The sequence below is a fragment of the Longimicrobium sp. genome (assembly GCF_036388275.1).
Classification (GTDB): Bacteria; Gemmatimonadota; Gemmatimonadetes; order Longimicrobiales; family Longimicrobiaceae; genus Longimicrobium.
Genome location: NZ_DASVSF010000102.1, coordinates 1 through 57,671 on the forward strand (window position 1 = coordinate 1; position 57,671 = coordinate 57,671).

At 69.8% G+C, this 57,671-nt stretch carries 45 protein-coding genes and 1 tRNA gene (1 of these 46 running past the window's edge); 19 read left to right on the plus strand and 27 right to left on the minus strand.

The window, feature by feature from the left end; genetic code table 11:
- The coding region (locus tag VF632_RS22400; protein WP_414682913.1) for a HAMP domain-containing protein at positions 1 to 5,482 on the minus strand (5,482 nt) is incomplete at its 3' end.
- A gap of 1,396 nt (positions 5,483 to 6,878) precedes the next feature.
- Positions 6,879 to 6,960, minus strand: a tRNA-Ser gene (locus VF632_RS22405).
- A 210-nt stretch (positions 6,961 to 7,170) separates the two neighbouring features.
- Here VF632_RS22405 and VF632_RS22410 point away from each other — a divergent pair.
- The 3 genes from VF632_RS22410 to VF632_RS22420 all read left to right on the plus strand — a co-directional run bounded on the left by VF632_RS22410 (position 7,171) and on the right by VF632_RS22420 (position 12,668).
- Positions 7,171 to 8,703, plus strand: coding sequence for a L,D-transpeptidase family protein (locus VF632_RS22410; protein WP_331025161.1), 1,533 nt, complete (start codon positions 7,171 to 7,173; stop codon positions 8,701 to 8,703).
- Positions 8,704 to 8,903: 200 nt separating this feature from the next.
- Positions 8,904 to 10,415 carry a L,D-transpeptidase family protein gene (locus VF632_RS22415; RefSeq protein ID WP_331025162.1) on the plus strand — a complete coding sequence of 504 codons (1,512 nt, stop codon included), beginning with the start codon at positions 8,904 to 8,906 and terminating at the stop codon, positions 10,413 to 10,415.
- 468 nt (positions 10,416 to 10,883) lie between these two features.
- Entirely contained in the window at positions 10,884 to 12,668 is a 1,785-nt protein-coding gene (locus VF632_RS22420) for a serine/threonine-protein kinase (protein WP_331025163.1), read from the plus strand.
- Between the two features lie 79 nt (positions 12,669 to 12,747).
- On the opposite strand, the gene VF632_RS22425 is transcribed toward VF632_RS22420, so the two are convergent.
- From VF632_RS22425 to VF632_RS22480, 12 genes are all read right to left on the minus strand, one after another.
- A complete protein-coding gene (locus VF632_RS22425) occupies positions 12,748 to 13,686 on the minus strand; it encodes a hypothetical protein (RefSeq protein ID WP_331025164.1) in 939 nt (312 codons plus the stop codon).
- A gap of 44 nt (positions 13,687 to 13,730) precedes the next feature.
- Entirely contained in the window at positions 13,731 to 14,198 is a 468-nt protein-coding gene (locus VF632_RS22430) for a DUF4442 domain-containing protein (RefSeq protein WP_331025165.1), read from the minus strand.
- A 621-nt stretch (positions 14,199 to 14,819) separates the two neighbouring features.
- Positions 14,820 to 15,986, minus strand: a complete 1,167-nt coding sequence (locus tag VF632_RS22435; RefSeq protein ID WP_331025166.1) for a hypothetical protein — start codon at positions 15,984 to 15,986, stop codon at positions 14,820 to 14,822.
- A gap of 9 nt (positions 15,987 to 15,995) precedes the next feature.
- Complete coding sequence (locus VF632_RS22440; RefSeq protein WP_331025167.1) at positions 15,996 to 17,225, minus strand: murein hydrolase activator EnvC family protein; 1,230 nt, start codon at positions 17,223 to 17,225, stop codon at positions 15,996 to 15,998.
- A gap of 1 nt (position 17,226) precedes the next feature.
- Positions 17,227 to 18,084 (minus strand): cell division protein FtsX, encoded by an 858-nt coding sequence (locus VF632_RS22445; RefSeq protein WP_331025168.1) that lies wholly within the window; start codon positions 18,082 to 18,084, stop codon positions 17,227 to 17,229.
- Positions 18,085 to 18,088: 4 nt separating this feature from the next.
- On the minus strand, positions 18,089 to 18,781 hold the full coding sequence (gene ftsE, locus VF632_RS22450) for a cell division ATP-binding protein FtsE (RefSeq protein ID WP_331025169.1): 693 nt from the start codon (positions 18,779 to 18,781) through the stop codon (positions 18,089 to 18,091).
- A 73-nt stretch (positions 18,782 to 18,854) separates the two neighbouring features.
- Positions 18,855 to 19,787, minus strand: a complete 933-nt coding sequence (gene pdxA, locus VF632_RS22455; protein ID WP_331025170.1) for a 4-hydroxythreonine-4-phosphate dehydrogenase PdxA — start codon at positions 19,785 to 19,787, stop codon at positions 18,855 to 18,857.
- A gap of 49 nt (positions 19,788 to 19,836) precedes the next feature.
- Positions 19,837 to 20,127: a S4 domain-containing protein gene (locus VF632_RS22460; protein WP_331025171.1), complete on the minus strand. Its 291-nt coding sequence runs from the start codon at positions 20,125 to 20,127 to the stop codon at positions 19,837 to 19,839.
- The gene (locus tag VF632_RS22465) at positions 20,124 to 21,431 is read right to left on the minus strand and encodes a peptidylprolyl isomerase (protein ID WP_331025172.1); all 1,308 of its coding nucleotides are present in this window, start codon (positions 21,429 to 21,431) and stop codon (positions 20,124 to 20,126) included. The genes VF632_RS22460 and VF632_RS22465 overlap by 4 nt, the downstream gene beginning before the upstream one ends.
- A gap of 171 nt (positions 21,432 to 21,602) precedes the next feature.
- Positions 21,603 to 23,189 (minus strand): peptidylprolyl isomerase, encoded by a 1,587-nt coding sequence (locus VF632_RS22470; protein ID WP_331025173.1) that lies wholly within the window; start codon positions 23,187 to 23,189, stop codon positions 21,603 to 21,605.
- Between the two features lie 198 nt (positions 23,190 to 23,387).
- Positions 23,388 to 26,729: a transcription-repair coupling factor gene (mfd, locus tag VF632_RS22475; protein WP_331025174.1), complete on the minus strand. Its 3,342-nt coding sequence runs from the start codon at positions 26,727 to 26,729 to the stop codon at positions 23,388 to 23,390.
- Between the two features lie 211 nt (positions 26,730 to 26,940).
- A complete protein-coding gene (locus VF632_RS22480) occupies positions 26,941 to 28,116 on the minus strand; it encodes a S8 family peptidase (protein ID WP_331025175.1) in 1,176 nt (391 codons plus the stop codon).
- A 546-nt stretch (positions 28,117 to 28,662) separates the two neighbouring features.
- Between VF632_RS22480 and VF632_RS22485 the strand changes: the two genes are divergently transcribed.
- Together VF632_RS22485 and VF632_RS22490 are read left to right on the plus strand one after the other, a co-directional pair.
- A complete protein-coding gene (locus tag VF632_RS22485; RefSeq protein ID WP_331025176.1) occupies positions 28,663 to 30,066 on the plus strand; it encodes a DUF4384 domain-containing protein in 1,404 nt (467 codons plus the stop codon).
- Positions 30,067 to 30,117: 51 nt separating this feature from the next.
- The gene (locus tag VF632_RS22490; protein WP_331025177.1) at positions 30,118 to 31,191 is read left to right on the plus strand and encodes a M28 family metallopeptidase; all 1,074 of its coding nucleotides are present in this window, start codon (positions 30,118 to 30,120) and stop codon (positions 31,189 to 31,191) included.
- 81 nt (positions 31,192 to 31,272) lie between these two features.
- On the opposite strand, the gene VF632_RS22495 is transcribed toward VF632_RS22490, so the two are convergent.
- The 7 genes from VF632_RS22495 to VF632_RS22525 all read right to left on the minus strand — a co-directional run bounded on the left by VF632_RS22495 (position 31,273) and on the right by VF632_RS22525 (position 35,385).
- Entirely contained in the window at positions 31,273 to 31,560 is a 288-nt protein-coding gene (locus VF632_RS22495; protein ID WP_331025178.1) for a hypothetical protein, read from the minus strand.
- Positions 31,561 to 31,643: 83 nt separating this feature from the next.
- Entirely contained in the window at positions 31,644 to 32,591 is a 948-nt protein-coding gene (locus tag VF632_RS22500) for a zinc dependent phospholipase C family protein (RefSeq protein ID WP_331025179.1), read from the minus strand.
- Between the two features lie 2 nt (positions 32,592 to 32,593).
- On the minus strand, positions 32,594 to 32,998 hold the full coding sequence (locus tag VF632_RS22505) for a hypothetical protein (protein ID WP_331025180.1): 405 nt from the start codon (positions 32,996 to 32,998) through the stop codon (positions 32,594 to 32,596).
- 17 nt (positions 32,999 to 33,015) lie between these two features.
- Positions 33,016 to 33,543, minus strand: coding sequence for a hypothetical protein (locus VF632_RS22510; RefSeq protein ID WP_331025181.1), 528 nt, complete (start codon positions 33,541 to 33,543; stop codon positions 33,016 to 33,018).
- Positions 33,540 to 34,178: a hypothetical protein gene (locus VF632_RS22515; protein WP_331025182.1), complete on the minus strand. Its 639-nt coding sequence runs from the start codon at positions 34,176 to 34,178 to the stop codon at positions 33,540 to 33,542. The genes VF632_RS22510 and VF632_RS22515 overlap by 4 nt, the downstream gene beginning before the upstream one ends.
- Positions 34,175 to 35,041 carry a nitrilase-related carbon-nitrogen hydrolase gene (locus VF632_RS22520; RefSeq protein WP_331025183.1) on the minus strand — a complete coding sequence of 289 codons (867 nt, stop codon included), beginning with the start codon at positions 35,039 to 35,041 and terminating at the stop codon, positions 34,175 to 34,177. The genes VF632_RS22515 and VF632_RS22520 overlap by 4 nt, the downstream gene beginning before the upstream one ends.
- Entirely contained in the window at positions 35,038 to 35,385 is a 348-nt protein-coding gene (locus tag VF632_RS22525; protein WP_331025184.1) for a P-II family nitrogen regulator, read from the minus strand. The genes VF632_RS22520 and VF632_RS22525 overlap by 4 nt, the downstream gene beginning before the upstream one ends.
- A 267-nt stretch (positions 35,386 to 35,652) precedes the next feature.
- Between VF632_RS22525 and murA the strand changes: the two genes are divergently transcribed.
- Genes murA through VF632_RS22540 form a run of 3 tightly spaced genes read left to right on the plus strand, consistent with a single transcriptional unit; the run spans position 35,653 to position 38,201 of the window.
- On the plus strand, positions 35,653 to 36,987 hold the full coding sequence (gene murA, locus VF632_RS22530) for a UDP-N-acetylglucosamine 1-carboxyvinyltransferase (RefSeq protein ID WP_331025185.1): 1,335 nt from the start codon (positions 35,653 to 35,655) through the stop codon (positions 36,985 to 36,987).
- A gap of 14 nt (positions 36,988 to 37,001) precedes the next feature.
- Positions 37,002 to 37,415 carry a hypothetical protein gene (locus tag VF632_RS22535; protein ID WP_331025186.1) on the plus strand — a complete coding sequence of 138 codons (414 nt, stop codon included), beginning with the start codon at positions 37,002 to 37,004 and terminating at the stop codon, positions 37,413 to 37,415.
- Complete coding sequence (locus tag VF632_RS22540) at positions 37,416 to 38,201, plus strand: polyphenol oxidase family protein (RefSeq protein ID WP_331025187.1); 786 nt, start codon at positions 37,416 to 37,418, stop codon at positions 38,199 to 38,201.
- A 51-nt stretch (positions 38,202 to 38,252) separates the two neighbouring features.
- Here the strand turns inward: VF632_RS22540 and VF632_RS22545 are convergent, their stop codons facing one another.
- From VF632_RS22545 to VF632_RS22560, 4 genes are all read right to left on the minus strand, one after another.
- Positions 38,253 to 38,966 (minus strand): AAA family ATPase, encoded by a 714-nt coding sequence (locus VF632_RS22545; RefSeq protein ID WP_331025249.1) that lies wholly within the window; start codon positions 38,964 to 38,966, stop codon positions 38,253 to 38,255.
- Positions 38,967 to 39,672: 706 nt separating this feature from the next.
- Complete coding sequence (locus VF632_RS22550) at positions 39,673 to 40,488, minus strand: hypothetical protein (RefSeq protein WP_331025188.1); 816 nt, start codon at positions 40,486 to 40,488, stop codon at positions 39,673 to 39,675.
- 3 nt (positions 40,489 to 40,491) lie between these two features.
- Complete coding sequence (locus VF632_RS22555) at positions 40,492 to 40,863, minus strand: hypothetical protein (protein ID WP_331025189.1); 372 nt, start codon at positions 40,861 to 40,863, stop codon at positions 40,492 to 40,494.
- 275 nt (positions 40,864 to 41,138) lie between these two features.
- The gene (locus VF632_RS22560; RefSeq protein WP_331025190.1) at positions 41,139 to 41,378 is read right to left on the minus strand and encodes a hypothetical protein; all 240 of its coding nucleotides are present in this window, start codon (positions 41,376 to 41,378) and stop codon (positions 41,139 to 41,141) included.
- A gap of 565 nt (positions 41,379 to 41,943) precedes the next feature.
- Between VF632_RS22560 and VF632_RS22565 the strand changes: the two genes are divergently transcribed.
- From VF632_RS22565 to VF632_RS22605, 9 genes are all read left to right on the plus strand, one after another.
- On the plus strand, positions 41,944 to 45,120 hold the full coding sequence (locus VF632_RS22565; protein ID WP_331025191.1) for a DUF4062 domain-containing protein: 3,177 nt from the start codon (positions 41,944 to 41,946) through the stop codon (positions 45,118 to 45,120).
- 316 nt (positions 45,121 to 45,436) lie between these two features.
- Positions 45,437 to 45,928 carry a ribosome maturation factor RimP gene (rimP, locus tag VF632_RS22570; protein ID WP_331025192.1) on the plus strand — a complete coding sequence of 164 codons (492 nt, stop codon included), beginning with the start codon at positions 45,437 to 45,439 and terminating at the stop codon, positions 45,926 to 45,928.
- 44 nt (positions 45,929 to 45,972) lie between these two features.
- The gene (gene nusA / locus VF632_RS22575; protein ID WP_331025193.1) at positions 45,973 to 47,424 is read left to right on the plus strand and encodes a transcription termination factor NusA; all 1,452 of its coding nucleotides are present in this window, start codon (positions 45,973 to 45,975) and stop codon (positions 47,422 to 47,424) included.
- A 52-nt stretch (positions 47,425 to 47,476) separates the two neighbouring features.
- On the plus strand, positions 47,477 to 47,794 hold the full coding sequence (locus VF632_RS22580; RefSeq protein ID WP_331025194.1) for a L7Ae/L30e/S12e/Gadd45 family ribosomal protein: 318 nt from the start codon (positions 47,477 to 47,479) through the stop codon (positions 47,792 to 47,794).
- The gene (infB, locus tag VF632_RS22585; RefSeq protein WP_331025195.1) at positions 47,794 to 50,913 is read left to right on the plus strand and encodes a translation initiation factor IF-2; all 3,120 of its coding nucleotides are present in this window, start codon (positions 47,794 to 47,796) and stop codon (positions 50,911 to 50,913) included. Before VF632_RS22580 ends, infB begins: the two co-directional genes overlap by 1 nt.
- 19 nt (positions 50,914 to 50,932) lie before the next feature.
- The gene (locus VF632_RS22590) at positions 50,933 to 51,214 is read left to right on the plus strand and encodes a DUF503 domain-containing protein (RefSeq protein WP_331025196.1); all 282 of its coding nucleotides are present in this window, start codon (positions 50,933 to 50,935) and stop codon (positions 51,212 to 51,214) included.
- A 127-nt stretch (positions 51,215 to 51,341) separates the two neighbouring features.
- The gene (gene rbfA / locus VF632_RS22595; protein ID WP_331025197.1) at positions 51,342 to 51,797 is read left to right on the plus strand and encodes a 30S ribosome-binding factor RbfA; all 456 of its coding nucleotides are present in this window, start codon (positions 51,342 to 51,344) and stop codon (positions 51,795 to 51,797) included.
- On the plus strand, positions 51,794 to 52,672 hold the full coding sequence (truB, locus tag VF632_RS22600; protein WP_331025198.1) for a tRNA pseudouridine(55) synthase TruB: 879 nt from the start codon (positions 51,794 to 51,796) through the stop codon (positions 52,670 to 52,672). Before rbfA ends, truB begins: the two co-directional genes overlap by 4 nt.
- A 2-nt stretch (positions 52,673 to 52,674) precedes the next feature.
- Complete coding sequence (locus VF632_RS22605; protein ID WP_331025199.1) at positions 52,675 to 53,640, plus strand: bifunctional riboflavin kinase/FAD synthetase; 966 nt, start codon at positions 52,675 to 52,677, stop codon at positions 53,638 to 53,640.
- 11 nt (positions 53,641 to 53,651) lie between these two features.
- Here the strand turns inward: VF632_RS22605 and VF632_RS22610 are convergent, their stop codons facing one another.
- Entirely contained in the window at positions 53,652 to 53,855 is a 204-nt protein-coding gene (locus VF632_RS22610) for a hypothetical protein (RefSeq protein WP_331025200.1), read from the minus strand.
- Positions 53,856 to 54,305: 450 nt separating this feature from the next.
- Here VF632_RS22610 and rpsO point away from each other — a divergent pair, with 450 nt between their 5' ends.
- Positions 54,306 to 54,575 carry a 30S ribosomal protein S15 gene (gene rpsO, locus VF632_RS22615; protein WP_331025201.1) on the plus strand — a complete coding sequence of 90 codons (270 nt, stop codon included), beginning with the start codon at positions 54,306 to 54,308 and terminating at the stop codon, positions 54,573 to 54,575.
- Positions 54,576 to 54,834: 259 nt separating this feature from the next.
- Positions 54,835 to 56,982 carry a polyribonucleotide nucleotidyltransferase gene (locus VF632_RS22620; protein ID WP_331025202.1) on the plus strand — a complete coding sequence of 716 codons (2,148 nt, stop codon included), beginning with the start codon at positions 54,835 to 54,837 and terminating at the stop codon, positions 56,980 to 56,982.
- Between the two features lie 457 nt (positions 56,983 to 57,439).
- On the opposite strand, the gene VF632_RS22625 is transcribed toward VF632_RS22620, so the two are convergent.
- Positions 57,440 to 57,671, minus strand: partial view of an RNA polymerase sigma factor gene (locus VF632_RS22625; RefSeq protein WP_331025203.1) — the 3' portion only. The gene runs 308 nt beyond the window's last position; only the last 232 of its 540 coding nucleotides appear in the window; its start codon lies beyond the right edge, outside the window; its stop codon occupies positions 57,440 to 57,442.

Below are 57,671 nucleotides of genomic sequence, written 5' to 3' on the forward strand. Positions count from 1 at the left end.
CCACGCGCGTCACCTCGCTGGCGAAGGCGCTGAGCTGGTCCACCATCACGTTGACGGTGTTCTTCAGGTCCAGCATCTCGCCCTTCACGTCCACCGTGATCTTCTGGCTCAGGTCGCCGTTGGCCACCGCCGTCGTCACCAGGGCGATGTTTCGCACCTGCCCGGTGAGGTTCGACGCCATGAAGTTCACCGACTCCGTCAGGTCCTTCCACGTCCCGGCCACCCCCGGCACCGCCGCCTGGCCGCCGAGCACGCCCTCCGTGCCCACCTCGCGGGCCACGCGGGTCACCTCGTCGGCGAAGACGGAGAGGCGGTCAACCATGCTGTTGATCACGTCCTTGATCTGCAGGATCTCGCCGGCCGCCTCGACCGTGATCTTGCGCGTCAGGTCGCCATCGGCGATCGCCGTCGCCACCGCGGACACGTCGCGGAGCTGGACGGTGAGGTTGCCGGCGAGCTGGTTCACGTTGTCGGTCAGGTCGCGCCACACGCCCGCGACGCCTTCGACTCGCGCCTGGCCGCCGAGCTTCCCTTCCGTGCCCACCTCCTTGGCGACTCGCGTCACTTCCGACGCGAAGGCGGAGAGCTGGTCCACCATCACGTTGACGGTGTTCTTCAACTCCAGCATCTCGCCCTTCACGTCCACCGTGATCTTCCGGCTCAGGTCGCCGCGCGCCACGGCCGTGGTCACGTCGGCGATGTTGCGCACCTGGCCGGTCAGGTTGCTGGCCATGAAGTTCACGCTGTCGGTCAGGTCGCGCCACACGCCGGCGACGCCCTCCACCCGCGCCTGGCCGCCCAGCTTGCCCTCGGTGCCCACCTCCTTGGCCACGCGGGCGACTTCCGAGGCGAAGGCGCTCAGCTGGTCCACCATGGTATTGATGGTGTTCTTCAGCTGGAGCATCTCGCCCTTGACGTCCGCCGTGATCTTGCGGCTCAGGTCGCCCTTGGCCACGGCCGTCGTCACGTCGGCGATGTTCCGCACCTGGTCGGTGAGGTTGCCGGCCATGCTGTTCACCGAGTCCGTCAGGTCGCGCCACACGCCGGCGACGCCCTCCACGTTGGCCTGGCCGCCCAGCTTGCCCTCGGTGCCCACCTCCTTGGCCACGCGCGTCACTTCGGATGCGAAGGCGCTCAGCTGGTCCACCATCGTGTTGACGGTGTTCTTCAGCTGCAGCATCTCGCCCTTGACGTCCGCCGTGATCTTGCGGCTCAGGTCGCCCCGGGCCACCGCGGTGGTGACGTCGGCGATGTTCCGCACCTGGTTGGTGAGGTTGGACGCCATGAAGTTCACGGAATCGGTGAGGTCCTTCCAGGTTCCGGCCACGCCCGGCACCCCGGCCTGGCCGCCCAGCACCCCCTCGGTGCCCACCTCCCGCGCCACGCGCGTCACTTCCGATGCGAAGGTGCTCAGCTGGTCCACCATCGTGTTGATGGTGTTCTTCAGCTCCAGCATCTCGCCCTTCACGTCTACCGTGATCTTCTGGCTGAGGTCGCCGTTGGCGACCGCCGTGGTCACCTGGGCGATGTCGCGCACCTGGCTGGTGAGCGAGGCGCCCATGAAGTTCACCGCCTCGGTCAGGTCCTTCCACGTGCCCGCCACCCCCGGCACGGCCGCCTGGCCGCCGAGCACGCCTTCCGTGCCCACCTCTCGCGCCACGCGCGTCACTTCGTCGGCGAAGACGGAGAGGCGGTCGACCATCGTGTTGATCACCTCCTTGATCTGGAGGATCTCGCCGGACGCCTCGACGGTGATCTTGCGCGTCAGGTCGCCGTCCGCGATGGCGGTGGCCACCGCGCTCATGTCGCGCAGCTGCACGGTGAGGTTGCCGGCCAGCTGGTTCACGTTCTCGGTGAGGCCGCGCCAGACGCCGGCCACGCCTTCCACGTTGGCCTGGCCGCCCAGCTTGCCCTCGGTGCCCACCTCCTTGGCCACGCGGGTCACCTCGCTGGCGAAGCTGCTGAGCTGGTCGACCATCGTGTTGACGGTGTTCTTCAGCTCCAGCATCTCGCCCTTGACGTTCACCGTGATCTTCTGGCTCAGGTCGCCGTTGGCGATGGCGGTTGCCACCTGGGCGATGTCGCGCACCTGGCTGGTGAGCGACGAGGCCATGAAGTTCACGCTGTCCGTCAGGTCCTTCCACGTCCCGGCCACCCCCGGCACCTCGGCCTGGCCGCCCAGCACGCCCTCCGTGCCCACCTCCCGGGCGACTCGCGTCACCTCGTCGGCGAAGATGGAGAGCCGGTCGACCATGGCGTTGATCACCTCCTTGATCTGGAGGATCTCGCCCGCGGCCTCGACCGTGATCTTGCGCGTCAGGTCGCCGTCCGCGATCGCCGTGGCCACCGCGCTCATGTCGCGCAGCTGGACGGTCAGGTTGCCGGCCAGCTGGTTCACGTTGTCCGTCAGGTCCCGCCACACGCCGGCGACGCCTTCCACCCGCGCCTGGCCGCCGAGCACGCCCTCCGTACCCACCTCTCGCGCCACGCGGGTCACTTCGTCGGCGAACGCGGAGAGCTGGTCCACCATCGAGTTGATGGTGATCTTCAGCTCCAGCATCTCGCCCTTGACGTCTACCGTGATCTTCTGGCTGAGGTCGCCGTTGGCTACGGCCGTGGTCACCAGGGCGATGTTGCGCACCTGCCCGGTGAGGTTCGACGCCATGAAGTTCACGGAGTCGGTGAGGTCCTTCCACGTGCCGGCCACGTTGGGCACCTCGGCCTGGCCGCCGAGCACGCCCTCCGTACCCACCTCTCGCGCCACGCGCGTCACTTCGTCGGCGAAGACGCTGAGCCGGTCCACCATCGAGTTGATGGTGTTCTTGAGCTCCAGCATCTCGCCCTTGACGTCTACCGTGATCTTCTGCGTCAGGTCGCCGTTGGCGATGGCGGTTGCCACCTGGGCGATGTCGCGCACCTGGCTGGTGAGCGACGACGCCATGAAGTTCACCGCCTCCGTCAGGTCCTTCCACGTTCCGGCCACCCCCGGCACGGCCGCCTGGCCGCCGAGCACGCCTTCGGTGCCCACCTCTCGCGCCACGCGCGTCACTTCGTCGGCGAAGACGGAGAGGCGGTCGACCATGGTGTTGATCACCTCCTTGATCTGGAGGATCTCGCCGGACGCCTCGACGGTGATCTTGCGCGTCAGGTCGCCGTCCGCGATGGCGGTGGCCACCGCGCTCATGTCGCGCAGCTGCACCGTGAGGTTGCCGGCCAGCTGGTTCACGTTCTCGGTGAGCCCGCGCCAGACGCCGGCCACGCCTTCCACGTTGGCCTGGCCACCCAGCTTGCCCTCGGTGCCCACCTCCTTGGCCACGCGGGTCACCTCGCTGGCGAAGCTGCTGAGCTGGTCGACCATCGTGTTGACGGTGTTCTTCAGCTCCAGCATCTCGCCCTTCACGTTCACCGTGATCTTCTGGCTCAGGTCGCCGTTGGCGATGGCGGTTGCCACCTGGGCGATGTCGCGCACCTGGCTGGTGAGCGACGAGGCCATGAAGTTCACGCTGTCCGTGAGGTCCTTCCACGTCCCGGCCACACCCGGCACCTCGGCCTGGCCGCCCAGCACGCCCTCCGTGCCCACCTCTCGGGCCACTCGCGTCACCTCGTCGGCGAAGATGGAGAGCCGGTCGACCATGGCGTTGATCACCTCCTTGATCTGGAGGATCTCGCCCGCGGCCTCGACGGTGATCTTTCGCGTCAGGTCGCCGTCCGCGATCGCCGTCGCCACGGCGGACACGTCGCGCAGCTGGACGGTGAGGTTGCCGGCCAGCTGGTTCACGTTGTCCGTCAGGTCCCGCCACACGCCGGCCACGCCTTCCACCCGCGCCTGGCCGCCGAGCACGCCCTCCGTACCCACCTCTCGCGCCACGCGCGTCACCTCGTCGGCGAACGCGGAGAGCTGATCGACCATCGAGTTGATGGTGTTCTTCAGCTCCAGCATCTCGCCCTTGACGTCTACCGTGATCTTCTGGCTGAGGTCGCCGTTGGCCACGGCCGTCGTCACCAGGGCGATGTTGCGCACCTGGCCGGTGAGGTTCGACGCCATGAAGTTCACGGAGTCGGTGAGGTCCTTCCACGTCCCCGCCACGTTGGGCACCTGCGCCTGGCCGCCGAGCACGCCCTCGGTACCCACCTCTCGCGCCACGCGCGTCACTTCGTCGGCGAAGACGCTGAGCCGGTCCACCATGGAGTTGATGGTGTCCTTCAGCTCCAGCATCTCGCCCTTGACGTCTGCCGTGATCTTCTGCGTCAGGTCGCCGTTGGCCACGGCCGTGGTCACCAGGGCGATGTTGCGCACCTGGCCGGTGAGGTTCGACGCCATGAAGTTCACGGAGTCGGTGAGGTCCTTCCAGGTTCCCGCCACGTTCGGCACTTCGGCCTGGCCGCCCAGCACGCCCTCGGTGCCCACCTCTCGCGCCACGCGCGTCACTTCGTCGGCGAACACGGAGAGCCGGTCGACCATGGAGTTGATCACCTCCTTGATCTGGAGGATCTCGCCCGCCGCCTCGACGGTGATCTTGCGGGTCAGGTCGCCGTCCGCGATCGCCGTGGCCACCGCGCTCACGTCGCGCAGCTGCACGGTCAGGTTGCCGGCCAGCTGGTTCACGTTGTCCGTCAAATCCCGCCACACGCCGGCCACGCCTTCCACCCGCGCCTGGCCGCCCAGCTTGCCCTCGGTGCCCACTTCCTTGGCCACGCGGGTCACTTCGCTGGCGAAGCTGCTGAGCTGGTCCACCATCGAGTTGATGGTGTTCTTCAGCTCCAGCATCTCGCCCTTGACGTCTACCGTGATCTTCTGGCTGAGGTCGCCGTTGGCGATGGCGGTGGATACCAGGGCGATGTTGCGCACCTGGCCGGTGAGGTTCGACGCCATGAAGTTCACGGAGTCGGTAAGGTCCTTCCACGTTCCCGCCACGTTGGGCACTTCGGCCTGGCCGCCCAGCACGCCCTCGGTGCCCACCTCTCGTGCCACGCGCGTCACTTCGCTGGCGAAGGCGCTGAGCTGGTCCACCATGGTGTTCACGGTGTTGGCGATGCGCAGGAACTCGCCCAGCACCGGCTTGCCGTCGATCTCCAGCGCCATCTTCTGCGACAGGTCGCCGCGCGCCACGGCCGTGATGACGCGCGCCACCTCGGTGGTGGGCGTCATCACGTCGCCGATCAGCTGGTTGATGGCGTTCAGCTTGACGGACCATCCGCCGCCCACCGGGCCGATGGAGGCGCGGTCGGTCATCTGCCCCTGCCGCCCCACCGTGGTGGTGACGCGCACCATTTCGTCGGAGACGCGCTGGTTCAGGTGGGCGATGTCGTTGAACGTGTCGGCGATCTCCTCGAGCAGGGCGTCGCCGTACACGTCGGGCAGGCGCACCGAGAAGTCGCCGCCCCGCAGCGAGCGCAGCGCCAGCAGCAGCCGGCGCAGCTCGCGGCGGTCGCCGCCCTCGCCCCCGTCTCCCCCCGTCCCGTCGCCGTCGCCCGCGCCGATGCGCGCGCGGCCCCGGGGGCGGGGCACCTCACCCGCCACGGGAACCGCGGTCGAGGCCGCCGCGCCGCCGCCGTTGCCGGCCGCCGCCCGGGCGCGCCCCCGCGCCGGAGCCCCGCCGCCATTTCCGGTCACGGCCGCGCCGTCGCCAGCCACGGGGGGGACGACGGGCGCAGGAGTGCCTCCGCCGTCACCCGCCGTCTCGGGCGTCACGGCCGCCTGCGCCGCGCGCCCGCGCCGCACGGGCGAAGCCGCGCCGCCGCCGTTGCCGGCCGTGGGCGGGGCCCCGCCGGCCGAAGCCGCCGGGGTTTCGCCGGGAGGGCTGGCCGCGCGTGCGGGATCGGCCAGGCGCCGCCCACGGGGGCGCGAGGCGGGGGAGTTGTCGCCGTCGCCGGAGGCCGGCGGAACGGGGTTGGTGCGGTCGTCACCCTGAGGCACGGGATCAGCTCCTGCGAGGCGGAACGAGGCGAAATGCCGGGGACCGGCGTGCACCCACGCGGGTGCCGCCGGCCGACGCTGCCGTCGATTGATGCGGGATTCCAGGCGAGGAAAACCGCGATTCGGACTCTACCGGTAAAAACCTGTAGCGGGAATTAGCATTCCGCGAGGCGCTCGGCAAGTGGATGCCGGGCAGAAACATGTGGCGGACGCAACCCACGAGCAAAGCCGAGAAGCACGACGCAAGGGATACGCCAGATGGGAGCACAGGACTCACCGGGCGTCGAAGGCGTGGCAGGGGTTGAGGAGAGGGGAGAAAGCGACTGTCATTCCAGAGGCCCAGGCACGCCGTACCTGCCCGCTCGCCGCGCCTCGCGGGCCGAAGGATCTAACTGCGGACACGTACACCGCCCGGGCGCGGCAGCGGTCACCGCAGCCGAGGCCTCGGCTGCCGTGGGGCCCTCACCCGGCCGCGCTGACACGCGTGCCACCCTCTCCCACAAACAGCGTGGGAGAGGGGGTACACTTCGGCTTCGGGTGCGTGACCGTGGGCCTGGTGCTTGGGCCGGCGCCCCCCATCCCCAACCCTTCCCCCGCAAACTGCGCGGGGAAGGGAGCCAGTGTGGCGCATCACACATAACTCCTTGCGGCTCCACAGCGTGTCATCCTGAAGGCCCAGGCGCACCGCATTCGCCCGCAGCACACCCATCGCGGGCCGAAGGATCTAGCCGCGGACACGTACAAGCCAGGGCGCGGCAGCGGTCACTGGCAGCCGAGGCCTCGGCTGCCATGGGGCCCTCACCCGGCTGCGCTGACACGCGTGCCACCCTCTCCCACAAACAGCGTGGGAGAGGGGGCGGAGAGGGGGTACACTTCGGGCTGGGTGCGTGACCGTGGGCTTGGTGCTTAGCAGCAAAACGAAGAGGCGAGCCCGCGTGGGGACTCGCCTCTTCTTCACCAGCGGAGGGCCGGGGACTCGAACCCCGAAGACCTTTCGGTCGGCTGATTTCAAGTCAGCTGCCTTACCATTAGACTAGCCCTCCTCAGGTCCAGCCTGATTCCCAAGTATCGAAACGCCGGGCGATCAGGTCAAGGCCCCTCCATGCTCTTCCAGTGGATGGCTGCCTGCGGTGTGGGCCCGGAAACCTTTGCGACGTGAGGGGGCCGGGTTATCTTCACCGCGTGGTAACGCCTCACTTTAGGTGTTCCGCGGCCCTGTGGCCGACTCGTCGTCCGAAGGATCTCCGATCTCCATGACGAACCTGATGCGTGCCGCGCTCGCGGCGCTCGTCCTCGCCGCTTCGCACCTGGCGCCCGCACCCGCGCTCGCGCAGACGGGGGATCGCCCGGTCGTTCTCCCCACGCAGCGCGCTCGTCCGCCCGTGCGCGCGACGCCGACGCCAGCTGCGGCGGCGCCTTCGCAGCAGCGGCCGGGCCGCCCGCCGGCGGTCCGCCGCCCCAGGGTTCCGCCCGCGGCGCAGCGCGACACCGCGCCGAGCGCGGGCCCGCTCCGCGAGCGCTGGGCCGACATCAGCGTGCAGACGGCGAACTCGGGCACGTACCACCTTCCCGTGGGCCGAGGCAATTCTGGCCCGTCGGTGCTGCGGGTACAGGTGCTGCTGAGCCGCGCGCTCTTTTCGACGGGGATGATGGACGGCTACTGGGGGCACAACACCCAGACGGCGGTTCAGTTCTTCCAGTCGCGCGAGGGGCTGCCCGCGACCGGCGTGGTAGATTCCGCCACGTACGTGCACCTGGTGCGCGTGGCGGGCGACTCGCAGACCGTCGTTCCGCAGGTGTTGACCGCGGATGACGTGGCCGGCCCGTTCGTCCGCATGCCCGACGACATCTACGCGCAGGCCCGGCTGAGCTGCTCGTGCTTCGAATCGCTGTCCGAAAAGCTGACGGAGCGGTTCCACACCCGGGTGGAGGTGCTGCGCAAGCTGAACCCGGGCGTGGCGCTGGATTCCCTCGCGGCCGGCGACACGCTGTTCGTCCCCGCCGTCCGCCCCGCCGAAGCCCGTGCGCCGGGGGAGATCCGCCAGCTCGTGGTGTCGGGCGCCGGCAAGTACGTGCAGGCGCTGGATGCGAACGGCCGCATTCTCTACCACTTTTCCGCCACGCTCGGCTCCACGTTCGATCCGTCACCGCAGGGCGACTTCACGGTGACGTCCATCCACGAGAACCCGTGGTGGCACTATCAGCCGAAGCTGCTGGCCCACGTGCCCGACGACCGGCCCAACGCGCGCATTCCGCCCGGGCCCAACAGCGCCGTCGGCCGCGTGTGGATGAGCCTTTCGGCGCCGCACTACGGGATTCACGGCACCAAGTCGCCCGAGACGATCGGCTATGCACAGAGCGCCGGGTGCGTGCGGCTGACCAACTGGGACGCGCTGTTCCTGAGCAAGCGCCTGGCGCCGGGTACGCCCGTCACCTTCAGCGACACGCCGCGTCCCGGGGCAGGCCAGCCCGCGGACGCTCGGCGGCCCGTCATCGGTACGCGGGCGGACAGCGCGCGTACGGATTCCGCCGCGCGTCCCACCCCCGCGGCGCGCGACACGGTTCGCCGCGCGCCGCCGGCCCCGCGCGACACCGCCCGGTCCACGGCTCCCGCGCCCCGCGACACGGCTCGTTCGTCCACGACGGCGCCGCCTCGCGCCACGGCCACACCGCGGTCGACGTCACCGGCCAGCAGCCCGGCGCCCGCGCCGCAAACCCCGCCGCGTCCTGTCGCTCCGGCAGCGAGGGATACGACACGTGCGTCACAGCCCGCGGCGCGTCCCTGACGGGGGCCGACGAAGTGACGAGAGCGGGGCGCCGGCCAGTTCGGTGCTCCGCTCTCGTCTTTTTCGCCCCGATGCAATCGACCCGCTTCGTGTCCGCCCCCGCCACGCGGCCTAAAGGTTGCCTGTCAGGATACCGAAGCCGCCCGTCCCCCCGGGGCCGGGCGGCTTTCGCCTACACCGCGACACGAGGCACGCAAGTGATGATCATCAAACGAGTTTCGCTCGCCGTTCTGACCGCGCTTGCTGTTGCCGGATGCAAGGACGACGGCGGAGACGCGCAGGCCAAGGGCGCACAGGTACGCGAGGCCGACAACGATCCCGGGCGCGCCGTCGTGGCGTGGGACCGCCGCGCCGCGCGGATGACGCCCGAGGAGATGGAGCGCGCCCGCATGGACGAGTCGTGGATGCAGGTGGTGCAGCTGGACCCGATCGCCGGCGGCCGGAACGAGCGGCCCAATCCCGAGAAGTGGGAGCAGATCTCCATCGAGTCGGTGAACACCGCGCCGCAGCACGTGCCCCTGTACGGCGACGTGGGCGGCCCGTCGGTGCTGCGCATCCAGGTGATGCTGGACCGCGCTCTGTTCTCACCGGGGATCATGGATGGGCGCTGGGGAAAGAACACGGCCCAGGCGCTGTACTGGTTCCAGAAGCGTGAGGGACTTCCCGCCACCGCGCGGGCAGACTCGGCCACCTTCGAGCGCCTGCGGTCGGCCTCGGGCAGCCCCGCCGAACTGGTCGTGCGGCGCACGTTGAGCGCGGAAGACGTGGAAGGGCCGTTCACGAAGATCCCCGAAGACGTGTACGAGCACGCCAAGCTGGATTGCTCGTGCTACGAGTCGCTCACCGAAAAGCTGAGCGAGATGTTCCACATCACCCCCGACCTGCTGGCCAAGCTGAACCCCGGCGTGCAGATCGACGGACTGAAGGCGGGGCAGACCGTGAACGTGCCCGCCGTCCGCGACGAGAACGCGGCGGGACGGGGGCAGCAGGTGGCCAAGCTGGTCATCTCCGGACGCGGGACGTACGTGCACGCGGTAGACGCCAACGGCCGCGTGATCTACCACTTCCCGTCGACGCTGGGCGGCAAGTACTCGCCGTCACCCACCGGCAGCTACCGGGTGACCAACGTTACGCAGGACCCGTCGTGGCACTACCAGCCCGACATCCTGGTGGGCGTGCCCGACGACGAGCCCGACGCCATGATCCCCAAGGGACCCAACGTCGCCGTGGGAACGGTGTGGATGGCGCTGTCGGAGCCGCACTTCGGCATCCACGGCACGGCGGAGCCGCAGACCATCGGCTACGCGTCGAGCAACGGGTGCGTGCGCCTGACCAACTGGGACGTGGAGTTCCTTAGCCGCCACATCCGGCCCAACACGCCGGTGGAGTTCCGCGACATCATGGGGGAGAAGCAGGCCGAAGACCCCGCCAACGCCGAGTCGTCCAGCCCCCCGGCGTCCACGGGCAGGTCGTCGTCGCCGTCCGCACCGGCACCGGCGGTGCGCCCGGCGCCTGAAAAGAGCAGCGGCGGCTCCAGCGCGGCGAGCGGGCGCACGTCCACCCGCCGCGAGGGATCAACCACGCCCAGCCGGGCCGACACGGCCTCGCGCTCCGGCACCACGCGCGAGCGCACCAGCGGCGGCGCCCGCACGCGCCCGACGACGACGGAGCCGGCCAAGCAGGAGGACCACGAGGGCCATCCGCCTCGGTGATCGTGTGCTCGGAGCTTCGATCCGCCGCCCTCTCCGCCCATGTGCGGGGAGGGCGGCGTTCGTCGGAGTGTGCTGGGTGCGGCGGAGGCGACCGAGACGGAGATTGGCGCGGCCTCGCGTTTCAGTGGGTGGCGCGGAGTGTGTGGCGGATCCCTCAGTCGCTGCCGTCATCGGTACACGGGCAGGTTCGGATTGGCCGCTCCATCGGGATGACATCGGGGCTGTCCGCCCGGCTTTCTGCACATGCGGATGGGCGATACTGCGCCTGTTGCGGAGAGCCTGCGGATGCAGTCCGCGAAGGCGGACTTCGGGCCTTTGTTGCCGCGACTTCAGTCGCCCCAGCACGGGCTTAGGGTCCGGGCATGTCGATTGCGCGATTGGGCCCGGTTCGATGGACGATGCACCCTGAATTCAGAACGTGATGCCTGATCGCCAGACGTTGCACCCCGCATCCAAGGGAGCCGCCGGATGAGGCCGGGATTCGAACGGCTAATGGTCGGCCGGCTGCTGGCCGGGCGTTACGAGGTGCTGGAGCCCATCGGCCGCGGCGGGATGAGCCTGGTGTTCCGCGGGCTCGACACCACGCTGGGCCGCGAGGTGGCGGTAAAGATCGTTTCGCTGGCTCAATCGCCGGACATGGTGCTTCCCAACCTGCGGGAGCGCTTCCGCCGCGAGGCCGCGTCCGCCGCCCGCATCCAGCATCCCAACGTGGTCGGCATCTTCGACTACGGGACGGACCCGGAGCTGGAGCTGGACTTCATCATCATGGAGTTGCTGACCGGCCGCGACCTCAAGGAGGAGCTGCGCCGGAACCCCGTGCTCCCCCAGCCGGAGGCCCTTCGCATCCTGATGGACGCCGCGCGCGGCATCGCGGCGGGGCACCGGGCGGGGATCATCCACCGCGACGTGAAGCCGGCCAACATCTTCCTGGCGGGCACGGACGAGATCGAGGCGGTGCGCATCCTGGACTTCGGGATCGCCAAGCCGCTGGGCGACGACCCGGAGCACGCGCTGACCACCATCGGCCACCTTCCGCACTCGCCCGCGTACGCCTCGCCGGAGCAGATCGTCGGCACCACGCAGCTCACGGCCACCTCCGACGTGTACCAGCTGGGGCTGATCGGCTACGAGCTGCTGGCCGGACAGCGCCCGTACAACGAGCACGAACGCACCCGCGTCCGGGCGGGCGAAGATGTGCCGCTTCCGCGCACGCCGGCGTGGACGGCCGTGTCTCCCGCGCTCTGCGACGTCATCCAGACGGCGCTGCGGCTGAACCCGGAGGAGCGCCAGCCCGACGCCGCAGCGTTCATAGAGGCCCTTGCCGCCGCGCAGTCGGATGACGGGACCGCCTATCACCCGGGATCGGCGCCCCTCGTCGTGGCTGTGGCCGAGGACGCGCCTGTCCTGATCGCCGAGGACGCGCCCGTCCTCGTGCCGGAGACGGACTCCACCGCGGTGGTGAGCGGCGCGGCGGGGGTGCCGGTGATCGCGCCGTCCGTGGCCGCGCCTCCCGTCGCCCACGCGGCGGATGGACTGGAGCCTGCCGCGGTGCCCGCCAGCCGGCCGGCGCGGAAGTTCGCCGTGCCGGGCACGCCGGTGATGTGGATCGTGCCGCTGCTCCTGCTGCTGGCCGTCGCCGTATGGGCGTCGCGCCGGGGCGGGTCGGATGCGCCGGCCGTGTCCGCCGTGGCGCCGGACTCAGGCCAGCTCGCCGCACTGGATGGCGAGTTCCTTAAGCTGCAGGGCGCGGTGGGCGCACGCGCCGTCGCCGAGGCGCCGCCTCCGCAGCCGGCCGGCGGCGCGCCGGGCACGCCCGCAGGCACGGCTCCAGGCACGCCCGCCAGCGACACGGACGTGCTGACGCGCGCGAAGGTGGAGATCGAGCAGAACGTCCGCGCACTCAACCAGGCGTGGGTGGACGGGGAGGTTCGCGAGCACGTGCGGTATTACGGAAGCCGCGTGGACTACTACAACTCGCGGCGCCTTCCCCGGTCGGGCGTGTACCGCGACCGCGTCCGCGATGCCAAGCGCTACGAAACCCGCGCCATCACGGCACATTCCATCAACGTGCAGTTCCTGGAGCCGGACCGCGCGCGCGTGCTGATGGACAAGGAGTGGGTCTTTGGCGGGGAGGGGCAGACGCGCCGCGGGCGGGGGATGCAGGAGTACATCTTCAAGCGCGACGAGGACGACGGGAAGTGGTACGTGGTCAGCGAGCAGCTGCTGACCAGGAACGAGGAGAACAGCAGGTAACTGCGGTCGGGACGGTAACTACGGTCGGGACGGTAACTACGGTGGAAAGGAATCAGGGCTGATCGGCGTTTCCGCGCGATCAGCCCTTTCCGTTGCCCTTGCCCTTCCCGTTGCCGCGCCCCCGTCCGCGATCGTCGTTTCGATGCTCGCGGGCGTGCCCATCGTCCCGGCCCCGCGAGTCGTCTCGTCCACGGCTCTCGTCGCGGCCCCGGGACTCGCTGCGGATGACGGGCCTGGGCGCTGGTGCCGCGGGCGTGGTGCGGACGACCGTGCGGGGCGCGGAGCCGCCCGTGGGCGGGGACGAAGAGGCGGTCGACTCCCCCTCGTCCTCCGGCTCGTCATCAGCACCCCCGTCGGAGGGCGCGAGGCCGGGGAGGTCGGTGGCGGCGACGCGGCTGGGGATGGTGATGCGGCTCGCCAGCACGTAGCCGTTCTCGAACCTGCCCTGCACCTGCACCGAGTCGCCCGGATTGATCGAGGAAGCGGCGGCCTGGCCACCGTCCGTTCCCACCAGCTCCGTCGCCGGTCCGACGATGACCCGCAGGTCGGGGAGGGACGCGTTCTCCGGGCGCAGCAGCATGGCGCCGCTCTCCGGTGCCCAGCCGAGCACGGCGCCACCGGCGTCCACGTTCTCCGGCACCCGGCCCTCGGGGGCCATACGGATGCCGTTCACCACTACCGCATCGGCGCCGTCCAGCTCGATGGAACGCGGAAAGGCCAGCCCCGACGCCTCGTCCACGCGAAGGCCGTGCAGCGTCAGCTTCGATCCCGACGGCAGGCTGCCCACGTTCAGCACCCCGGCCGTGTCGCCGCCGCGCATCAGCCGCATGCTCGCCGGGCCGGGCACCAGCTCGGCGATGGAGAAGCCCGCCGTGTCGGCGCCCGCGCTGCGCTCCGCCTCCACCACCCACACGGACGTGGGCGAGGCGGCGCCCGGGGCGAAGTTTCCCGCCACCGTCGCGCCCTCGTCGCCGCCGCACGCGGCCAGGGAAGCCAGGAGTACCAGTCGAATCCTCATGCAGACCGGGTCGGGCACCATCCGTGCCGCCGAGCCGCCCGCGGTCAGCCGCGCGGCGCGTCCTTGCGGCGGATGTGGATCACCTTCTCGATCGTGGCGTGCACCTCGCCCGCACGGTCAACCAGATCCACGAGGTAGGTGCGATCGATGGTGGGCGTGGTGGCTAGCGCTTCGCGGATGGCGTCCAACTCGGATCCGTCCAGCGTGAAGCGGGCGTACAAGGTGTCGCGGCCGGGGCGGCGGAAGCGGATGGACGCCGCCTTGTCCCACACGGCGTAGGCGGGGCCCAGGTTCTTGATCAGCATCAGCATGTAGACGGGGTCCACCGCGCCGTACATGCTGCCGCCGAAGATGGTGCCCACGTAGTTGCGGGTGCGCCAGCTCAGGGGCAGGCGGATGCGGATCTCGCGAAAGTCGCTGGCGATGTACTCGATGCGCGCCCCTGTGCCGCGGTACGCCGGAAAGAAGTTGTATCCCCAGCGCAGCAGGCGGGTGTGGTTGGATTCAGGCATTCAGGGAGGGGGGAATGGAGCCGCTCGAGGGATACGCATGACGGCGCAGGGAGGGAAGCGCGGCCCTGTCGCTGCAATGAGATCAGATATTTTGCTAAAAGTTATACATAAGCGCCGCTTAGGTTGCAAAAAATCATCATTCTCGGCCTGATCGCAGTTTATGGTAGTAAAAAATCGTTCGGCGGTGAGTTGAGCAGGGCGCGGTGTGCTCGGAACCGGGAAGGCTGCACGGCCGAGGGAAGCGAGGCCTTTGCATCGGTGACCGCTGCCGCGCCCACGTTGGGAAGCACTCCGCGGTTAGATCCTTCGGCCCGCGAGGGGTGTGCTACGTGATCGTTTGGTGCGCCTGGGCCTCAGGATGACAGGGCCGTGAGGCGGGGCGAGCAGGCCGAAGTACCGCTGCTGCCACGACAGGGCGTTGGTCGCGCGCCCCTCGCCGGCATCTCGCCGCTGCCATGACAGGCCTTTGTCGCATGGTGCAGGGCAGCAAGTCGCGGCTGCCCGCCAAGATATGGTCGCGCGCCGCAGCCAAGGACTCCCCGCCGCAAGCCAGTCCGCGAAGGCGGACTTCGTGTGGTTGTTGCAGCGAATTTATTCGCCCGTGGGGAGTCTGGCCGTGCCTCAGCGAGCCGGCCCCGCCCCCGTCAACTCGTTCCGCAACCCACGGAGCAGGTCGGCCAGGATCAGTTGCGGGTTGACGTTGCCCGACGCGAGATCCTGCGCCTCCTGCACCTTCAGGATGGCTGAGGCCACGCCCCCTGCATGCAGCCCAGGGCGCGCCGCCCACTTGCGCAGCAGCGCCTCGTCGCCGCCGCTCGCGTACGCCAGCGCGTCGCCCGCCCCCGCCGCGATGGCCATCAGGTCGCGCAGCCAGAGCGCCAGCGCCTCCAGCCCAGCCGTGAAGTCGCCGCGGGCCCCTGCCGGGGCGACGGCGTTCGCCGCCGCGAACCGCGCGGCGTCGCTGTCAGCCAATGCGGCGGCGAGCAGCTCGCGGCCGGTCTCCCTCAGCTTCTGGTAGCTTCCCGCCCCGCCGCCGGAGGGCAGCATCCGCAGCGCGCGCCCGATGGCGCCCTCGCTGCTGACCGCCAGCGCCCGCGCCTCGGCCTCGGGCATCTTCACCTCGCGCGCCAGGTACGCCGCCACCTCGTCTACCGAAAGGCGCAGCAGGCGGATGGGAAGCACCCGCGAGCGGATGGTCGCCAGCAGGGCGCCGGGGTTGGACGAGGTGAGGACGAGCGTGGTGTCGGCCGGGGGCTCCTCCAGCAGCTTCAGGAAGGCGTTGGCGGCCTCGGGGCTGGACTCCTGCGGCACCATCGCCTCCGCGTCGCCGACGACGAACACTTTTCGCCGGCCCACGGCGGGCTTCATCCCGGCCAGCCGCTGAAGGTTCTGGATGGTGCCCATGAAGTACGCGGGCGCCTTTTCGTACTGGGGAACGTGCTGCGGGTTCTCGCGCCGGGCGACGAGCTCAACGCCGCGCGCCTCCTCGAGCTTGTCGCGCAGCTTTTCGGGGGTGGCCGCGTCGGGGCGGGGAAGGGGAAAGAACCAGTGGACGTCTGGGTGCTCCAGCCGGTCGATCATCCGGCAGTCGCGGCACTCGCCGCAGGGTGCGCCGTCCGCTCGCCGCTGCTCGCAGACCACCACCTGGGCCAGCCACATCGCCATCCGCTCCTTGCCGATCCCCGCGGGGCCGTGCACCAGGAGCGACTGCGACAGGTTGCCCGCGCGCGCGGCGGACGCCAGCATGGCGCGCGCGCGGACGTGTCCGTACACCGGCGGAAGAGGCATGGCGGCGGGCTAGCGGCGGCGGCGCAGCCAGGTGAGCGGGTCCACCGCGGAGCCGCCCGGCTCGCGGATCTGGAACTCCACGTGCGCCCCCTCCGGCGTTCCCTCGCCGCCCACGGTGCCCACCGTCTGCCCCTTGGTGATCTGCGCGCCGGGACGCACCATCACCTCGCGCAGGTACAGGTACAGCGAGTAGTAGCCGCCGCCGTGGCTGACGACCACGGTGGGGCCGTAGCCCTCGAAGGGCGCCGCCATCTCCACGGTGCCGCCCTCGATGGCGCGCACCGCCGTCCCCGGCGCCGCGCCGATGCCGATGCCGTTGTAGCGGATGGTGGTGCCGTTGGACTGCCGCGAGCGGCCGAAGCTGTACACCACCTGCCCGCTCACCGGCCAGTCCAGGTTCCCCAGGTCCGCCGTCGTCATGCTGGACGCCGCCGGCCGGCTGGGCGCGGCGGAGCCCGCCGGGCGCGTTGCGGCGGCGGCCGCCGCCCGGCGCTCCCCCTCGCGGCGGCGGCGCTCCAGCTCGGCGATCAGCCCCGTCATGCGGCGCTCGTCGCGGGCCAGCGTTTCCAGGCGCGATGTGGCGCGGCGCTGCGTGGTCCGCAGCGAGGTGAGCGTCTGCGTGCGGTCCGCGCGCATGTTGGTGAGCGCGGCGTTCTCCTGCTCGCGTGCGTTGTGCAGATACTGCATGTCGGCGAGCGACCGGCGCAGTTCCACCTCGCGCAGTTCCAGCTCGCGCGCCAAGTCGCCCACCTCGTCCACCAGCTGCCGGTCGCGGCGCGCAACGAGGTGAAGGTACTTGTAGCGGTTCAGCAGGTCGCCGAACGAGTGAGCCGAAAGCAGCACCTGGGCAGACTGGAGCGGGCCGCGCTTGTAGATCTCGCGCAGCCGGCGGTTGAGCATGTCCTTCTTGTTCGCCAACTCGGCCTGCGTAAGGATCATCTCGGCCGTCGTGCTGTCGATCTGCCGCTCCGTCTGCCCCAGCTGCGTGCTGATCTCCCGCAGCAGCGCCGCGGACATCTGCTGCTGCTGCTGGATGATGCGGATTTCGGCCGACACGCTTCCCACGCGCCCCTGGATCCCCTGCAGCTCGCGCCGCAGCCGCTGCCGCTCCGCGCGGATCTCCTGCAGTCGCCGCTGGCTTTCGCTGATCTGCCGCCCCGAATCCTGCGCGCCCGCCACCCAGGGCAGCGCGGCGGCGGCCAGGATCAACGCGAGCACTCCAGCGCGCAGGCGGCTCATATCAGACCTGCGACAGGTGGCGGCGTACGGCCACCAGGCTGGAAAGCAGCCCGAACATCGTGCCCACGATCACCACGGCGGCGACCCACTCCAGCGGCACCCACTCCACCCGGAACATGGTGTCGGAAAGCAGGCGGAAGGTGGCGTAGGTGAGTCCCGCCGCCAGCAGTCCGCCGAGGAGGCCGGAGATGATGCCCTCCAGCAGGAACGGGCGCTGGACGAAGCCGTCCGTGGCCCCCACCAGCCGCATGATTCCGATCTCCTCGCGGCGGGCGAAGACGGTGATGCGCACGGCCGTGGCGATGACGATGGCCGCCACCACGGCGAAGGCCCCGCCAATGACCATCGCCACGCCGGCGGCGATGCGGCGCAGGGTGAAGATCTGGTTCAGCCAGTCGCGCCCGTAGCGCACGTCCTCGACGAACGGGTACGCCTGGATGCGCTTCGCCACGCGCTCCACCTGCTCGGGGCCGCGGTTGCCGGGCTTCATCCGCACCTCCAGCGACGCGGGAAGCGGGTTCTGCTCCAGGTCGCTGAACACGTCCTTGAACTCTTCCATCTCGGCCATGGCCGTGGCCAGCGCTTCGGTGCGTGTGACGTACGTCACGCGTTCCACCTCGGGAAGCTTCCGCAGCTCCTGCTGGGCCAGGTCCAGCTGCCCGGCGGTCGTAGCGTCGGTCAGGTACGCGACGATCTCCACCTTTTCCTCCACCCGCTCGATGGCGCGGCGGATGTTGAACGCCGTCAGCCCGAACAGGCCGATGACGAACAGCGCGAAGGCGATGGCGACGACGGAGAGGCCGGTGAGCAGCGGAGTGCGGCGGAAGGCGGCGAGCGCCTCGCGAAGGGCGTAGGGCATGGGGTCAGGCCCTTCCCGCCTCGACCGACGCGGCGGCCGAGTCGTAGACGATGGCGCCCTGCGCCAGCTCCACCACGCGGTACTCGGGGTGCGCGCGCACCAGGTCCAGGTCGTGGGTGGCCATCAGGATGGTCATCCCCATGGAGTTGATCTCGCGGAACAGCTCGAACACGCCCTTGGCCGCCCACTCGTCCAGGTTGCCGGTGGGCTCGTCGGCCAGCAGCACCAGCGGCTCGTTGGCGAGCGCGCGGGCCACGGCCACGCGCTGCCGTTCGCCGCCCGACAGCTCGTCGGGAAACGCCTGCGCCTTGTGGCTGAGGCCCACCTGGGTGAGCAGCCGATTGACGCGGGGGGCGATCAGGGCGCGCTTGGTCCCCGTCACCTCCAGCGCAAAGGCCACGTTCTCCTCGGCGGTGCGGTCGCGCAGCAGGCGAAAGTCCTGGAAGACCACGCCCAGCTTGCGGCGCAGCTGGGGAATCTCGCGCCGGCGGATGAGGCGCGACGAAAAGCCCGACACGCGTACCTCTCCGGCGGAGGGCGTTTCGGCCATCTGCACGAGGCGCAGCACTGTGCTCTTGCCAGCGCCGGAGTGACCCGTCAGGAACACCAGCTCGCCCTTGTTGACGTTCAGCGTAACGTCGCGGAGGGCCGTGCCGGAGCGCGGGTATTCCTTGTAGACCGATGTTAGCCTGATCACGCGAGAAACTTCCGCGGGGGAGAACCGTGCAAGCGCGGGTGAGCACAGAATTTAGTCCGCGCTCCCCGGCCTGTCAAAGCGAACGGCGCCGGTGCGACGCCAGGCGGACGGCCAGGAGGATGGCTTCCTTCATGGACGAGGGGTCGGCGATGCCGCGGCCAGCGATGTCCAGCGCGGTGCCGTGGTCCGGCGAGGTGCGGGGAAAGGGAAGCCCCAGCGTCACGTTGACCCCCGCGCCGAACGCGGCCGTCTTGAACGCCGCCATCCCCACGTCGTGGTAGGGCGCCACCACCGCGTCGAACTCGCCGCGCACCGCACGCGTGAAGACCGTATCGGCGGGGACGGGACCAAACGCGTCCACCCCCGCCTCGCGCAGCCGCGCCAACGCGGGCGCCACGATCCGCTCTTCCTCGTCGCCGAACAGCCCGCCGTCGGAGGCGTGGGGATTCACGGCGCAGAGCGCGACGCGGGGAGACGGGATCCCCCACTGCTCGCGGAGCGCCGCGTGGGTCAGCGTCGCCTGGCGCACGAGCAGGTCCGCAGAGAGGGCGGCGGGGACGTCACGCAGGGCCAGGTGCGTCGTGGCCAGGATCACCCGCAGGGCGCCGCCCAGCGCGGTCCGCTCCGCGGCCATCATCATCACCACGTCGGGCACGCCGGCCAGGTCGCGCAGCATCTCGGTGTGCCCGGGAAAGTGCCATCCCCCGGCCCGGAAGGCGTTCTTTTCGATGGGCGCCGTCACCAGCGCATCCACCTCGCCCGCCAGCGCCATCCGCGTCCCGCGCTCGATGGCCGCCCCCGCGATCCGCCCCGCCGCCGCGGCCCCGTCCTCCGCCCGCCACTCGCCGACGCTCACGTCCTCCGCGGAGCGCAGGAGGGACGAGGGGCCCACGAGCACGAACTGGCCGAGCCCGGAGATCTCCGGGTCGGCCAGTGCACCCGCCGTCACCTCGGGCCCGATCCCGCGGGGATCGCCAAGGCTGATCGCAATGCGGGGACGATTCATTCCACTGCCTGTAGACCGTAGTGACCGTTGTTACCGCAGTGACCGTCGTTCAGAACGGCTCGTCCCGCACCTTTTCGTCCTGCAGCACGCGGTACAGGTCGCGCGCGGCCTTCTTGGAGACGTTCTTCCCCGGCAACTCCAGCAGCTCCACCTCCAGCAGCCGCGCGGGGTAGCGGATGGAGATGCGCTTTCCCGCGGTGACCGCGTCGGCGGGGCGGGCGCGCCGGCCGTCCAGCGAAACCGCACCCATCTCGCACGCCGCCTTGGCTTCGCTGCGGCTCTTCGTCAGGCAGAGCCGGTGCAGCAGAACGTCCACCCGCAGCGGCTCGGCCGTGCTCACGGGTTGCGGACGGCCACGTGCATGTCGCGGCGCAGCTCCTGGATCACGCGCTCGCTCATCCGCTGCTCCTGCAGCATCCCCCGGATCCGCTCGCGCTGGTCGGCCACGGTGTACTCGCCCTGCGTCTGCCGGCCGGTGACGCGCACCACGGCAAAGGCCGCGTTGGTGCCCACGTCGATGCGCACGGGGCCCACCACCGTCCCTGCCTGCGCGCCCTCCAGCGACGTCGCGTACCCCGGCGGAAGGCGGTCCAGCGGCACCTCACGCTGAAAGCGCGCCTCGTCGGGGGTGCGGTAGCGGGCGCCCAGCACCGCCATGTCGGCGCCGGCACGGACCGCCTCGGCCACGCTGTCGGCGCGCACGCGGGCGCGATCGACGTCGGCCTGCACGATGTTCGGGCGGATGAGGATGTGGCGCGCCTGCCGCTCGGGGCCGCGCACCTTGTCCAGGCGGATGATGTGGAAGCCGAACTCGGTTTCCACGGGGCCCACCGTCTGGCCCGGGCGCATGTTGAAGACGGCGTCGTTGAACTCGCGCACCATCTGCCCCTGGCGGAACCACCCCAGGTCGCCGCCGCGGGTGGAGCTTCCGTCCGCCGAGTAGCGGCGCGCCAGCACCTCGAAGTCGGTGCCCTCGGCCAGCTCCTTCTGCACCTGCGCCACCGTGGCCAGCGCCGCCGCGCGGGCCGAGTCGGAGGGCAGGGGACGCACGATCACCTGCTGAAAGCTCACCGCCGCCGGCCGCGTGCCGAACCGCTCGCGGTTCTGCTCGAAGAACGCGGCCACCTCGGCCTCGGACACCGGCGCGGGCGCCATCTCCTGGATGCGCTTGCGCAGGTACCGCTGCACGATGGTCTGGTCGCGGAACTGGGCCGAGAGCTCGGCGCGGTACGTCTCCGGCGTGCGGCCCGACTCGGCCAGCGCCTGCTGGAACGCCGCCGCGGAGCCGAAGCGCTCGGTGATCTCGGCGATCTGCTGGTCCACCGTCTGCGCCACCTCGGCGTCGCTCACCGCCTCTCCCGACTGGCGCGCGGCTTCCAGCACCAGCAGGTCGTTCACCCGCTCTTCCACGAGCTGGCGGACGAACTGGGCGTAGGCGGCCGGCTCCGAGGGCACGGTCTGCCCCGCGGCCCGCACGGCCTCGACGGCCAGCAGGATGTCGGAGCGAAGGAGGACGGTGTCGCCCACCACCGCGATCACGCCGTCCACCAGCTCTTCGCCGGGCTGCGGGGCTGCGGGCGCCACCTGCGCCAGTGCGGGCGCGGCGGCCAGGAACGTCGCGAGCAGGGCAAAGCGAATGCGCATGGGAATTCGAGGTCCAGACGAACGGATGACGTGCCGGGGGCCCCGGCAGCAGCGCGCGGCCGGAAGCGGAAACGCCCCGGCCGCACGGATTATATCCTGTTGACCCGCTTCAGGTTCCCGGACGGCGCGCCCGGGTGGGCGCGCCGCCGGTTCCCCGCGTGTGGCGGACGGCTACTGCTTCTGTCCCGGCGCGGGCTGCGTGGCGGGCGCCTGCCCGCCCTGCGGCTGCGGAGCCTGCGGCTGCGGCTGCGGCTGAGGGGCCTGTCCCGGCTGCGGCTGGCCCGGCTGAGGGGCCTGGCCGGGCTGCGGCTGGCCCGGCTGGCCCGGCATGCCCTCGGCGCCCGGGGGCATGCCGCCGGGGAAGCCCGGCTGCTGCTGCGGTGCCGGCTGCGAGGCGCGGATGGCCTTCATGCGGTCGGCCACCTTCTGGAAGCTCTCGCTGTTGATGTCGGCGCCGTACGCGTTGCGAAGCGCGTAGCCCAGCTTGTTCAGCGGCGGAAGCTGGCGCTGCCCGGCAACGGCCTGCTCCATCAGGTTGCGGACGGCCTCCTGGATGGCGCCGTTGCCGGCCTTGCCCTTGGGAAAGCGGCGGTTGGCCAGTCCCGACACCCGCAGGATCTCGCGGATGGCTTCGCGGGCCCCGGTGCGGATGGAGTCGGCGGCAGCGGGCGACAGGCGGAAGTTCTTCTGGCGCGCCTCGGCGGCCAGGAACTCCTTGAGGGCCTCCGTTTCCAGGAACTGCTTGACCTGCTCGGCGGGAGCGGTCTTCATCTGGTCGCGCCCGCCGCCCGGCACGCCCTGCATGGTCTCGGCGATCTCGGCGGCGGTCACCTCGCCGCCCTGGTACGACACCAGCTGGCGGCTGGCGGCGCGGCCGCGGAGGTTCAGGTTTTCCTGGCCCGCCAGCTCGCGGACGCTCTCCTCGGCCCCGGTCTGCACCACCACCTTGGCGGTCTTGCGCAGCGAGTCGATGTACGTGGTGAGCGCGCGCTGCTGCGCGGTGCCCTTCAGGTGCTGGCGCCAGCCTTCGCGGTTCTCGCCGATGGGCTGCTGCTTGCGGTCCTCGACCTTGATCACGTGGTAGCCGAACGGCGTTTCCACCACCGGGCTCACCTGGCCGGCCTGCAGCTTGAAGGCGGCCTCTTCGAACTGCGGCACCATGCGCCCGCGGCCGAACCAGTCCAGGTCGCCGCCGCGCTCCTTGCCGCCCGGCTCTTCCGTCGTTTCACGGGCCAGCGCGGCGAAGTCCTCGCCCCCGGCCGCGCGCACGCGGATGGCCTCGGCGCGCGCCCGCAGCTGCTCGCGCTGGGCGGGCGTGGCCTCGGCGGCGGGCTTCAGCAGGATGTGGCGCGCGCGCACCTCCACCCCGGGCCCTTCGCTGTTCCACAGCTGTTCCAGCTCGGCGTCGGTAAAGGAGGTGTCGGGCTTCACCTGGGCTTCCAGGTAGCGGTACACCACCTGCTCCTCCTGCTCCTCCTTCACGAAGTCGTCCAGGTCCAGCACCGAAAGGCTGGTGTCCTCGGCGGCCGCGGTGGCCAGCAGGGTGTAGTCCACCCACAGGTCCGCCAGCTGGCGAACCACCATCGGGTCGGTGGGAATCTGGGGGTTGGCCGCCAGGATCTGCGCCGCGTCTTCCACGCGCAGCTCCTTGCCGGCGGCCTTGGCCACCACGTCGGCTTCGGACTTCATGGCACCGCCGATGCCGCACGCCGCTACGGCGAGCGGAGCGGCCACGAGCGCCCAACGAGACAGCTTCATCAATCTTCTCCGGACCGGGTTGAGGGTAAAATCAGTGCGTAAGTGCGTTCGTGCGGGAGTGCGAAAGCACGGAAGCGCGACGGGCGGAACCCTTCGGCTCCGCGCTTCGCCCGATCCATACCCCCGTACCCCGATTTCGTCCCGCACTCCACGCTTCCGCACCGTCGCACTTCACTTCCGCACTCACGCACTTTCCCGTCACGCCGCCAGCGCGGGGTCGGCGGCCAGGTCGCGCAGGGCGGAGACCAGCGTGCCCATGATGGGCTCGGTGCCGTGGCGCGTCAGCGTCAGCGACAGCGGCAGGGCCCGGCGCACCTCCACGGCGAACTGCCAGGCCTGCAGGCTCCGCTGGAGCGACGCCATCCGCGGCACCATCCCCTGCCGGAAGTTGATGCGCACGTCCCACGGGCGAACCAGGATGCGCTCGATGCGCAGCCCGCCCCCCAGCAGCCGCAGCGCCGCCGTCCCCAGCATGGTCTCCACCTCGTCGGGAAGCGGGCCGTAGCGGTCGCGCAGCTCGCGGCGCAGGGCGTCGATCCCTTCCAGCTTCTCCTCGCGCGACAGGCGCCGGTAGAAGTGGAGCTTCTGCGCTTCGTCGGGGATGTAGCTGTCCGGGATCAGCGCCGTGCCATCCACCGACACCTCCGCCAGCGGGGCGGGGCCCGATGCGCCGCCGCCCTTCATCTGCCGGATGGTGTCTTCCAGCAGGCGCAGGTAGGTGTCGAGCCCCACGGCCGAGACGAACCCCGACTGCTGCTGCCCCAGGATGTTGCCAGCGCCGCGCAGCTCCAGGTCCTTGAGCGCGATGCGGTAGCCGCTTCCCAGCTCGGTGTAGTGCTCCAGCACCCGCAGCCGCTTCTCGGCGTCTTCCTGGATCTCGTCGGGGACGAGGAGATAGCAGTACGCGCGGTGGTGGCTGCGGCCCACCCGCCCGCGGATCTGGTACAGCTGGCTGAGGCCGAAGTAGTCCGCCCGGTTGACGATCAGCGTGTTCGCGCGGGGAACGTCGAGCCCCGCCTCGATGATGGCCGTGGCCACCAGCACGTCGGCCTCGCCCTCCAGGAAGCGGGTCATCACCTCCTCCAGCTCCTTCTCGCGCATCTGCCCGTGCGCCACCCCGATGCGCGCGTCCGACACCAGCCCCTGCACCTTCTGCGCGACGGCGCCGATCGTCTCCACCCGGTTGTGGACGAAGAACACCTGGCCTCCGCGGTCCAGTTCGCGCCGGATGGCGTCTTCCAGGATGGCGTCGGTCCACGGCAGCACGTGGGTGATCACCGGCTGCCGGTCGCGCGGCGGCGTCTGGATCAGCGTCATGTCGCGCAGCCCCAGCAGCGAAAAGTGCAGGGTGCGCGGGATGGGCGTGGCGGTGAGCGTCAGCACGTCCACGCTGCGGCGCAGGTGCTTCAGCATCTCCTTGTGCTTCACCCCGAAGCGCTGCTCCTCGTCGATCACCATCAGCCCGAGGTCGCGGAACTTCACGTCGGGCGAAAGCAGGCGATGGGTCCCGACGAGGATGTCGACCTCGCCCGCCTCCAGCTGCTGCAGCACCTTTGCCTGCTCCTTGGCGGTGCGAAAGCGCGACAGCGCCTCGATCTTCACCGGAAAGTCGGCCAGGCGCTCGCGGAAGGTGTGCAGGTGCTGCTCGGCCAGGATGGTCGTCGGGACGAGGACCGCCACCTGCTTCCCTTCCTGCACGGCCTTGAAGGCGCCGCGGATGGCGATCTCCGTCTTGCCGTAGCCCACGTCGCCGCAGATCAGGCGGTCCATCGGGCGCGGCGACTCCATGTCGCGCTTGACGTCCTCGGTGGCCTGGCGCTGGTCGGGGGTGTCCTCGAAGAGGAACGCCGACTCCATCTCGCGCTGCCAGCGGGTGTCGGGGGCAAAGGCGAACCCCTTCTCGGCCTGGCGGGCGGCGTACAATTCCAGCAGCTCGGCCGTCATCTCCTGGATGGCCTTGCGCGTCTTCTGCTTGGCCCGAGACCAGTCCTTGCCGCCGATCCGGTGCACCTTGGGGGGCGGGGCCTCGTTGTCCTCGGCCACCCAGCGCTCGATCAGGTCTACCCGGTGCACCGGCACGCGCAGCAGCTCGCCGCCCGAGTACTCGATGACCAGCGTCTCGAACTCCTCCTCGCCCAGGCGAACCCGCTCCATCCGCCGGAACTGCCCCACGCCGTGGTCCATGTGCACCACGTAGTCGCCCGGCTTGAGCGCCGCCACGCTTTCCAGCGCGGCCCCGCCCCGGAAGCGCCTGCGGCGGCGGATGCGGCGCGAGCGGCGGAAGATCTCGTGGTCCGTCAGCACCCGCAGCGCGGGGACGGCGTCGGCCAGCACGAACCCGCCCGACATGGAGCCGATGGCCAGCTCCGTCCACCGCGCCACCTTCAATTCGTCCAGCAGCTCCTGCAGCCGCTCCAGCTGCCCCTGGTTGTCGCACAGCACCAGCGTACGGTCGCCCGCGCCCGCCGCCTGCTTGAGCACCTCGCCCAGCCGCCCCATGTCGCGGTCGATGGCGGGCGGCGGCAGCGCGCGGAAGCGGGCGAAGCGCTGCACGGGGAGCGTGCCCGCGTCTTCCACGAACAGCTGCGGAAAGGTGCCCAGCCGCCGCTCGGCCACGGCCGGCGGCATGAACAGCCGCTCGGGCTGCTCGGGCCGGGTGCCGCGCCGCGCCTCTGACTCGTGAAGGCGCACCACCTCCGTCCACGTGCGCTCCAGCTCCTGCCGGGTGCCGCCGCCGTGCAGGTGCACCACCAGCGTGTCCTCGGGCAGGTAGTCCAGCAGCGTCCGCCGTTCGCCCTCCGCCGCGAGCCGGGGAGCGCCTTCGACGGACGGCGCTTCGGCGGGCTTCAGGTCTACCGGAAGCAGCTGGATGTGGGGAACCGCGCGAACGGACAGCTGCGACAGGATGTCGAAGAAGCGGATGGACTCCACCTCGTCGCCCAGGAACTCGATGCGTGCCGGCTCGGGCGCGCCGAAGCCGAAGACGTCGACGATGCCGCCCCGCAGCGCGTACTGCCCCACTTCCTCGACGGTGGCCACGCGCTCGAAGCCCATCTCCTCCAGCCGCGCCGAGAGCGCGCCGATCTTCACCGTCTCGCCCGCGCGCACCTCCAGCCGCAGGTCGCGAAGCCCCTCCACCGCGGGCGACAATTCCTGCATGGCCCGCGCGGTGGTCACCATCACCCGCGCCCGTCCGCTGAGCAGCGCCTCCAGCGCCTCCACCCGCGTGCCGCCGATCTCCAGGTGCGGCTCGCCCTCCTCGTACGGCAGCGACTCGCGCTGCGGGTACAGGAAGACGGAGGCCTCACCCAGCAGCGCCTCCAGGTCCGAGGTGGCCATCTCGGCGTCTTCGGGCCCGCCGCCCACCACCAGCCACATGCGCTCGGGGCGCGCGCGGTGAAGCCCGGCCACCAGCAGCAGCGGCGCCGACCCCGCCAGTCCCGACGCGACCACCGTTTCGCCCGCGCGGGGCAGGCCGGCGGCCAGCTCGCGGAACGCGGGGACGGTCTGGACCGAGTCGATGAGCAGGGGGTGCGGCACAGCCTTTCGTGTTGCCGAAAATCCCGGCGCCGGCGCGCCCCAGGGGCGTCCGGCGGGGAAAAGAAGCCCAGCGCCTGCGCGGCGCCGGATCGCGGCACAAACCGCTAAGCTACCGCCCTTGGCGGAGCGGCGTCAACCGGGCGGCGGCCCCGGAAGCACGGAAGGGCCGCGGCGCCAAGCCGCGGCCCTTCCGTCAGGCGCGACCCGTGGATTACAGGGTCGACTTGAACAGCAGCCGGTTGGGCGTGCCGCTGACGTTGCCGGTGATCACGTTGGTCGTGGCGTTGTTGATCAGCCAGGTGCGGATGGTGGAGTACCCGGCGTCGCCGTAGGTGCCCTTGTACAGCGCGCCCACGCCCGCCACGTGCGGCGAGGCCATCGAGGTGCCGCTGATGGTGTTGGTCTGCGTGTCGCTCTGGTACCAGGCCGAGGTGATGCTGCTCCCCGGCGCGTACAGCTCCACGCAGCTCCCCCAGTTGCTGAACGACGACTTGGCGTCGGTGCTGGTGGACGAAGCCACGGTGGTCACGGTGCTGGCGCGGGCCGGCGAGGTGGTGCAGGCATCCACGTTGGAGTTGCCCGCCGCCACGGCCACGAACACGCCGGCGTTCGACAGGCGGTTCACCGCGTCGTCGGTCGCCTGGCTGGCGCCGCCGCCCAGCGACAGGTTGGCCACGGCCGGCTTGATGTGGTTGGCCGTCACCCAGTCGATGCCGGCGATGATGGTGCTGTTGGCGCTGCCGCCCGAGCAGGTGAACACCTTGACGGCGCGGATCATCACGGCCTTGGCGATGCCGTACGTCTTGCCGCCCACCGTGCCGGCCACGTGCGTTCCGTGCCCGTTGCAGTCCGAGGCGTTGCCGTCGCCGGTGGCGTTGTAGTTGTTCTGGGCGCGGGTGGTGCCGTCGGTCTTGCGGAACTCGGCGTGCGTGGCGCGCACGCCCGTGTCGATGATGTACGCCCGGACGTTGGAGGCCGTGTTGGTGTAATTGTAGGTGCCCGAGAGCGGACGCGCACGCTGGTCGGTGCGGTCGATGCCCCAGGTGGCGCCCGACTGCGTGGTCGAAAGCGTGGCCACCTGGTCCTCTTCCACGAAGTCCACCGAGGGGTGGCTGCGCAGCGCGTTCAGCTGCCCGGCGTTCAGCTCGGCGGAAAAGCCGGTGAGCGCGGCGGAGTACACGTGCTGCGGGGTCACCCCGGCCACGGCGGCGACGGCGCGGGCATCGGACCCTTCCTTGAGCACCACGATGTACGATCCCTCGATCCCGCGGCCATTGGCGGCAAAGTGCACGGGGGCATTGCGGGCCGCCACGGGCTCGGTCGCCTGGTCCGAGCAGGCGGCCAGCGCGGCCATGCCAAGGAGCAGCGAGGTGTTGCGGAGCTTCATGTGCGTTCTCCAACCGGGGTGGAAAGCGCCGCCACGGGGTGTGGCGGTGGGGGACTGCGAAGCGGTGCACCGGGCGGCGTTCCCCTCGCCATGGGGATGGCGCGGAGGCGATCGCGAGGGATATTCACGAGGTCCGTGTGGCGCTCCAGAAGGCACGAGGCGCGCCAGTCCTGGCAGTCGTTCCAAGCCGTTGCGGCGGATGGATTTGCGAAATTTCGCCCGGACGCGGTGGTGGTGAAGATCGGTGCGGACGCCACTCGGGACGCACCAAAACGGTGCTGGGGCGGGCGAGGGCGCCGGCTGAAACACCGGGATTTCCTCTGATCGATGGACGGGCCGCGGGGGATCGGCCGGTACGGCTGAGCGCCGCCTCACCGTCCCCTGCGTGAGAACGCCCGTCCACGCACGGGGACGGGCAGAGAGCACGGCGAGGGGACGACGTGGTTGATTCCCCGCACCATTCCTTGCATCTTCCGAGTGTGTCCCCCCGGAACGGCGCTTGCCCGCCGTGTGGGCGGAACCCCGCTCGGACCCGGAGACCCACTCATGATCAAGACGATCCTTTCCTCGGTGGGGCTTGCCCTCGCCGTGCTCGCCCCCGTGGCGGCGGCCGCCGAGGCCGCCCCGGCGCTGCTGATGCCCACCCCCGCCGTCGCCGCCGCGTCGCTGCAGCAGGGCGGCGTTCGCGTGTGGGTGGAAGGCCACCGCGACTTCTATAGCGAAAACGACCGCATGCGCGTGATGGTGCGGCCGGACCACGATGGCTACCTGGCCGTCTTCCACATCGACACCAACGGCGACCTCGACGTGCTGTACCCGCGGTCGTCCAACGACGACGGCTACGTGCGCGGCGGGCGTGCACTGCGGGTGAGCTCGCGCGGCGGGTGGGACTACCTGCGCGTGCGCGGCGGCCCGGGGATGGGCTACGTGTTCGCCGTGACTCTCGACGAGCCGCTGGAGCTGTGGCGCATCCGCGACCTGTACGCGCCGCGCCTGGCCCGCTGGGACAACAGCCGCTCCGTGTATGGAGACCCGTTCTACGCCATGGACGAAGTGGTGCGCGCCATCGTTCCCGAGGGGGCGCAGGGATACGAGTCGGTGGACTACTACACCTACCACGTGGGCCGGCGCTATTCGCACCCGCGGTACGCCTGCTACGACGGCTACGGCGACTGGTACGGCAGCCGCTCGTCGTACTACGATTCGTGCGGCCGCGTGCGCTCGTTGCTGGGCTACAACCAGTACTATTATGATACGCGGTACTGGCGCGGAAACCGGCGCGTGTACTACGACCGCTACTACGGCGGCGCGCGCCGCGTGCCCCGGCCCATGCACGGGTACAAGGAGCGCACCGACAGCTACGCGCCGCCGGTTGCGTCGGGGCGCCAGCCGAGGCCCCGCACCTCGCAGCCGGGCGGGCAGGCCTCCACGCCCCCCGCGTCGGGACGCGACAGCCGCCCGGTAGCCACGGGCGGACGTGAGGCACAGCGCGGGGACCAGGGCAGCGCCCGCCGTCCGGAGCCGCGGGTGGCCGCGCCCCGCCGTGGCGATGACGACGCCCCGGGCGGCGCCGCGCCCGCGCAGCGCGAGCCACAGCAGGAAAGGCCGCGCCAGCAGGGGCGGCCCGTGGCGCCGGAGCGCGACCGGCCCACGTTCCAGCGCCGCCCGTCCACGGACGGCCGTGCGGAGCCTCGGCGCGAGGCGCCCCGCCGGGAGGAGCCCCGGCGCGAGCGGACGGAGCCCAGCCGCGAGCGGGCCCCGGAGCGGCAGTCGGAGCCCCGCCGCGAGCCGCCGGCGCGTGTCGAGCGCTCCGAGCCGCCGGCGCGCGCCGAGCGCTCCGAGCCGCCGGCGCGCGCCGAGCGCCCGGAGCCGCGGTCCGGCGGCAGTGAAGGCAGTTCGTCGCGCTCTTCGGAAGGCTCACCCCGCGTGCGTCCTTCCGTGGAGCCGTGACGCGGGGCGGGCCGTCCGGCTCGCTCCGGTGAACCATTCGGAGCGAGCCCCATGACCCGACCCACGTACGCCGTTCTTTCCGCCGCGCTGGCACTTGCTGCCTGCGCGGCGCCCGTTTCTCCCCCCGCGTCCGCGCCGGCCCCGGCGCCGGTCTCGATTCCGCTTTCGGCCTCCGGACTCACGGCGGAGCAAGCCGCGGCCACCATCACCCCGCAGGACGTCTACGCCCGCATCGAGTTCCTGGCGTCGGACCGCATGCGCGGGCGCAACACACCGAGCCCCGAGCTGGAGATTGCGGCCTCGTACCTGGTCAACCAATACAAGCTGTGGGGGCTGCAGCCGGGCGGGGAGAACGACACCTTCTACCAGTGGTGGCCCTTCCGCGGCCGGGGCGCGGCGGCGGGCACCGCCGGGGTGCCGGTGCCCAACGTGGTCGCCGTGCTGCCGGGAAGCGATCCCGCGCTGCGCAACGAGTACGTGGTGCTCTCCGCCCACATGGACCACGTGGGCGTGGGCCGCCCGGTGAACGGCGACAGCATCTACAACGGGGCCGACGACGACGCCAGCGGCACCACGGGGCTGCTGGAGGTGGCCGAGGCTTTCGCGCGCATGGGCGTGCGCCCGCGCCGCAGCATCGTGTTCCTGCACGTGAGCGGCGAGGAGAAGGGGCTGCTGGGCTCCGCCTGGTACGCGGAGCACCCCACGGTGCCGCTGGCGCAGACGGTGGCGAACGTGAACGTCGACATGATCGGCCGCAACGACCCCGGGATGGTGGTGGTCATCGGCAAGAAGTACTCGAGCCTGGGCCCGCTGGCGGACCGTGTAGGGGCCGCGCGCCCCGACCTGCGGCTGCGCCTGTCCGACGACCTCTGGCCCGAGGAGCGCTTCTTCTTCCGCTCCGACCACTTCCACTTCGCCCGCAAGGAAGTGCCGGCCATCTTCTTCTTCAGCGGCGTGCACCCGGACTACCACCAGCCCTCGGACGAGGTGGAGACGATCGACACCGACAAGGCGGCGCGCATCGCCCGGATGGTGTTCTACGTGGTGATGGAGATCGCCAACGACCCCGAGCGGCCCAGGTGGGATCCGGCGGGGCTGGAAGAAGTCCGGCGCATGCGGCGGTAGAGATCAGGATCGCGCACAACGAGCAAGGCCGGCGGCTCCACGAGGGAGCCGCCGGCCTCTTTCACATCTGGAGCGTGCCGATCAGTAGCAGAAACGCTGCGATGCCGGGGCCACGGTCACCTGGCCCGGCTTGCGGATCTGGTTGCTGAACTGCGTGTTGGCGATCATGGCCTTTTTCTGGTACGCCTGCATCTGCCCGATCTGCTGGTGGCGCGTGGCGGACACGTTCAGGCGGCTGGCCCCGTCGGCCATCGGGTCCATGGCGTTCATCCCGCAGCCGTTGCTCAGGCTGAGCCCGGCGCACCCGGACGCGCCGAGGGTCACCAACAGGGCGAGCGCGGGGGCGGCGATCCGGCGTGTGATCATCATGCGGCTCCTCCGAGGATGCGTGGGTTCCTGGTCGGGCGGACGGGCCTGCAAGGTGCCGGCCACGCAGGGACAACGCGCGAAGGTCAGGCTTCCTGACGCGCGGGGTGCTGCAGCCGGTGCCGTGAGCCGTCGGGGAGGGTGCGCAGGTGCCCGAACGGCGCATCGGGGAGCGGAAAGAAGTTGTCGGCCATCTCGCGCAGCAGCGCGGGGTTTTCCCACGCGCCGTCGCGCATGGCCATCCGCCGCACCTGCTTGCTCAGCGTCAGGTTGCGCTCGCCGATGGGGTCCATCGACGCGCACAGGGCCTCGCCCCGGCGCGAGAGGTAGTCCACCACGTAGTCGAACGAGCGCTCCAGGTATCCGTGCACCGCCCCGTCCGTCAAATCCCACCGCGAGCGGGCCACCATCGTCCCGAACACCGTCTGCCAGCGGTCGTTGTCCTGAAAGCGGATCATCCCGCGGAACAGCCGGCGGTTGGTGCGGAAGGAGAAGAGCGTGGCGCTCAGCACCTGGTCAAACAGGGCGTCGGCCTCGCTGTGGTCGTGCTCCATCACTACGTGCCGCGCCAGGGTGCGGTAGCGCTCCGGCAGGTGCGTGTCCATCCGGGCTTCCCAGTAGCCGTGCCCCAGCCCCTTGGTGGACGAGGTCAGCAGCAGCTGGCGCGGGACGAAGTAGTTGTGGGCGATGGTGTCGGCGGCCAAGTGCGCCAGGTAGCCCAGCCCCATGGCCTTCAGCCGGTCCGTGGGCGCGCTCGCCTGGATCTCCTCGCCGATGTGCCAGTGGTGGCAGTGGCGCCCCTCGGGAACGTACTTCTTGGCGAGGGAGATGTCGGCCGCCAGTGAGCCGTACAGGAAGTCGTACGGGTACGCGGCGACCAGCACGCGCACGGCCTGCGGCACCAAGTGGAGGGAATCGAGCAGCGCGCTTCCCAGGTACACGTGCGTGGCCGGGCCCCAGGCCCACGCCGCGGCGGGGAAGAGCGCGATGGCGGCCAGGGCCGCGCAGGCGGCCCACGCGAGCCGGCGGCGCACGGTCAGGTGTCCACCCCGGCCGCCGGGGCGGGCGGCTGCCCCGCGTCGAGCCCCATCGACCGCAGCTCCTCTCGCGCCTCGTCCAGGATGCGCTGCACCTCGGCGCGGAACTCGGCCAGCAGCTCGCGGCCGGTGGCGATCACCTCGCGCGTCATCTCCTGCGTCGCGTCGGCCCCCATTCCCGCCGCGGCCCCCAGCCCCGCCGCGGCCACGTCGCCGCCCTCCAGCCGCACGGACCGGATGCGGCTGCGGCGGGCCAGCTTGCGCCCGCTCCGCGGCTTCAGGCGCTTCGCCAGCCGCTTGCGCGGGTTGGGGCGCGCCGGGCGCAGCAGCAAAATGGCCCCCGCGCCCAGCGCCGTGCCGATGGCGAACGCGGTAAGGAAGTCGCTGGTGTCGTTGCTGGCCATCGTGGCTTCTCGTCGGGTCAGTCGAGGATGGTGCACCGGCGCGCCCGCGGGGCGGCGTCGTCCACCGTGTCGTCGTCCATCGCGCCGTCGCGCCGCTGCATCCGCGCGAACGCACCCGCACCCGCTTGCACGCCCCGGACCGCGGAGGCCGTGCGGATGAAGATGTCCTCCGCCTCGGCCTGCACCACGTCCATCAGCGCGTTCAGCTCCGCCAGCCGCTTGGCCGCCGCGTCGGCCGCGTGCTGCACCCGGTCGCTGGTGCTCTTCACTGTCTTGCTGACGGCCTCCACGTCCTGCCGCACGGCCAGGCTCACGTATTCCACGTTGGCCGCGGCGGCTTCCAGGTGCTTGCGGACGGGGGCCAGGTCGCCGCGAAAGCGTTTGGCCATCCCGCGCACCTTGAGCGCCACCGCGATCACCGCGAAACCCACGACGATGATGGCGAGGGCGATGACGATGGTGGCCACGTCGGCCATCACGTCGACCACGCGCTCGAAGCCGCTGGCTTGGATGGCGAGAAGCGGGGGCTGGATCACGGGCATCATTCGAAAAGGTCGGTGCCGAGGGTGCGGCTTCCCAGCTTGGGCACGAGGAACGGGTCGCGCCGCCACGCCGCGCCGCCACGGATCGCAAGGCGCACCCGCTCGCGTACGGCCGGGGGCAGCGCTTGATCCCAGCCCAGCGAATCGCGGCGGTCCACCAGCCGGCGCAGCGCCGCGTCCAGCGTCTCGATGCCGCCGGCCTCATCCGCCATCGACCGCAGCTCGGCGGAGGCGGACCAGGCGGCGCCCAGCGCCAGCACGTCCGCCGCCCACAGGTCGCCCAGCGGCAGCAGCGGCTCGGGAGGCAGCGGGCCGCCCATCATCAGCTCGGTCTTGCTGGCGGGATGCGCGGGCAGCGCGTCCGTCAGCCGTGCGCGCATGCGGCGAAGTTCGTCGTCCACCCGATCGCGCGGAACGCCGGGCCAGGCAGGCAAGAGCGGTTCCACCTCCGCGGCCGTGACGGTGACGCGCACCACGGCCGCCTCTCCCAGCCCATGAGCCAGCAGGCGCGCCGCGAGATCCGCCTGCTCGCTCCCGTCGTCCAGCAGGGCGATGCGCGACAATCCGCGGTCCGCCAGCGCCTGCCGGGCCACCGCGCCGACGATCTCCGCGACCCGGATCCAGCGTGCCTCGCTCATCGGTCGGCGAGGACGCGGGCCAGCTCGCGCGCCATCAGGTGCGGATCGTCGTCGCGGGCGTGGGCGTATGGGCGGCGCGCGGCGGCGACGGCGTCGATCGTGAGGTCGACCGTGATGCGGTCTTCGGCCAGGTCGTCCGCCCGGGCGATCACCGCACCGTCCGGACCCACGATCATCGATCCCCCCGCGAAGCAGAGGGGACCCTCCACCCCGACGCGGTTGGCGAGGACCACGTAGACGCCGTACGCGATGGCCGCGGCGCGCGCCAGGTGCTCCCACGCATCCCAGCTGGCGAAGCGCCCGCCGTTGACGCCGCCGTCCCACGAGCCGCGGCCGGCCGCGGCGGACTGGACCACGAGGAGGTTGGCGCCATGCGTCGCCAGCAGCCAGGCCAGCCCCGGGTGCCACAGGTCTTCGCACACCAGCAGCCCCACCCGCCATCCGCCACCCGCGTCGTACGCGCGGACGTGCTGCCCCGCGCCGAACCAGCGGGCCTCGTCGAACATGCCGTACGTGGGCAGGTACACCTTGCGATGCCGGTGCAGCACGGTGCCGCCGCGCAGGTGCAGCATTCCGTTGTACGGAACGAACGCCGCGTCCCGCTCGATGGCCCCCACCACCACGTCGGGGCCATCGGCCAGGGCGGGGAAGGGATGCGGCGACTCCACCACGGCCAGGGAGTGCACCGCATCGCGCACGTCGTACCCGGTTACCGACAGCTCGGGGGTCACCACCAGGTGCACGCCGTCCGCCGCCGCGTCCGCCTGCGCCCGGGCGATGCGGCCCAGGTTGGTGCCGGGATCCGCCAGCGCGGGGGCGAACTGCTCGATGCGCAGCCGCAGCGTTCCGCCGAACGCCGTCATCCGCCCGAGAGTTCCGGCTTCAGGCCCACCACGCGGGTGACCGGAACGGTAAAGGCGATGCCGCGTGCCGGCTCGTCGAAGCTGCCGCACACCTCCTGCAGCAGGCGCAGGGCGCGATCCACCTTGTCGTCATCCTCGATGACGCTGAACAGCGTCTGGTTGCGCGGGCGCGTGCGGTCGGCGAACGCCTCCAACCCCGCGAAGATGGGCACCTCCGACGAAAGCAGGCGGCCCATCCCCTCGCTGCTGATGACGGTGGCGCCCGTGACGCCGATCTCCATGAACCCGGACAGCACCTCTTCCAGCTTTTCTTCCTGGTTCACCACGGCGATCAGCAGGTGCACGGGCGGCCTCGCGTACGGTGCGGAAAAGGGGCGGCGGTCCCGGCAATTGTACGCCGCGCGCAGGGGCGGGTCAAGCAACGGCGGGGGCGGATTCGGGTCCTCCACGGACGTCCGCGGAGGGCGCCTGTGACGTGCCTGCTACGTGCCACGACGCGCACGATCCTTGCGCCTGTGCGCGTCCTGATCGCCATCCTGGACGCCGACGGCCTTCCACCGGGGAAGGCCGGAAGCGTTTTTTTCTGAAATCTCGATCTCTCGGAGACGCGAGTGCCCAAGTTCATCGTCCACGGCGGCAAGCGCCTGCAGGGAACCGTTCGGCCCAACGGCAACAAGAACGCGGCGCTGCCCATGCTGGCGGCCACCCTCCTCACCGACGAGGAGGTCATCCTGGAGAACGTTCCGCGCATCAAGGACGTGCTTACCCTGATGGACCTGCTGCGGGTGCTGGGCGCCGAGGCCGAGTGGACGGGCGACAACGAGGTGCGCGTACGCGCCGTGAACATCGGCAACACGCAGCTGGACGCGGGCGCCGCGGCGCGCATCCGCGCCAGCATCCTGCTCGCGGGCCCCATGCTGGCCCGCGCGGGCGGCATGCAGCTTCCCCCGCCGGGCGGCGACGTCATCGGCCGCCGCCGCGTGGACACGCACTTCTTCGCCCTGCAGAAGCTGGGCGCCGAGGTGGTGGAGGAGAACGACGTCTGGCGGCTCCAGTCCAGCGGGCTGAAAGGCGTCAACATGTTCCTGGACGAGCCCAGCGTGACGGCGACGGAGAACGCGGTGATGGCCGCCTCGCTGGCTGACGGCGAAACGGTCATCCGCAACGCCGCCGCCGAGCCGCACGTCCAGGACCTGTGCCACATGCTGGTGAAGATGGGATGCGAGATCGAGGGCATCGGCACGGGCACGCTGCGCATCCAGGGCAAGAAGCGCCTGGGCGGGTGCCGCACGCGTATCACCGCCGACCACATCGAGGTGGGCTCGTTCATCGGCCTGGCGGCGGTGACGCGCGGCGAGATCACCATCTCGGACGCGGCCCCCGAGCACCTGGACAGCACCCTGAACGGCTTCCGCCGCCTGGGCGTGAAGGTGGAGGTGCGCGGCCAGGACCTGTTCATCCCCGGCGACCAGGATCCCGAGGTGCAGCTGGACATGGGCGGCCACATCCCCAAGGTGGACGACGGCCCGTGGCCCGCGTTTCCGGCGGACCTGACCTCCATTGCGCTGGTGACGGCCACGCAGGTGAGGGGCACCATCCTCATCCACGAGAAGATGTTCGAGTCGCGGATGTTCTTCGCCGACAAGCTGGTGGGGATGGGCGCCAAGCTGGTGCTGTGCGATCCGCACCGGGTGCTGGTGATCGGCCCCAGCCAGCTTCACGGCGCCATCGTCGAAAGCCCCGACATCCGCGCCGGCATGGGGCTGCTGATCGCCGCGCTGGGTGCCGAGGGGCGCAGCGAGATCTTCAACGTCGGTCAAATCGAGCGCGGCTACGAGCGCATCGACGAGCGCCTTCGCGCGCTGGGCGCCGACATCCGCCGCGCCGACTCGCGCGGCGACGTGGACGACGCGCGCGAAGCGATCGAACGCGCCGGCAGGCACTGATGGAGGGGGACGGGATGGACGAGCAGAGGCGCAGGCCGGGGATCGGCGAGGGGATCCGCTCCGGCATCGGCATGCTGACGGCGTTCAAGGAGGCCATCGAGGAAAGCATCCGCGAGGCCTCGGAACGCGGCGACCTGAAGCCCGAGCGCGCGCGGCAGTTCCTGAACGACGCCATGGAGCGCGCGCAGGACGCCGTGGGCGACGTCCGCGAGCGGCTGGACTTCGTGCCGCGCAAGGAGTTCGACGAGCTCCGGGCGCAGGTGGAGGAGCTTCGCCGCCGGCTGGACGCGTACCCGAGCGGGCCCGGCGGCGGGTCGTCGACGCTGGTGCTGCCGCCCGTCTCCGGGTTCGGGGGCACCACCGCCGCCGAGCCGCCGTCGTCGGAGCGCACCGGGGGCGAGGGGCCCACCGAGGCGCGGATGGCGTAGGTGGCGGCTTCCGTGGACGTGCGCGTCGTCGCCGAGGAGCTCGTTCCCGGTGACGTGCCGCTGTGGGTGCATCCGGAGTGGCGCCCACGGTTTCCCTGGCTGGTGCAGGGCACCACGGGGCGGGGAAGCGCGGAGGAGCCGTTCGACCTGGGCCTGTCGAGCGCGCAGCCCGTGGGCACGGTGCTCGGGCGGTGGCGGAAGCTGCTGGAGGCCACGGGGATGGAGACGGTGGCGCACGCCCGCCAGGTGCATGCGGCGGACCTGTGGATTCACCGCGAGGCCGGCGCGCCGGGGATCGTGGTGATGGACGGCTTCGACGGGCACGTCACCGACCGCCGCGGGCTGCTGGTGACGGCCAGCGTGGCCGACTGCGTTCCCGTGTTCGTGGTGGACCCCGCCTCGTTCGTGGTGGCGATGGTCCACTCGGGATGGCGGGGAACGGCGGCCGGCATCGTGGAGCGCGCCGTAAACCGCGTGGTGGAAAGCTGGCAGTCGGACCCGGCGCGGCTGTACGTGCACTGCGGCCCGGCCATCTGCGGAGAATGCTACGAGGTGGGCGCCGAGGTGCACGCGGGCGTCCGTCCCGACGCCGATCCTCCCGCGGGACCGACCTGCATCAACCTGCGCGCGGCCATCGCGGAGCGCGTCATGGCCATGGGCGTGCCGGCCGCGCACGTGACCGTGTCCGCGCACTGCACCCGCTGCGGCGAGCCCAACTTCTTTTCGCACCGTGGCGGGTCGCCCGCTCGGCAGATGGGCGTCCTTGGCATGCGCGCCCTCGACTGACACCGCTGCGCCTCACGCAGAGCCGCCAAGACGCAACACGGCGTGACTATCTCACTCGTCGCCCTTGGCCAGTAGCCGCTGCAGGTAGAGCTCCGGCGCATTCAGGAAGGCACGGGTCAGCGCGACGTGCTCGAGGTCCGCATATGCTACCTCGGTGACCGGCGCGGAGTCGAAGCTCAAAATTTTCGCGCCAGGGAATGAGAGCAGGATCGGAGAGTGCGTCGCGATGATGAACTGCGCACCCTGATCGACTGCATCGGCCAGAAGGCGGATCAGCGAGAGTTGACGCTGCGGAGAGAGCGGGGCTTCCGGTTCGTCGAGGAGATACAGGCCCTTGCTCCGAGTCCGTTGCCCAAACACGTCAAGGAAGCTCTCGCCATGCGAGCGGCTGTCGTAGCGTCCGATGAACTCGACCGCTGCGGACTCGTCGGGGTGTTCCCCCGAGCGCCAATCGTCGGTGCGATCAGGGGGTGGAGCGTCGAGCCCGAGTTCCGCTCTCTCCCGCCGGATCCGTGCGTCATCCCGAGCCTGGCGGCGCAGGTACCCGAAGAAATCCTCCGCACGTAGAAAGAACCCCCGGCTGCTCCGCGCCGACCAGGTGAGTCGCAAATGGCTGGCGAGTGCGCGCTGTGGCGCGAGCGTGGTGTCTAGCTCCGGGTGCTCCGACCCCAATCCGCGAATACCGGCTGCGATCGCGATCGCCTCCAAAAGAGTTGATTTTCCCGTCCCGTTCTCCCCCACGAAGAACGTCACGCGATCCGCCATTTCGAGCACGGGAAGCGTGCGAACGGCAGCTATTGTGAACGGGAACCCGACATTGGAGATGGCGGAGGTCCTGAGAGTGACAGTGCGAAGAGACATGGCTACAGGATGACGTAAGTCGCGCCGAGAAGCAACAAGGCTTCTCGACGCGCGAACTGCGGAATCCGCTGACCCTTACCCCTTCACCTAACTGCCAGGACGGCCGCGGGCCCGACCGACGGCGGGAAGCCAGATTCGGACGGCACGGACGCGCCCTACGCCGGGGAACATGCGCAACGGTACGTGGCGCACGTCGCTCACCACCCGCTCCGCCCACGGCAAGTTCGCCGGTTCCGCTGCCCGCCCCTGTTGCCGCCGCATCCGGAAGGTGCCTGGTTGAGTAGCGGTATCGCCCTGCGCCGACCGCGAGGTCAGCAGGGTACGAACAGCGTTGGAGAGGTGCGACGCGTCGGCACTCTGGCTCAGTAGCAGGACGTCGTCACGCCCTGGCCCCACCCCGCGTAGCACCACGAAAGGCTCTCCGCCCGGGATCGGTTCGCTGGTCAGCGCGACCCAAGCCGGAACGCGGCGGCCGCCCTGAACCGCTCGTTCCTGCTGTGCTACGGCCGTTTGGCCAAGGAGAATGCTTCCGAGGAGAACAACTGCGAAAATTCGAAATGGTCTGTGCATTAGGACGACTCCAGTCAGAAGGAAGTAATGAGCGCGGTTATCAACAGGTGGTCGCGAAGCCGCAACTCCACTCCACCCAGCCACCCCCCGTCATGATGTCGATGCAGATGTACTCCACGACGGCCGTAGCCCCGCACTTGCTCGACCCACCGTTGCCGATCCCGGTACCCCAATCCACGGTGCCGCCCCCTGTATAGTCGCCCGGTTTGTACTGGGTGCCTGTGTTATCTCCGCCATCTCCACCTGTGCCGTCGCCGCCATCGTCACCGCAGTTCGTATCTTCTCCCGAGGAGTAAGGATTGTAGCCTTCCTCGCTGGGGCTGTAGATCACCTGCGTACCACCGCTCCCGCTCGGGGGACAGATCTTGGACACAGTTCCGCCTGTGGCCACCACTTTGTACCAGTCCGTGGTGCCGACGATGCGCCCAAAGAGGTAGTGGGTCTCACGACTACAAACCACGTCGATCGAGGGGGCGGTCCACCGCGCTTTGCCGTCCCGTGAGGTAAGCGAGTACGCTCCGCTCCAAGGAACGTAGCGTGCGAGGGAGCCAGAGAGCGGTTCCAGTACCTGCTCTCTCCGCCAGTCATCCGGCCAGGAGTACCCGGCGTGCCAAAGGCCGAACGCGTCTCCCAGGAATCCGCCGGTCAAGCCGAACGGACAGGCCATCGGTTCGGTAACGTAATACTCGTCCGCGGAGACCGTCGTCACTTGCTGCGGATTGACTTCTTGGGCGACGGCGTGGCTAAGTGGGCTGGTCAGTGCGAGCAGCACGAGACAGAGAGATGGGCGCAGCTTCCGCAGCCAGGCAGAGGAGAGGGCGGGCTGATCAGAACCGCCGGCGTGTAGGGCACGCATGGCTCAGCGCTCCTCGTTTGCACCCCGGGCAGCGCGGCGGGAGCGGGCCAGATCGCGACCAGGATATGGCGCGTCGCTCCGGTCGAGCATCTCGTCCGGCATCCGCTCCCACATTGGGGCCCAGACTTCGTCGAGTAGCGGCTGCAGGGCCGGGTCCCCGATCGTCGTCATCACACCCCCGCCTTGCCCGCGTTCTTTCGGGTACTGAAATCCTGCAAGGATGATTGGGCGCGCCGCGGGCTCGACCGCCGCCAGCAGGCGCTCGAGCGCGTCAACATCAAAGCCCTGCCTCACCTGAGCGCGTTCTTCAGCCGAAAGCGCGAACGTGCGATCAGGCTTCGCGAGCCTGAGTGTGGAAGGTGGCGGGTTGCTCATCGTACCTCCATCGGCGTGCTCGCATGCAGCTGACGCTAAGGCCAGCGCGGCCACTACAACGACTGTTCCTCGTTTCATGGGTCCGTCGCCATTGAGGTGAGGGGAGGTTTGAACCACGGCCGGGTGAGCAGTAACCTTGAGTGTCCGAAAAGCAGGTGTCAAGTGTTATGTCACCATTGGCACGCACTCAGGGACGCGTTGCTGGTCAGGGGGTAAGCCAGGAGGCGTACTATAGAAACGATTGGCCCCGCGGCGACGATGCCGCGGGGCCGTGTTCACGGAAGCGGTGCCACTCCCCGCGCCCTCGCCCACTGCGTTGCGCCGTCCGCCGCTTCACGGAGGCTGCTGCCGAACTCCAGCACTGCCTCGGCGACGAGCAGGTCCATCGCCAGTTCGTCCTCGGGTGCGTAGCGGGCCAGCTTGATCGACGAGTTGGCGACCGCTTCCAGCGCGCCGAACCTGTCCGTCAGGATCTCCAGGAGCCGCATCGGCGAGGGCGGGTGCTGCTGCTCCATGCTCACCTCCATCTCTTGACCCGCGCCGCCGAGCAGGGCTACTCTCACGATAGGACGGCTGTCGAGTCGTTCGTTTGGAGGCTGGCCGTGTCTTCTTGGCCGAGGAGGCGGCCGGCCTCTAGTTGTGCCCCGCTGTTTACAGTATAGTAAACAGGGCTGCGCGTGTCAACAGGTGCGTAAACGTGAGCGAGCCGTTCAAGAGAGCGACTGACCGTCTAATAGGCACCGTTTCCCTAGCCGACCTCGCCGAGGAACTGGGGGTGTCGCATGGACTGCTGCGGCAGGCGCGACTCAGCACCTCCGCCTCGTCGTATCGCTCACCTCCCGCAGGTTGGGAGAAGGCGATAGCGAAGCTCGCTCGTGAACGCGGCGGAGCGCTACTCAAGCTCGCCGACGAGATGGACGTAAATGCGTAGCCGCGGCCTAGCGATCGGCTGCAGGGGATGCGGGGTTGGCTAAGTTTTCGGACTGCCTGAAAAGCTTGCGCGGCGGCCCCAAACCCCTGACTCTTATGTCGTTAGAGCATTGAACGCCCTTTTTACAATAACGATTTTGTGGGAGCGCCATGCAAAAATCCATGGAATACGAGTCGCGTCCCGTCTCACAGGTGATGGTGTCCAGCACCTTCACTGATTTGCTCGAGCATCGCGCGGCGCTCATCGCTGCGATCCACCAGCACAAGCTTCACGCCAATGTCATGGAGAACGACTCGGCAAGGCTTGTGGACGTGATCGACTCTTCTCTGCAGATGGTACGAGACAGTGCCGCTTACATAGGTGTCATCAGCCTCAAATATGGCCAGACCCCTGAATGTCCGAAGCGCAACCCTGGCAAGCTCTCAATCACAGAACTGGAATTCAACGAAGCGCAGGATCTCGGTCGTCCGATCCTTCTCTTCATCATGGGCGAAGACCATCAGGGGAAACAGTCAGACTTCGAAAACGATGTGGAGAAGAAGCAGAAGCTGAACGCTTTCCGGGAGCGAGCAAAAAAGCACGCTCCCGGATCGAAAGTGAACCGGGTTTATGCGACGTTTAACAGCCTCCAGGAATTCAAAGACGAGCTCGGTTCATCGCTCGCCGAGTTGAGCAAGCATCTCGCGTCTCCGGAAGGGCACAACGAGCAGGAGCTCAGGGACGGCACCACGCTTGGGCCCATCCCCACCCCTCCCGCGTTGTACGCCGCGCCGGACTACATTGGCCGCCACACCTTCATCGGGCGTACGGCGCAGCTCAAGACGCTGAGCGAGTGGGCGCAACCCTCCAATCCCTCCAGTGTCTTGCTCTTTGAAGCCATTGGCGGCAATGGCAAGAGCATGTTGACGTGGGAGTGGACGACGCAGCACGCGACGGCCGACCGCGCCGACTGGGCCGGGCGCTTCTGGTATTCCTTCTATGAGAAAGGCGCCGTTATGCGCGCCTTCTGCCAGCACGCGCTCGCTTACATGACGCAGCAGCCGCTGGAGGTCTTCGAGAAAAAAAACACGGCCGAGATGCGTATCGAACTCCTGGCCCTTCTCCGCCGACAGCCTTGGCTACTCATCCTGGATGGCTTGGAGCGTGTGCTCGTGGCCTACCATCGCATCGATGCCACCGAGGTGCCTGATGAAGAGGTGAACCGGCCCACCGACAAGGTCCTAGACCGCAATCCATGCGATGCGATTCGTGATGAGGACACGGACCTCCTCCGCGCGCTCGCCGCCGCCGCTCCGTCGAAGATCCTCATCAGTTCCAGGCTCACCCCGCGGGCGTTGCTGAACCAAGCGGGTATCCCTCTCCCGGGTGTGAAGCCGCTTTCGCTGCCCGGGCTGGACCAGGCGGATGCGGAGGAACTGCTCCGCTCCAGCGGCATTCAGGGCACCTCCCCAGACATCCGCTACTACCTCACGAACTATTGCGGGAACCACCCGCTCGTCATCGCCGTCCTTGCGGGGCTTATCAATTCGCCCGGGCCGCACCGGGGCAACTTCGACAGCTGGGCTGCCGATCCGGAGTACGGAGCGAAGCTGAACCTCGCCAGTCTGGATCTCATCCAGAGCCGCAACCACATCCTGCGCGCCGCGATGGAGGCGCTGGGGCCTCCCAGCCGTCAGCTTCTCTCCATCGTCGCGTTGCTGAGCAACGCCGTGGACTATGAGACGGTCGCTGCCTTCAACCCGCACCTCCCGCAGGAGCCAAAGGAAGTGAAGAAGCCAGTCCCGCCAGAGCAACACTGGCGTTGGGGCGCTAGTACTGACGAGGAGAAGGACAAGCTGCGCCAACAACACGAAGCCGCTTTCGCCGAACGGAAAGCCTACGAGTCCGCGATGCAGGTGTGGCGCGACTCGGAAGCCGTTCGCAAAGCACCCAATAAACTGGGCGAAACCCTTCAGGATCTCGAAGATCGAGGGCTGCTGCAGTACGATCCCCGCACGAGGCGGTATGACTTGCATCCGGTTGTGCGCGGCGTCGCTGCCGGAGGCATGAAGGCCGAGGACAAACAAGGCTACGGCCAGCGCGTGGTGGACCATTACTCCTCGCAGCGGCACAATCCTTATGAGCAGGCCAAGACGATGGAGGATGTGGAGACCGGCCTGAATGTCGTCCGCACCTTGTTAAAGCTCGGCCGCTATCAACAGGCGGCAGATGCCTACGTGGGTGGTGGTATCTTAGCCGCACTCTTATTCAATCTCGAAGCCCATGTGGAAGCTCTCTCGCTACTACGCCACTTTTTCCCAGCATCCTGGGATCAAATGCCGAAGAATGTGGACGCTGCGCGTGCGGTCGGTCTTGCGAGTTCCGCCGCGATATTCCTGAACTACTGCGGCGAGTACCAACAAGCCGTCTGTGTAGGTGGAGGCGCACTTCGCTTAAGCCTAGAGACAGAAAACTGGACCGGAGTAGACGCCTTTCTCCTCATCATCTCCGTGGCTCTCTCCGAGCAGGGTCTGTTGGCCAAACGCAGCCGCGTGAATCGCCTCTCCCTTGCTTTCGCCACGGTCCGGGAGGATGACGAAGCGATCTTCACCGCTCGGTTATTCCTGTTTAACAGTCAGTCCCGCAATGGCCAGTGGCAGGAGGCGGAGGCAACTTGGTCGCTGCTGGACGGCATGGGACGTGGGTGGTCTCGGGCATCATATCGGCAGGGCAGCGCGGAGTTTTCATTTGCGAAATTTCAATTCTGGCAGGGTACTTTGCACGAGGATCACCTGACTGCTGCCTCCACTCTCGCGGAGAATGACGGCAACCGCACCGGCCTCCGTTATCTCCACCAACTGGGTGGCTCCTGGCGGCTGGAGAACGGCGAATGGACGCTAGCGGCCGCTAATTTCGCCCTAGCCCTGATCATGGCCCGTGAACGCCACCTGGGTGATGACGATTCCGAGACTGGACTCGCCTTGGCCAAGTTCCACCTCCATCAACTCACTGGCGCCGACGCCCGCAGTGAAGCCGAGCGCCTCGCCCAACTGCGCCACCCCGCGCATCGGTACCTGGCCCTGTTCTGGCAGGCCATCGGCGACCGCGATCAAGCGAAGCACCACGCCCTTGCTGCCTTCAGGCAGGCCTGGGGCGACGGCGAGCCATATGTTGACCGCTATGAACTAACAAAGAGCACCGGACTGCTGAACGAGTTGGGAGTTCCGCTCCCGGATCTCCCGCCCTACGATCCCGCCAAGGACGACCCCTTCCCGTGGGAAGCTGAGGTCCGTGCCGCTATCGACAAACTTAGCGCCGAGAAAGAAAACCGAGCAGAAAAACCCTAAATGGAACCCGCCTCGGTGACGGCGCAACAATCGCCTGCAGGGATGCGGACCGAGGATGTTTTCCGCGGACAAAAACCTTGCGCGCCGGCCCCGCACCCGGGCTGGTGAGAGGTGGCCCAAGCCTCTCTTCTTCTCCGCGTAGGCCTGACGGAGCTGGGACGCGAGGCGCCACGGGTTGCACTCAGGCGAGACAACGCCTATATTCCTTGTTGTCCGAGCATGGCGAGGGGCGCCACGGACGGTTCGCGCAGCGAAGTGGGGTGCGGTTGCCCCGCTTTTTTTATTGCCCTGAAAACGGCAACGAGGGGGAGGCGGCGTGGCGGACGAAACCCTTGCCGCGGAGATGGCCCAGCGCGTCGAAGAGCTGGGCTACGAGATGGTGGAGCTGGAGCAGGCCGGAAGTCGCGCGCGGCCCATCCTGCGCCTTTCCATCGACCGCCCCGACAGCAAGCCCGGCGAGCCCGCCGTAAGCCTGGACGACTGCAGCCGCGTCAGCCGCGCGCTGGAGCCCTGGCTGGACCAGCGCGAAGGGCTCTCCGACCGCTACGTGATCGAGGTTTCCTCGCCCGGCGTGGAGCGCCCGCTGACGAAGCCCCGCGACTGGGACCGCTTCGCCGGGGCCGAGGTGGCGATCAAGACGCGCGTGCCGGTCGAAGGGCGCGGCAAGAAGGTGCAGGGAACGCTGGTCGGGCTGCGCGACGGAGAGCGCGTGGCCCTGCAGGTGGACGGCGACGAGGTGGAAATCCCGCTCGGCGAGATCGAACGGGGGAACCTGGTCTTCCGGTGGGAGCGCGGCCAGAAGCGCTGACGGATGGCGCCCGCGCGCCCGTGACAGAAAAGGGACCGACTTCCATGAACAACGCAACGCAGGTGCTCGCGGCCTTCCGCGAGATGACGGCCAACAAGGCCATCTCGCGCGACGAGCTGTACGACCTGATCAAGGACGGCATTCTCGCCGCCCTGGCCAAGCGCTACGGCCCCAACGTCGAGGCCGAAATCGAAATCGACGAAGCCACCGGCAAGATCGGCATCACCGTCCTCAAGGAGGTGGTGGCCGAGGTGCAGGACGCGTCGCGCGAAATCCTGCTCGAAGAGGCGCGCTGGGACGACCCCGAGTTCGAGGTGGGCGACATCCTGGAGGTGCCCGTGGAGTTCGCCCAGTTCGGGCGCAACGCCGTGATGGCCGCCAAGCAGCGCATTTTGCAGCGCGTTCGCGAGGGCGAGCGGCAGAAGATCCGCGACGAGTACGAGCACCGCGTGGGCGAGCTGCTTTCCGGCGAGGTGCAGCAGGTGGAGCGTGGCAAGATGGTGCTGCTGCTCAACCGCAGCCGCGACGCCGACGCCATCGTCCCGTGGAAGGAGCAGAACCCCCGCGAGCGGTTCCGCCAGGGCGAGCCCATCCGCGCCGTGCTCAAGAAGGTCGAGGAAACGCCCAAGGGCCCGCGCCTGATCCTGTCGCGCGCCGACCCGCTGTTCGTGGCCGCGCTCTTCAAGCTGGAAGTGCCCGAGATCACACAGGGGATCGTGGAGATCCGCGGCGCCGCCCGCGAAGTGGGCTTCCGCAGCAAGATCGCCGTCAGCTCGCGCGACGAGAGCATCGATCCCGTGGGCGCCTGCGTGGGCCTCAAGGGAAGCCGCGTCCGCGCGGTGGTGCAGGAGCTGGGCGGCGAGCGCATCGACATCGTGCCCTGGCACCCGGACCCCGAGACGTACGCCAAGCGCGCGTTGGCCCCGGCCCGCGTGGCCAAGGTGATCTCGGACTACGAGGCCCGCACCATGACGGCCATCGTCGACGAAGACCAGCTGTCGCTGGCCATCGGGCGCAACGGCCAGAACGTGCGCCTGGCCAGCCAGTTGATCGGCTGGCAGATCGACCTGTTCGGCTCGCGCGAGTGGCTGGAGCGGGGCGCCGAGCGCGCCCTGTTCGGCGGCGGCGACGAGGCCGAGTACGAGAGCACCGACTTCGCCCTGCGCGACCTGGACCTGGCACCCGCCACGCTGGCGGCGCTGGAGGCGGCCGGCTACAACACCTTCTTCGACATCATCGACCTGGAGCGCGAGGACTTCCTGCGCATCCCGGCCATCGGCGCCGCCGAGGCGGACCGCCTGGTGTCGGAAATCGAGCGGCTGACGGTGGAAGACGAGGACGAGGCCACCGGCGGGTACGAGGACGGCACGGGCGAAGCGTTCCCGGGCTCGGACGAGGGGAACGATGGCGGGGGCGAGGCCTGGACCGAGGACGGAGAAGGTGCGCCGGACTTGACTTCGGGCGCGGAACCGGAGAATTTGCCGCATTCCGACTGAGCCGATCGACGGACCCGCGCCGGGGCAGGGGGAGCGCGCGCTGCTGAACCTGATGGGGTTGGCCGCGCGCGCCCGAAAGCTGGTGTTCGGCACCGACATGGCCCGCGGGGCCGCCCGCGACGGGTCGCTGGCCGCCGCGCTGGTGGCGGCCGACGCGTCGCCCACGCAGAGCAAGAAGCTGGTTCCGCTGCTGCAGGCCCGCGGCATACCCTACGCCGTCTGCCTTACGAGAGCCGACATCGGCGCCGCCATCGGGCGGGGGCCGGTTTCGGCCGTTGGATTCACTGACAAGAGTTTTGCGCGCCGTGCCCTGGAGTTGGCGGGCAGTCCGCCACAGGTGCAGGAACGAGCTGGAGGAGAGCCGTACTGATGCGAGTCTTAGAAGTCGCCAAGGAGCTGGGCGTTCCGGCAGAGGCCTTGGTGCACCTCCTCCGGGAGATGGACGTACCCGTTCGCAGCCACATGAGCGACGTGCCCGAGCAGGCCGTCGCCCGGGTGCGCACCGTCATCGAGCGGGAGCGCCGCCACGGCCACGCCGAGGCCGCCGAGGCGGTTTCGGCCGCGCTGGGCGATGCTTCCGCCGCGCCGCGCCGCCGCCGCCGCCGTCGTGAAGACGAGGGCGACGACATTCCCGCCGAGGCTTCGGCCGAGGTGGCGCCGCCCGCCGCGCCCACCGCCGCCGCGCAGACCGACGTCGACGCCGGCCCCGCCGCCGGCCAGAAGCCGGCGCAGGCCGACAGCACCGCGTCGCCCATCGCCGACGCGGCCGAGGCCATCGCCGCCGAGGCGGCCATGGAGGCCGCCGACCGCGGCGCCGACCTGGTGACCCGCGGCGGCCAGCCGCCCAAGGACGTCACGGTGGTCGTGGAGTCGGTGGATACCGACTCGGCGCCGCCGCGCGTGGACGCGGCGCAGCCCGCCGTTCCCGCGCCGCCCGCCGGCATCGTCGAGGACCGTCCGGCCCGCGCAGACGCCGACGAGCGCCCGGCCCCGCCACGCCGCGACGAGCTGCGCCCGGCCGCCTCCGCGCGCCCCGGCCTGCAGTCCGCCCGTCCCGGCGGTCCGCAGTCGGCTCGCCCCGGCGGCCAGCCGGGTGGGCCCCAGTCCGCCCGCCCCGGTGGCCCGCAGGGAGGTCCGCAGTCCGCCCGTCCGGGCGGCCCGCAGGGAGGACCGCAGTCGGCCCGTCCGGGTGGACAGCCCGGCGGCCCGCAGTCCGCGCGTCCGGGTGGCGACCGCCGCCCGTCGCCTCCGCCGTCGGTGCGCCCCGGCGCTCCCGCCGGTCCGCGCCCCGTTCGCCCCGAGGGGCAGCAGGCCGGGGGTGACGCGGCCCGTCCGCCGCGTCCCGAAGGGTTCGTTCCGCGTTCGGCGCGCAGCATGGCGCCGCCCGCGCCGCCGTCCTCGGCCCGCACGCAGTCGTTCGGCGGGCGTCCGGGCGACACCGCCGGCACCACGCCCACCGGCACCGCCGGTGCGGGCAGCGCCGCGGGGAAGAAGAAGGACCGCAAGAAGGGGAAGAAGGGCCGGGCCGGCGTCGACCAGGGAGCGGTGGACGACAACTTCCGGAAGACGATGGCCGCGATGGAGACCGGCGGGCGCAAGAAGCGCCGGTCCCCCCGGGACCAGGGCCCCTCGCAGCACGAGCGCCGCGAAGAGGAGATTTCGCGCCGCCGGGCCGAGGAAGCCACCCAGGTTCGCGTCAACGAGTTCCTTACCGTGGCGGAGCTGGCGGAGCTGATCGACGTACCGCCCACGCAGCTGATCGGGTCGGCGTTCAAGAACCTGGGGCTGATGGTCACCATCAACCAGCGCCTGGACTTCGACCAGATCGAGCTGCTGCTGGACGAGTTCGGCTTCAAGGCGGTCCGCGAAGAGGAGTACGGCGCGGACATGGAAGAGGCCGTGGAGGCCGATGCCGCCGAGGACCTGCTTCCGCGTCCTCCCGTGGTCACCGTCATGGGCCACGTGGACCACGGCAAGACCTCGCTGCTGGACTACATCCGCAAGACCAACGTCATCGCGGGCGAGGCCGGCGGCATCACGCAGCACATCGGCGCGTACCACGTGGAACTGCAGGACGGCCGCTCGATCGCCTTCCTCGACACCCCGGGCCACGCGGCGTTCACCGCCATGCGTGCCCGCGGCGCCGAGGTGACGGACGTCGTCATCCTGGTGGTGGCGGCCGACGACTCGGTGATGCCGCAGACCATCGAGGCCATCAGCCACGCCCGCAACGCCGGCGTGCCGCTGATCGTGGCGGTGAACAAGGTGGACCTGCCCGACGCCAACCCCAACCGCGTGAAGCAGGACCTGCTTCAGCACGGGGTGGTGCTCGAGGACTTCGGCGGCGACGTGATGAGCGCCGAGGTTTCCGCCAAGAAGGGGCAAGGCATCGAGGCGCTGCTGGAAAAGGTGCTGCTGCTGGCCGACCTGCAGGAGCTGACCGCCAACCCCAACCGCGACGCGGTGGGCACGGTGATCGAGGCGCAGCTGGACGTGGGCAAGGGGCCGGTGGCCACCGTGCTGGTGACCAACGGCACCCTTCGCGTGGGCGACCACGTGGTGTGCGGCATGTACAGCGGCCGCATCCGCGCCATGCTCGACGAGCGCAACAAGCCGGTGGCCACGGCCGGACCGGCCACGCCCGTCCAGATCCTGGGCCTTCCCGGCGTGCCGGGGGCGGGCGACCAGCTGATCTCCATGGAAGCCGACCGCGCGGCCGAGATCGCCCAGACGCGCCAGCGGCTGGAGCGCGAAAAGCGCATGCGCATCAAGAGCCGCGGCGTGAAGCTGATGGACCTGTCGCGCATGCTGGCCAAGGGCGAGCAGGCGCACCTGAACCTGGTGATCAAGGGCGACGTGGACGGTTCCGTCCAGGCCCTGGGCGACGCGCTGGAGCAGCTGTCGACCAACGAGGTGCGGGTGCAGGTGATCCACCGCGGCGTGGGCGCCATCAACGAGTCCGACGTGCTGCTGGCCACCACCTCGGGTGCCATCGTCATCGGCTTCCACGTCCGCCCCACGGGCGAGGCGCGGGCCGTGGCCGAGCGCGAGGAGATCGACATCCGCCTCTACAACATCATCTACGAGGCGGTGGAAGAAGTCCGCGCGGCGATGGAGGGGCTGCTTACGCCCGAGGAGCGCGAGGTCATGCTGGGCACGGCGGAAGTCCGCCAGCTGTTCAAGGTGCCGCGCGTGGGCACGGTGGCCGGCTGCATGGTCACCAGCGGCGTGCTGGACCGCCGCGGAAAGATCCGCATCGTGCGCGACGCGGTGCAGATCTACGAGGGCGAGCTGGAAAGCCTCAAGCGCTTCAAGGACGATGCGCGCGAGGTGCGCGAGGGCTTCGAGTGCGGGTTGAACATCCGCAACTTCAACGACGTCAAGATCGGCGACGTCCTGGAGTGCTACCGCGTGGAAGAGGTGGCCCGCACGCTGGCTGGTGCGGCCGCCGCTTCGGCGGCGGCGGCCGAGGCCGCGCGCAACGCCTGACCGGCACGGCGGCCGCGCGATGGTCGTGGGGCTGGTGGTCTGGGAGCTTCACATCCCCGGCTGCGCCTCTCTCAAGGAGAAGCGCTCGGTGGTGAAGAGCCTCAAGGACCGCCTGCACGCGAAGTTCAACGTGTCGGCCGCCGAAACGGCGCACCAGGACCTGCTTCAGCGGTCCGAGATCGCCGTCACCGTGGTTTCGGGCGACCGGAAGCACGCCCAGTCGGTGCTTTCCTCGGCGGACCGGCTGGTGGCCGAAGAGGGCAGGGCGCGGATCATCGATTCGTACACGACGTTCTACTAGACGGCGGGGGGACGGAGCGCGGGAACCGGGGACGCTGGCGGCAATGGCCTTGCTGTTGCCTGCTGTCCCCGGTCTTCCGTACCCTGTCCCCTCGCCTTTTTCTTTTTCAGCCGGAGGCTGTGCGCATATGCCCAAGTTCAGGCGGACCGACCGCATCAACGAGCAGCTGAAGCAGGAGATTTCGCTGCTGATCCGCGACCAGGTGCGCGACCCGCGGGTGGGGCTCGCCACCATCACGGCCGTGCAGACCTCGCCCGAGCTGGACCACGCCAAGGTGTACATCACCGCCCTGGGCGACGAGGCCGAGCGCGAGGAGATCCTCGTCGGGCTGCGCAGCGCGGCGCCCTTCATCCGCCGCGAGCTGGGCAAGAGCCTGCAGATGCGCCGCATCCCGGAGCTTCACTTCGAGATCGACCGCGTGCTGGCCGAGGCCATGCGGATCGAGCAGCTGCTTCGCGAGGCGCTTCCCTACGACGCCTCCGCGTCCGCAGCCGCGGATGAGGACGCGGCCGATGCCGTCGAAGAGTCGGCCGAGGAGCAGGCCGCGGCTGGCGATCAGGCCGAGGGCGAGGGCCGGGAGTGAACGGTGTTCTTCCGGTAGACAAGCCCGTCGGGCCCACCTCGCACGACGTGGTGGGCGCGGTTCGCCGCGCGCTGAGGATCAAGCAGGTGGGGCACACGGGAACGCTGGATCCCTTCGCCTCCGGCCTGCTGCTGGTCTGCATCGGCCCGGCGACGCGGCTGGCGGAGTACATCACGCCGCTGCCTAAGACCTATCTCGCTACGATGCGCCTGGGCGAGGCGACCGACACGGATGACCACACGGGAACGGTCGTTTCGTCGTCCGAGTCGTGGCGCGACGTGTCCGCCGAGGCCATCGAGGCGGCGCTGATGGCGCAGGTGGGCGAAATCGACCAGGTGCCGCCGGCGTACTCCGCCAAGAAGGTGGCGGGCGAGCGGATGTACGACGTGGCGCGGCGGGGCGGGGAGGTAGACCTTCCGCCCGTGCGCGTCACCATCCATTCGCTCCAGGTCGTCTCCATCGACCTTCCTGATGTCGTCTTTGAAGTGGAGTGCGGCAGCGGCACGTACATCCGCGCCATCGCGCGCGACGTAGGGCGCGCGCTCGGCGTGGGCGGCCACCTGCGTGAGCTGCGCCGCACCCGCATCGGCGCGCACGACGTCGCCCGCGCCGTGCCCGTCGACCAGCTCGGTGATGAAGCGCTCGTCGCCTCCGCGCTGATCGCTCCCGCGGGCGCGGTCTCGCACCTCGCGCACGGGCGCGTGGACGAGCGCGGCGTGGCGGACCTGGGCTTTGGCCGCGCGGTCGCCGTCGACGCGGAGATTGCGGATGGTGAGACGGTCGCGGTCCTCGCTCCGGACGGCGGGCTGCTGGCCATCGGCGAGGCGGCGGGCGGGCGGGTAAGGCCGCGCAAGGTGTTCGCGGCGGGCGCGTGACCATGCGGTCCACGGGCCTGGCCCCGTTCGCCATCGACCCCGCGTTGCCCCCCGCGCTGCCGCGCGACGGGCCGCCGGCCATCGTCACCGTGGGCACCTTCGACGGCGTGCACCGCGGGCATTGGGAGGTGCTCCAGGAAATCTGCCGCCGCGCTCGTGCCACCGGCGGACGCAGCATCCTGGTGACGTTCCATCCGCATCCCCTGCGCGTCGTCCGTCCCGAGCACGCCCCGCCCCTGCTGACCACCCTGGCCGAAAAGCGCGAGGTGCTGGCTGAGTCGGGGCTGGAGTACGTGGTGTTCCTCCCCTTTACGCGGACACTGCAGCACTACCCGGCGCGCCGGTTCGTGGAAGAGATCCTGATCGGGCGCATCGGGATGAACGAGCTGGTGATCGGGTACGACCACGGGTTCGGCAAGGACCGCGAGGGGGGCGTCGACACGCTGCGTGAGATCGGCCGCGAGATGGGGTTCGACGTGGACGTGGTGGATGCGTTCGAGGCGGCGGGTGGGGCGGTGTCGTCCAGCCGCATCCGGGGCCTGCTGGGCGAGGGGCGGACGGACGAGGCCGCGGCGCTGCTCGGGCGGCCGTACACGCTGTCGGGCGTGGTGGTGCGGGGCGAGCGGAAGGGGCGCGAGCTGGGGTTTCCCACGGCCAACATCCAATTGGGCGACGCGGAGAAGATGCTGCCCAAGGAGGGCGTCTACGCGGCGTACGGCCGCGTGCGCGGCGAGCGCATCCCGGGCCTTCTGCACCTGGGCCCTCGTCCGACGTTCCCCGGCTTCTCTCCGACGATCGAGCTGCACCTGCTGGATTGGAGCGGCGACATCTACGGCGACCACGTCCGCGTGGAGGTGATGGGCCGCATCCGCGACATCCTCCCGTTCCCCTCCCTCGAAGCGTTGGTCGAAGCCATACAGGGCGACGAGCGCGCCGGCCGCGCGATGCTAGGCTTAGCGGCGCGGTAGTCGGCCGAACCCTATCGCGATTCGGGCTGACGTGCCGCAGTGCTGCCCGGGTCGGAAGGAGAGGGCAATCCGAGTTCTGCGTGCAGCTCCAGTGCCTTCGCGCGGTAGAACTGAGCCCGCTCTTCCGGGGTGGCATCCTTCAGTTGCTCATGATGTGCGTCGCGGATGCCACGCGTAAACGCGACCGCATCAAACGCCTTGATCGTCTGCTTCATAACGATCACCTCACGGGCGGGTAGCCAGCCTGCACTGTCATCCCGATGGAGCGACCTCAAGAATTCTGTCGTAACGGCATACTGCGCAGCGACTGAGGGATCCGCCACACACTACGCGGCACGCGCCAGGGCAGCGGCCGAGCCGAATCCAGCTCCCTCGGTGGAAGGACGAAACCGGAATGGCGAATCTTCGTGGTATACGGCGCTACGACAAATGTGTGGCGGATCCCTCAGTCGCTGCCGTCCGCGTCGTACGGGAGGGTTCGGCTTGGCCGCTCCATCGGGATGACAGCACGAAGCTCGTACTGGTGCGAACGCCAGGATCCCGGGTTGCCCCAATCCGTCCGCTTCGTTAGATTCCTGGGCTTGTTGTTGATCCGCTCGGACGAATGATCTGATTGGATCGGCTGACTTCCCGACCAGCATCGACTCTTCAGGAGGCTCCGATCGATGGCACTCACGGCTGAAAACCGCGACGAAATCGTCAAGAAGTACCAGCTGCACGAGAACGACCGTGGCAGCACCAAGGTTCAGATCGCGCTGCTCACCGCGCGCATCAACGACCTGACCGGGCACTTTCGCGCCCACAAGAAGGACCATCACAGCCGCCAGGGGCTGCTGAAGATGGTGGGCCAGCGCCGCAGCCTGCTCGACTACCTGCGCCGCAACGACCTGGACGCCTACCGCGCGCTGATCGCGGACCTGGGGCTGCGCCACTGATCGGCACGGCGGTGGGCCCGCGGCGGGAACACGGGGTGGCGCACACGCGCCGTCCCGGCCTGAACGTGCGTCCCCGCCTGGTGGAACGCACGGAATACTAGAAGGAAACACGCCGGCCGCACGGGCCAGTTCCGTGCGGCCGGCGTGCGTTTTTGCACAGCGGCGACGAAGTGAACATCAAAGCGACCGGGCCCCGCCTGCGGGGGAGTGGCGTCCGGAGTGCGGCTTCCCCCGAGCAATCAAACAGGAAAAAGACCCAATGGCAAAGCTGGAAAGACAGTTCGCGGGCCGTCCCCTGATCATCGAGACGGGCAAGATGGCCCGGCAGGCAGACGGCTCGTGCACGGTGCAGTTCGGCGAGACGATGGTGCTGTGCACGGCGGTGGCCCAGGACAAGCCCACCCACCTTTCGTTCTTCCCGCTCACCATCGAGTACCGCGAGCGCACCTACGCGGCCGGCAAGATCCCGGGCGGCTTCATCAAGCGCGAGGGGCGCCCCTCCGACAAGGAAATCTTGTCGGCGCGCCTGATCGACCGCCCCCTGCGCCCGCTGTTCCCCGACGGGTTCGCCAACGAGACGCAGGTCTTCATCTACGTGGTCTCGGCCGACCAGGAGAACGACGCGGACGTGGTTGCGCTCACCGGCGCCTCGCTGGCGCTGAACATGAGCCGCATTCCGTTCGCCGAGCCGGTGGCCGCGGTGCGCATCGGCCGCATCCAGGGCCAGTGGGTGCTGAACCCCACCTTCGCCCAGCTGGAGTACTCGGACCTCGACGTGATCGTCGCGGGGAGCGAGGACGCCATCCAGATGGTCGAGGGTGGCGCGCTGGAAGTGCCGGAAGAGGAGATCGCCGAGGGGCTGGTGGTGGCGCACGCCGCCATCAAGGAGCTGATCGGCATCCAGAAGGAAGTGCTGGCGGCCATGGAAGTGCCCGCCAAGATGGAATGGACGCCCCGCGCTGTGGACGCGGCCATCCGCGAGCGCGTGGAGAGCGCCGCCGGCGACCGTGTGGCCGAGGCGCTGAAGGTGCCCGGCAAGCACGAGCGCGCCGACGCCCTCAAGGCCATCCGCACCGAGATTTCGGCCGCGCTGGCCGAGGAGTTCCCGGACAGCGACAAGGACGTGGGCGACGTGCTCAAGGACCTCGAGAAGCGCGGGACGCGCGAGATGATCCTGAGCACCGGCACCCGCTCCGACGGCCGAGGCCTGGACGAGGTGCGTCCGATCAGCGTGGACGTGGGCGTGCTGCCGCGCGCGCACGGCTCGGCGCTGTTCACCCGCGGGCAGACGCAGGCGCTGGGCGTGGCCACGCTGGGCACGCAGGGCGACGAGCAGGCGTACGACACGGTGGACTTCGCCACGCAGCAGAAGAAGTCGTTCATGCTGCACTACAACTTCCCCCCGTTCAGCACGGGCGAGGTGAAGCCCATGCGCGGCACCAGCCGCCGCGAGGTCGGGCACGGCGCCCTGGCCGAGCGGGCGCTGGAGGCCATGCTGCCGCCGTTCGACGAGTTCCCGTACACCATCCGCGTCGTGAGCGACGTGCTGGAAAGCAACGGCTCGTCGTCGATGGCCAGCGTGTGCGCGGCGTCGCTGTCGCTGATGGATGCCGGCGTGCCCATGCGTGCGGCCGTGGCCGGCGTGGCCATGGGGCTGATTGCCGAGGGCGACCGGGTGGCGGTGCTCACCGACATCCTGGGCTCCGAGGACGCCCTGGGCGACATGGACTTCAAGGTGGCGGGCACCCGTGACGGCGTGACCTCCATCCAGATGGACATCAAGATCGAGGGGTTGACCATCGAGCTGATGCGCGAGGCGCTGCAGAAGGCCAACCGCGCGCGGATGCACATCCTCGACGAGATGGAGAAGGTGCTGAACGTGCCGCGCACCGAGCTGTCGCAGTACGCGCCGCGCATCATCACCATCAAGATCGACCCGGCCAAGATCGGCGAGATCATCGGGCCCAAGGGCAAGACGATCCGCGGCATCCAGGAGGCCACCGGCGCCACCATCAACATCGACGACGACGGCACCATCACCATCGCGTCGGTGAGCGGCGAGGGCGGCGAGCGCGCCCGCAGGATCATCGCCGGGATGACGGAAGAGGCCGAGGTGGGCCGCATCTACGAGGGCCAGGTGAAGAGCACCACCACCTTCGGCGCCTTCGTCGAGATCATGCCGGGTACCGAGGGGCTGCTCCACATCTCCGAGCTGCAGGCCGGCCGGGTGGAGAAGACCGAGGACGTGGTGAAGAAGGGCGACATGGTGCAGGTGAAGCTCCTCTCCATCGACGAGAAGGGCCGCCTTCGCCTGTCGCGCAAGGCCGCGCTGGCCGAGCTGGCCACTGGCGACGGCGCCAGCGGCGCCGCCGCCACCGGCGCCCCGGCAGCGGGCGGAGCCGCGTAAGCGACTTCCCCGCGGCAAGGTGTGACGAAGCCCCCGCCGGTTCGCCGGGCGGGGGCTTCGTGCGTAAGTGCGTGATGGGAACGTGCTGGCTGGGGATGGAGAGTTTGGACGGGCGTCGGCGCGTGCCTCGGGCGCCCCCCATCCCCAACCCTTCCCCCGCAAACTGCCGCGGGGGAAGGGCGCCAGTGCCGGGCGCTTCGAGGAGGGTGGGTGGTCGGCTGGCTTTGCTCACAGGCGCTGGAGAGGTTCGATCTGCTCCGGCGCATGCCTCGGCTGCCCTCTCCCCCCGGCCCCCTCTCCCGCAAGCGGGAGAGGGGGAGAATTCGCTTGCATCTCGGCTGGCCCCCAGCACTCGACTGCGCCTGCAGTCCGCGCAGGCGGACTTTGTGATTTTCCAGCTGCGGTTTGAACCGCCCGACCCAGAGCCGGGCATGGGCGGGTTCGCTCGGTCCGCGCCTCAGATCTTATCTCTTAGCATCTCCTGCAACGCCTCGCGGGCTCGCATCACCCGCATCTTCAGTGCGCTGATGCCGGTGTCGAGCATGTCGGCCATCTCCTCGTATGAGCGGCCTTCCACATGCTTCAGGAGGAAGGCCTCGCGCTGGGCTTCGGGAAGCCGGGCGAGCGCGGCCGAGACCACCTGGCCCAGCTCGGTGCTTTCCAGCGTGCGGAGGGGGTCGTCGGAGGCG

Coding starts and splice junctions, on each gene's coding strand:
- VF632_RS22590 (WP_331025196.1), top strand. CDS start 50,933: ATGGTCGTGGGGCTGGTGGTCTGGGAGCTTCACATCCCCGGCTGCGCC.
- VF632_RS22620 (WP_331025202.1), top strand. CDS start 54,835: ATGGCAAAGCTGGAAAGACAGTTCGCGGGCCGTCCCCTGATCATCGAG.
- VF632_RS22410 (WP_331025161.1), top strand. CDS start 7,171: ATGACGAACCTGATGCGTGCCGCGCTCGCGGCGCTCGTCCTCGCCGCT.
- VF632_RS22420 (WP_331025163.1), top strand. CDS start 10,884: ATGAGGCCGGGATTCGAACGGCTAATGGTCGGCCGGCTGCTGGCCGGG.
- VF632_RS22415 (WP_331025162.1), top strand. CDS start 8,904: ATGATCATCAAACGAGTTTCGCTCGCCGTTCTGACCGCGCTTGCTGTT.
- rpsO (WP_331025201.1), top strand. CDS start 54,306: ATGGCACTCACGGCTGAAAACCGCGACGAAATCGTCAAGAAGTACCAG.
- VF632_RS22515 (WP_331025182.1), bottom strand. CDS start 34,178: ATGAGCGAGGCACGCTGGATCCGGGTCGCGGAGATCGTCGGCGCGGTG.
- VF632_RS22550 (WP_331025188.1), bottom strand. CDS start 40,488: ATGCGTGCCCTACACGCCGGCGGTTCTGATCAGCCCGCCCTCTCCTCT.
- rbfA (WP_331025197.1), top strand. CDS start 51,342: ATGCCCAAGTTCAGGCGGACCGACCGCATCAACGAGCAGCTGAAGCAG.
- VF632_RS22495 (WP_331025178.1), bottom strand. CDS start 31,560: ATGATGATCACACGCCGGATCGCCGCCCCCGCGCTCGCCCTGTTGGTG.
- VF632_RS22435 (WP_331025166.1), bottom strand. CDS start 15,986: ATGCCTCTTCCGCCGGTGTACGGACACGTCCGCGCGCGCGCCATGCTG.
- VF632_RS22505 (WP_331025180.1), bottom strand. CDS start 32,998: ATGGCCAGCAACGACACCAGCGACTTCCTTACCGCGTTCGCCATCGGC.
- VF632_RS22565 (WP_331025191.1), top strand. CDS start 41,944: ATGCAAAAATCCATGGAATACGAGTCGCGTCCCGTCTCACAGGTGATG.
- VF632_RS22535 (WP_331025186.1), top strand. CDS start 37,002: ATGGACGAGCAGAGGCGCAGGCCGGGGATCGGCGAGGGGATCCGCTCC.
- VF632_RS22430 (WP_331025165.1), bottom strand. CDS start 14,198: ATGCCTGAATCCAACCACACCCGCCTGCTGCGCTGGGGATACAACTTC.
- VF632_RS22555 (WP_331025189.1), bottom strand. CDS start 40,863: ATGAGCAACCCGCCACCTTCCACACTCAGGCTCGCGAAGCCTGATCGC.
- VF632_RS22605 (WP_331025199.1), top strand. CDS start 52,675: ATGCGGTCCACGGGCCTGGCCCCGTTCGCCATCGACCCCGCGTTGCCC.
- VF632_RS22610 (WP_331025200.1), bottom strand. CDS start 53,855: ATGAAGCAGACGATCAAGGCGTTTGATGCGGTCGCGTTTACGCGTGGC.
- VF632_RS22490 (WP_331025177.1), top strand. CDS start 30,118: ATGACCCGACCCACGTACGCCGTTCTTTCCGCCGCGCTGGCACTTGCT.
- infB (WP_331025195.1), top strand. CDS start 47,794: ATGCGAGTCTTAGAAGTCGCCAAGGAGCTGGGCGTTCCGGCAGAGGCC.
- VF632_RS22440 (WP_331025167.1), bottom strand. CDS start 17,225: ATGAGCCGCCTGCGCGCTGGAGTGCTCGCGTTGATCCTGGCCGCCGCC.
- VF632_RS22485 (WP_331025176.1), top strand. CDS start 28,663: ATGATCAAGACGATCCTTTCCTCGGTGGGGCTTGCCCTCGCCGTGCTC.
- VF632_RS22520 (WP_331025183.1), bottom strand. CDS start 35,041: ATGACGGCGTTCGGCGGAACGCTGCGGCTGCGCATCGAGCAGTTCGCC.
- pdxA (WP_331025170.1), bottom strand. CDS start 19,787: ATGAATCGTCCCCGCATTGCGATCAGCCTTGGCGATCCCCGCGGGATC.
- VF632_RS22425 (WP_331025164.1), bottom strand. CDS start 13,686: ATGAGGATTCGACTGGTACTCCTGGCTTCCCTGGCCGCGTGCGGCGGC.
- nusA (WP_331025193.1), top strand. CDS start 45,973: ATGAACAACGCAACGCAGGTGCTCGCGGCCTTCCGCGAGATGACGGCC.
- VF632_RS22480 (WP_331025175.1), bottom strand. CDS start 28,116: ATGAAGCTCCGCAACACCTCGCTGCTCCTTGGCATGGCCGCGCTGGCC.
- VF632_RS22580 (WP_331025194.1), top strand. CDS start 47,477: ATGGGGTTGGCCGCGCGCGCCCGAAAGCTGGTGTTCGGCACCGACATG.
- VF632_RS22560 (WP_331025190.1), bottom strand. CDS start 41,378: ATGGAGCAGCAGCACCCGCCCTCGCCGATGCGGCTCCTGGAGATCCTG.
- VF632_RS22510 (WP_331025181.1), bottom strand. CDS start 33,543: ATGATGCCCGTGATCCAGCCCCCGCTTCTCGCCATCCAAGCCAGCGGC.
- VF632_RS22465 (WP_331025172.1), bottom strand. CDS start 21,431: ATGCGCATTCGCTTTGCCCTGCTCGCGACGTTCCTGGCCGCCGCGCCC.
- VF632_RS22545 (WP_331025249.1), bottom strand. CDS start 38,966: ATGGCGGATCGCGTGACGTTCTTCGTGGGGGAGAACGGGACGGGAAAA.
- VF632_RS22445 (WP_331025168.1), bottom strand. CDS start 18,084: ATGCCCTACGCCCTTCGCGAGGCGCTCGCCGCCTTCCGCCGCACTCCG.
- VF632_RS22470 (WP_331025173.1), bottom strand. CDS start 23,189: ATGAAGCTGTCTCGTTGGGCGCTCGTGGCCGCTCCGCTCGCCGTAGCG.